Source organism: Gordonia sp. N1V, from assembly GCF_029269935.1.
GTDB classification, from domain to species: Bacteria; Actinomycetota; Actinomycetes; order Mycobacteriales; family Mycobacteriaceae; genus Gordonia; species Gordonia polyisoprenivorans.
This window is the reverse complement of record NZ_JARJDD010000012.1, coordinates 115,344-171,299: the sequence shown is the minus strand read 5'-3', so window position 1 is coordinate 171,299 and position 55,956 is coordinate 115,344. Positions and strand designations below refer to the sequence as shown.

The window sequence follows — 55,956 nt, the reverse complement described above, 5'->3', positions numbered from 1 at the left end:
GGTTCAAATCCTGTCAGCCCGACGCAGGTCAGAGGCGGTTTCCGATCAACGGAAACCGCCTTTTTCGTGTCTACACCCAAACGATGTACCCAAACCGGCATCACGGCGTCGGCGTACCCAACATCGCCCCGAGGTTGTCCAACGCCGACCGGGCCGCGTCGTCGGACGTGTGCCCGTAAATGTCGCCGGTGATCGCGATGGAGGAGTGGCCCAGAATGTCGGCCACGGCCTTGATATGCGCCCCACCCTCCAGCAGGCCCACGGCCGCCGAGTGTCGTAGCGTGTGCGCTCCCACGTCCTCAATCCCGGCGGCCTTGGCGGCGACCTCCACGACGCGGAGCATGTTCCTTGGGTCCACCATGGTCCCGGCGGCCGTGGTGAACACCATCCCCGTCTCGGTCCAGGTGTTGGCTGCGGCCTTACGCTCGGTGTCTTGGCGGAGCTTGTGGTCCCGGAGTTCGGCCACCAGGGGAGCGGCCAGTGGGACCCGTCGCCGGGACCGGGTGGTCTTGGGCTCCGAGAGCACCAGCTCGCCGCCGACGCGGCTCAGCGTGTGCCTGACCGTCATCTCGGCCTTGTCCAGATCCAGGTCGGTCCACGCCAGTCCGGCAACCTCACCGCGCCGTAGGCCGGTGAACGCCATGAGGACAACAGCGGCGTAGTACCGGGAGCCCCTGGCGTGGGAGAGGAGGCTCTGGACCTCGACGGCCGAGAGGTGGCGGGCCTCGGTCCGGGTGACCTTTGGACGCCGGACCTTGGCCACCGGGTTCGAGGCCAGAAGTCCATCCCTGACAGCGATCTCCAGCGCACCGCGCAGGACGGTGTAGACCTGGCGGACCGTGGACTCGGAGAGTTCCGCCTTGCGGAGCCGGACCACCAGCGCCTCCACGTCGCTGGGCTTGAGCCGGTCCAGCCGCTTGGCCCCCAGGTCGCCGGTCTCCAGATGCGTCCGCGACAGCCCGGCGTACAAGGCCTTGGTGGTCGCTCGGCGGTCCGAGGCCTCCAAGGCCGTGGTCCGCCATGTCTTGAGCCAGTCGGCCACGGTCACGGCCGCGTCCCTGGCGGGCTGGCCCTCCTCGATCCTCTGGACGACCTTCTTGAGTGCCGCGCGACATTCTCGGGCGCTGTCGCCGTACACCGAGACCGAGCGGCGTCGGTCGGTGATCGGGTCAAGGAACGAGATCCGGCCTTCCCAGCGGCCTGTCGGTCGCCCGTCCTTGCCCTTGCGTTGCCTGACCGAGCCCTCACCGTTCGCACGTTTACCCATAAACAGGAGCGTACAAGTCAAGTGGTCATGTTTACGTCTGAGGCTCCGATCGCCTGTAGGTGTGACTGACATCACGTGAGTTTCGCTGACGTCTGCGAGCTGCGAGAACTCGGAAGTATGCTTGACGGGGTTGGTCAATTCTGTTGCGCTACACTTGACTTCGCACTTGCGCAGGTGGCGGTCGGTGCCCATGGTGGGTTCACACACGAACATTGCCGAACCTAGGAGATCCCGCCATGGCCCCCGACGACCGACTTCTGGTCCCGATCACCGACACGCAAACCCTCCTCGGGGGTTTGGGTAGGACGACGATCTACGAATTGGCCGAGGCTGGGGAGCTGACTCGGGTACGCATCGGTACCCGATCGTTCATCACTGCCGAGTCGATCCACGCGCTCATCGAGCGCAACACCGAGGCCACCCCCGACAGCGCCGCGTGACGCAGGACAATCCCGACCAACCCCAGGATCGTCCCCGTCCCTCCGAGCGAATCGGAATCCAAACCGTGACAACAACTTTCGCTATCACCCTCGCCGGGTTCGTCCTCGGCTGGCTCAGCGCCCGGCCGCTCCGCGTCGGCGGTGGTGCCCGGTGAGCGAGACCATCACCCTCTCGACGACGGGGGAAGTCGCCACCGTCCAGGGCGTGGTCGCCGCTGAGATCGCCGCGCTCAAGGACCGGGCCCGTCGGGCCGAGGCCCGCACGGTCGCGCTCAAGACCGACGAACTGGCGAGGGAGCGGCGTCGGCGAGCTGTCCGGCGCGAACTCGACGCCGAGGAGCGAGCAGAGCGCGCTGCGGTCGACGGCAAGCTCATCGACCGGATTCTTGACGTTGATGGGTTTCTCGACGCCGAGCCGCCCATGGCTCTGGTCAAGGACGTGCTCGACGGCGGCGGCACCTCCATGTTCATCGGACATCGAGGCAGCTATAAGACCGCGATCGCCCTCGACATGGCGCTGTGCATTGCCACGGGCACGTCGTGGGGACGCCACCGGACAGAACGCGGGCGCGTCCTCTATCTCGTCGGTGAAGGTGGTGGGCGCGCGTTCGGCATCCGGCTGGAGGCATGGCTCACTCACCACGACATCGCGCGCGACGAGATCCGACCGTGGTTTCGTGGCGTCGATGGAGCAGTACCGCTCATGTCGGACGCCTGGGATGAGCTGGTCGAGTTCGCCAGGGACTACCGGCCCGCGTTGATCGTCGTGGACACGCTCGCAAGGCACCAGATCGGCCTCGATGAGAACTCTAACTCCGACGCCTCCGATGCCGTCGCTAAGGCCGACCATCTGCGAGCAGAGACCGGGGCGGCCGTCATGCTGCTGCATCATCCGCCCAAAGGTGGCAGCAGTGGGCGCGGCGCCTCGGCCTGGGAAGGTGCCGCCGACTCGGTGTTCCTGCTCACCAAGGACGAGCCGGTACCGGGTCAGGTCGAGATGGTCACCACCAAACAGAAACACCGGCCGGAGACGGGCAAGTGGGCGTTTCGTATCAGGCAGGTCGATGTCGCCGCCAACGGCATCTGGCCCACCTCCATGGTGCCGGTGCACGCCGACCCTCTGGTGGTCGACAAGGCCGCGGTCGAGGCCAAAGCTGCCCGCGACGCCGCGCTCCAGACCGAGGTCCTCGCGTACATCCGAGGCCGGGAGGCGGCCGACATGGCTCCGAACAAGTCCGAGTTCCGGGACCATTTCAACGCCTCCAAGCGCCGGGAGGCTGCGCTCGACGCGCTCGCGGATCTGCGAATGCGCGGGGAGGTCGAGGAGGTTCCTGGTAAGGGTCGCTCGCGGGTTCTGCACGTCGTTGCCGATGCCACGATTCTCCCGTTTTCAGCCTGCAACGAGGGCGCCGATGCCTAGACCTGTGCCGACCTATCCGCGCACTATCCGCGCTGGCTATCCGCGCAAGTGTCGTGCACCGTAGCGCGGATAGCCCACGCCACCTGACCTGCACGAACAGTTCTATCCGCGCATCCGCGCCAATCCGCGCACTATCCGCGTTCTCTATCCGCGCATCCGCGCTGGGCCTACAGGCCCAGCAGCGGCGCAGATAGCGCGGACCAGATCCACTAGACACTGGAGACCCGAAAATGACAGACCCACACGAGGCCTCGGCGAGGTCCGAGATCCTCACTATCGTTATCCGGGCGTTGGCCAGGGAGGCCGCGCGACAACACCCGATCCAGATCGTGACGGCGGCCTCGGGAGGCTTCGACGTCCACCTCCGGCTCGACGGCACCTACCGATCTCGCGAGGACGCCACGGCGGCGGCTCGGTTCCTCAGCGACGCGCTCCTCGACGCAGCACGGTTACCGGCAATACTGGCGTCGGCCGACGTTGACGCACCGCCCGGGTCCGGGGTGCCGGATCTCCTCGGCGCCATGTACAGCCAGCGTGTCGATGGCGGTGACCAGTGAGCCGCCCGACGCCCGGGCTTCGGACCGCCGACGCCGTGCGTGTCCACCTCCGGGATGATCCGGCCGCTGAGGAGGTCGCCGCAATCCAGGCCTGGGCCGAGGAGCTCCAGCAGATCTGCGACGCCTGGCTCGACTCACGGGAGCGGCTGCGTGCCGCTCAGGCCGAGCGGGCCGAGGCGCGTGAGCACATGGCCGCGACTGAGCTACTGCGGGGTGCGCGATGAGCGGCCCCGTGCCCGAGCGCGTCGACGCGATGCTCGACGGGCTGGCGTACCTACAGGCCACGGCTGAGGGTGACGAGGCAGGGCGCCGGGCGGTTGCCCTCAACTGTGATCCGGCACTCATGGTCGACGCGATCGCCGAGGCTGCGATCGAGTTGGCCGACTCGGCCGTGGTCGGCGGGGCGTCGGCGTGGCTGGCGGCGTTGCGTCGGGTGGTCGTCGAGCGTCGGGGTGATGAGACGTGATCCTCGGCCCGTGCTTGGGCTGCGGTGAGCCCACGGCCGCCCCACGGTGTCCTCAGTGCTCGGCGCAGCACGAGAGGGAGGTCGGCAGGCCTGGGACGACCGAACGCGGCTACGACGGCGCGTGGAAACGTCTCTCCGAGCGTGCCCGGCGCCGCCAAGGGTTCTGCACCGACTGCGGGACGACTGACGACCTCACCGTGGACCATCTGCCCCAGGCGTGGGTCCGGCGGTCCCAGGGCCGCGCTCTGCGGCTGTGCGACGTCGAGGTGGTCTGCCGTGGGTGCAACGCCAAACGCGGCCGTGCGCGGCCCTCAGACCCCAGGGGGGTTACCCCTGGTCAGGGCCATTCTCGACCCGCCGGTGAGTCAAACTTTGCGAGTCAGATCCCAGATAGTGAGACGATGGTTCCAGGAGGTGAACTGTGACGGCGTTATTGAATCTCGATCCGCGACCATTTGGCCGGAGAGAAGATGAGGTCCCAGAGCTTGCCGGTCTGCTCGCTGCCTCCGGCAAACCGCATGAACAGAACACCGCCCTCGATGGTCCACTCGACGTCCGGGTACGGGTGTCCGTCCTCCAGAAGTCCGTCGGTGAGTTCGGCCTTGATGAAGTGGACGCGCAGTGTGTTTCGTTGGGTTTCCATCCGGAGATGGTCGCATGAGGCCCGGCGCTAAGGGCGTGATCCTCGCTGATCCGTTGTCACTCAAGGGGTATCCGAAGGACCGGGCCCGGCGTCGGGAGCGGTTCATCGGCCAATACCTCAAGGTCCCCAAAGGCGTTGGCGCGCTTGAGGATGTCAAGCTCCGCAAGTTCCAGCGCGACATCATCCGGGAGGTGTACCGCGACGGTATTCGTACCGGTCTCGTGTCCATCCCGCGCGCCAACGGTAAGACCTCGCTGGCCGCGATGCTGGCCGTGGCGGAGCTGTTCGTTGGTCCGGCGTCGGCGGAGGTGCTGGTGGTGGCCTCGGATCAGCGTCAGTCCTCGATCACGTTGCGGCTGGCCAAGCGCATGATCGAGTTGAACTCCGAGTTGGCCGAGCGGGCGCACGTCTACCGCGACCGGATCGAGGTACCCGAGAACGACGCCTCGCTGGTCCCGCTCCCGGCCGAGCCGGGAGCCCTCCACGGACATGACCCGTCGCTCCTCATCGTGGATGAGCTGCACGTCGTCACCGAGGAGGTGTGGGAGGCTGTCACCTCGGTGACCGGCAAGCGGCCGGAGTCGCTCACCCTGGCGATCTCGACACCTGCGGCCTCGGTGGACAGCGTGATGTGGAAGTTGGTCGCCCACGGCCGCGCCGGTAACGACCCGGCGTTCGCGTTCAAGGAGTACGCCGCGCCGGAGGGATGCGCGACCGACGACGCCGAGGCCTGGAGGGCGGTCAACCCGGCCCTGGCGTGCGAGCGGCCGTTCCTGGCGCTGGACGGCATGGAGGCCGCACGGCAGACGCTGCGGGAGCCGGTGTTCCGTCAGCTCCGCCTCGGCCAGTGGGTGGGTCAGGTGGACCGCTGGCTCCCATGGGGAGCGTGGGAGGAACTGGCCTCGCCGGAGATCAAGGTGATGCCGCGTCAGCGGGTGGTCCTGGCATTCGACGGGTCGGCCTCGGGGGACTCCACGGCGCTCGTCGGCGCCACGTTGGGGCCAAAGCCGCATCTGTTCCTGGCCGGGATCTGGCAGAACCCGGGAGATCCGCGTTGGCGGGTCCCGCGCGCCGACGTGGACGCCAAGGTCCGGGAGATGTTCGACCGCTATGACGTGGTGGAGCTGGCGGCCGACCCGTGGGGTTGGCGCTCGGAGATCGAGACCTGGGCCGCACGGCATGGGGAGCGCCGGGTCTTGCAATGGAACACCGCTAACGCCCAGCGCATGGCCCCGGCCACCGATCGGTTCTACGCGGCGGTCACCACAGGACAGCTCACCCACGACGGTGCCGAGGATCTCGCCGCGCACCTCGGTAACTGCGTGGCCAAGTCGACCCCACAGGGCGATCTCGTGTCCAAGGACAAGCGCGGTAGTCCCCGAAAGATCGACGCGGCGGTGGCCGCGATCGTGGCCCTGGACCGGGCCGCACACCACACGACCAAGAAAAACCGAAGGCGCGTAAGGAGTTTCGCCTCATGAATGAACCAACCAACATCGAACTCGACCGGGCTCTCGACGTACGGGCCGCGCGGCTGCACATGCTCGCCCAGTACTACGCCGGAGAGCAACCGCTCGCGTTCCTCTCGCCCGATGCCAAGAAGGCGATCGGGCAGCGGTTCGACCGCATCGCCTGCAACCTGCCCCGGCTCGCCGTGTCGGCGATCGCCGAGAGGCTGCGGATCACCGGGTTCACCGATGCCAGCGGCGCCCGCGACGCCGCCCTGTGGGAGGCATGGGTCCGCTCGGACCTCGACCAGACCGCCCCAGCAGGGCATCGCGAGGCGCTGGCGATCGGCGAGGCTGCGGTCATCGTGTGGGCCAACGCCGCCGGTAAGGCAGTGGCGACCGTCGAGAGCGGCCGTCAGGTCGCCGTGTACCGGGATGCGGGCTCCCACGAGACCCTGGCGGCGGTGAAGCGGTGGTCGGATCTCGCACCCGACGGTACCGAGCGGCAAACGCGGTGGGTGGTCTACCGGCCGGACCGGATCGAGCATCTCGTCGGAGACGGTGCCAGCATCACCGGGGCCAAGGTCACCGGGGTGATCGACAACCCGCTCCTCGCGGTGCCCGTCGTCGCGCTGACCAACACCGACCGGCCGCTCGACGTGTTCGGTGTCTCCGAGTTCACCGACCTGATCCCGATCGTGGACGCGCTCAACAAGATCAGCGCCGACATGCTCGTGTCGTCCGAGTACGGGGCGCGGCCTCGGCGGTGGGCCACCGGCCTGGAACTCGAAGAGCGGCCCAAGCTCGACGACGACGGCAACCCGGTCGTCGACGAGGACGGTGAGGAGGTCCTGGAGGTCGTCAATCCGATCCCCGAGGACTCCAAGCTTCTGATCAACGAGGCTCCTGAGGGCAAGTTCGGGCAGCTCCCGGGCGCGGATCTGACCGGATATGACACCGCTGTGCGGGTTCTGCTCCAGCAGGCCTCGGCGGTCTCGGGCCTGCCTGGGCACTATCTGGGCATCACCACGTCGGTCCCGGCGTCTGCGGACGCGATCCGGGCCGCTGAGGCCGCGCTGACCGCCCGGGCCGAGGCCCGCATGGCGGTGTTCGGTCCGGCGTGGGAGGCGGTGGCCCGGCTGATCTCGGCCGTCGAGCGTGGCGGCGAGGTCACCGACTACACGCCTCGGGTGCAGTGGGCCGACCCCTCGACGCGCTCGGCAGCCGCCGAAGCCGACGCGGTGGTCAAGCTCCACGCCGCCGGAATCATCACCACAACCGAGGCCCGGACCCGCCTGGGCATCGACAACCCCGAGCAGGGACCGACAGCGGCCCCGATCACCCCCACCGTGACCCCTGAGGAGGGCGCAGCATGACCGACGACAAGCACACCGAGCAGGAGCAGACCACCGAGGACGCTCCCGACGCCACCGATTCGGCCGGCCAAACCGCCCCCGAGGCCTCGGACACCACGGCCAGCAACGCCGAGACTGACTCGGGGACAACCGAATCCGGCGCGACCGATGCCGCGTCGGCGGACACCGAGACCGCGTCGGACGGTGACACCTTCGACCGCGCCTACGTCGAGGACCTCCGCAAGGAGTCAGCCGGGTATCGGACCCGCGTCCGGGACCTGGAGCAGCAGCTCCACCGGCTCCAGGTGCAGCAGACCGGCGCGCTCGCCGATCCGGCCGACTTGCCATTCGACGCGGCGCACCTGGAGTCACCCGAGGCCCTCCAGGCCGCGATCGACGCCCTGCTCGCTGACAAGCCGCACCTCAAGGCGCGAGCGTTCGCACCCGGGGGAGCGGCGCAGGGAGCCCGTGGGCAGGTGTCGGGAGGCGTCGACCTCCTCGGCATGCTCCGAGGGATGGTGTAGCCATGGCCGGTGACTGGGGCGAGAGTTCGGGACTGAACATCGGCGGCCATTTCGGCGGCGAGGTCTCCTCCGAGGGCTCGGGTGCTCGGCTGAAAATGGGCATCCGCAATGTGCCGATCATCGGCTCGATCAACTTGGTGAACGCGAGCCTGCCCGGGTTCGCCCGAGGCGGCCAGATCCCAGGCCAGGCCGCCGGATCTCGGGCTGCGGCCGGGGCACACCGTGACCGGGTCGCGAGTCCGTCACCGTCACGGTCCGGTGGCGGGCGTCGGCAGGGTGGACGTGACGCGCCGACCGCCTCGGGGTCCTCGGCGGGCCACAGCCATCGAGCGTCGTCAGGTGGCGGCGCCAAACGGTGGCATGGCATCGGTAACGGGATCACCTTGGCGCCCGGCACTGGTATGAACCTCCCCGGTCGTTCAGGAGGTGGCCCATGCGGAAGCTGCCGCGCCGGTCGAACGGTTCCGATCTCGGGGCCGTGGTGACGTTGCCCGAGGCCTGGGAGTCATTGCCCAGGCCTCGGGTGTCCCATATAGTGGGACTTATCGCCCAGGTGGCGGGATAACTAGACGCCGAGGTGGCCGGGTGCCCAGAGTGCGAACACCGTTCAATCACAACCACTTTGGAGAATCCCGTGGCAACCGAAACCACCACCGCCAATCCGACTCTGCTCCAGGAGCAGGTCGCCAGCCTCCTGGTCCAGCCGCTTGAGGCGCAGTCCGTCGTCCTGGCGTCGAGCCCGAAGATCTTCGACACCTCCAGCCCGCTGCGCATCCCACGCCTGACCTCCGGGGCGTCGGTCGGGTTCGTCGCTGAGGGTGCCCAGATCCCCGAGGGTGACGTCTCGTTTGACGAGGTGAAGCTCCTGCCGTCGGATCTCAAGTCGCTCAAGGTCATCGTGCGGTTCACCAACGAACTGGTCCGACAGTCCGTGATCGGCCTGGACGCGGTGCTCAAGACCCGTCTGGTGACCGATGTCGCCAACGCCCTGGACACCGCCCTGCTGTCGGGCACCGGGGCGTCCAAGACCATCAAGGGCATCGTGAATCAGGCCGGGGTGCAGACCGGCGTCCTCGACGCCGACAACCCCGATTCTTACCTCGACGCGATCGCCAAGGCGCACGCGGCCGAGGTGACCCCGAATCGGTGGTTCATCAACAGCCAGGACTTCATCGCCCTGCGTAAGGCCAAGGACACCCAGGGCCGCTATCTGCTGGAGACCGACCTCACCGCCGACGCCGTCTACCGTCTGTTCGGGATCCAGGTCACCCCGACCAACAAGCTGGCCTCGGGCAAGGCGATCCTCCTCGACACCAACCAGGTGGCGGTCGCCCGTGACCTGGCGCCGAGCGTGACCCTGCTGCCGGAACTGTACGCGGCCACCGACGAGACCGCGATCCGCGTCGTGGCCCGCTTCGACCTCGGGCTCCTGCATCCCGAGGGTGTCGTCGTCCTCACCGCCGCCTGATCGGCCCCCTCAATCGTGGTCCGGGCATGGGTTTCGTCGCGGTTTCCCATGCCCGGGCCACCCCCGTTAGGAGGATGAGATGGCAGTCACGCCAACAGATCTCGTCAAGTGGCTCGGACAGGACACCACCGACACCGCGCTCATGGCCCAGGCCGGGCAGGCCGTCACCATGGCCTCGGCGATGATCGACGCCTACTGCCGGGGTGCCCACCTCAAGGCCGACGGACACACCACCCGGCCCGGTATCGACGCGGTCGTGCTCATGGCCTCGGCCCGGATGCTGGCCAACCCCGAGCAGCTGCGCTACGCGACCGGCGTCGTGACGTTCAACGAGGGCTTCGGCGGGTTCACCCTCGCCGAGCGTGCGGTCCTCGACCGCTACCGCAAGAAGGCGGCCTAAGGTGCCCCGGCTCCTGCTCCGCGACTCCATCACCGTCAAGGTCGGTGGTGGCACGAACAGTGACGGCGACCCGATCCCTCAGCAGACGATCGCCATGCGTGCCGAGGCCGTGCCGATCTCCGGCGACGAGCAGGCCCTCCGTGGCCGCATGGCGACCTCGGTCGAGTACCGATTCCTCGTCACCGACAAGCGCGCCGAGGGCACCACAACGCTGGTCTACCGGGGGCAGACGTTCACCTGTCAGGGCAAGTGGATGGTCTACCGCATCGGCGGCCGCGTCCATCACCTGGAGGTCGTCGCCCGCTTCGGCACGGGCTAGGCCGTACCCAAACGCTGACCCAAACCAGCTCGGAATCACGCCGGTATTCGCTCATGTTCGCGGGCGTGCGAGAACGACGAAAATTCTTGCAGCACAAAACCATAGATGAACATCTACGGACTCCCACGGATCTACCTGCGATAGCTGGGGGTCAAGTGGTCGCAGGTTCAAATCCTGTCAGCCCGACGCAAAGGCCCCGGTGAGAATCGATATCTCACCGGGGCTTCGTCGTGTCCGAGGGTCGTCGCCGCTCCCGTTGCGACAGGTACCGGATCTCGGTCTCGTTCTGGGTCAGTTCGGCCGCCGCGAGGAAGTCGGTGCGGGCGTCCGCCGCATCTCCTGCCGTATCGAGGAGGTGGGCCCGGATCGCGTGCGCTCGCTGACGAGTGAGCGGATGCTGCAGGAGCCCGTGCTCTTGATCGAGTCGATCCAGCAGTTCCAGCGCGGGTCGGGTGCCATAGGCGTGGGCCACGGCGACGATGCGGGAGAGCATGACGGGCCCCGCGGGCTCGACGTGTTCGAGGGCGAGGTAGAGGGCGGCGATCTGCTGCCAGTCGGTGTGCGCGGGGGTCGGTGCGGTGGCGTGGAGCGCGGCGATCGCGGCTTGTAGCCGGTAGGCCCCGATGCTTCCCTCGCGCCAGGCCGAGCGGGCGAGTTCGGTCCCCTCCGCGATCATCGCGTGATCCCACCGGCTGCGGTCCTGCTGTGCGAGCGGAATGAGATCGCCATCCGGCGTCGACCGGCTCGCGCGGCGCGAATCGGTCAAGAGCATGAGCGCGAGAAGCCCGGTGGATTCCACGTGCTCCGGCACCAGTTCGTGCAGGAGTCGGGTGAGGCGGATGGCCTCGGCGGTCAGGTCGGTGCGAGTGAGAGATCGACCGGCCGTGGCCGTATACCCCTCGTTGAAGATGAGGTACGGAACACGCATGACGGCGGAGATACGCTCCTCCACGTCGTCGTCGGCGGTGGCCTCGAAGCGCGCACCGCTCTTGCGTATCCGTTGTTTCGCGCGACTGATGCGCACCGCCATCGTCTGTTCGGTGACGCCACGCGTGCGCGATCTCGGAGGTTGTGAGCCCGCCGACGGCGCGGAGGGTCAGCGCGACGCGCGATCCGAACGACAGTGACGAGTGACAGCAGAGCATCAGCAGGTTCAGGCTGTCGTCCTGGTCGGATACGGGAGAACGCTCGGGCAGCGTCTCGGCGAGGACGTACTGGTCTTCTCGCCGACGAGCGGCCGACTCGGCGCGCAGCCCATCGACCATGCGGCGGTAGGCAACCCGGATGAGCCATCCGCGGGGGTGCTCCGGGATCGAGTCGGCAGCCCATTGCCGGCTCGCCGCGACGAGAGCGTCCTGCGTGGCCTCCTCCGCGAGATCGAAATGACCGAACCGTCGAACCAGGGCACCGAGGACCTGCGGCGCCTCTCGGCGCAGCAGGTCCTCGATCGCGGTCGATCCATTCGTCACGCGAAATCGTCACCCATGATCGGGCGGATCTCCATCGGTTCACCCAGGAGATCGACCATCCTGGCCACGATGTCCCGAGCACGCTCCAGACCGGAGACGTCGATGACGGCGAAAGACGCGAGCACCTCTTTCAGTTCCGCGAACGGGCCGTCGGTGATGACAATGCCCTTGCCACTCCTGCGCACCGTCGTGGACATCGCCGGGTGGCCGAGCCCCTCTGTGCTCACGAACTCACCTGTCGCGCGGAGCTCGGCCTCGAACTTCTGATAGGCGGCGAACGCCTCCAGCGCGTCGTCCGTGGGGGCATCCGAGGTGGCCACATCTCAACTCTCGCTCGGGGTATAGCCCAGGATGAGGAACTTCATCGTCGTGATCTCCTTGCCTCGAACCAAGGTCTTCATGCTAACGATCGGCTCGAACCGCGGCGGAGCAAGCGGATCGCCGTCGCGCTGCACCATCCGAAGGCGAAGAGGCCGGTAACGGCGACCTGGATGCCGGCGACTTCGGGAACGACCGGAAGGAGCAATGTCAGCGCCACGACGGCGTTGCCCACCGCGGAGAGCGACCGGCGTTCGCGGATCGATCGCACGAACGCGATCACGGCGGCGAGGGCGATCGCGGTGAACCCGACGATGGCCGCAACCATGTGCACCAGTGCGTGCCAGGTCGTCTCGGCCGCGGGACCATCAGGCGTGCCCACAGGGAAGCCGTGCGAGGGGTCCTGCGGGAAGATGCCCGCCGCGATGAAGCCCACTCCCGCCACAGCAATGAACAGCGGAAGCGCGGCCCGGCCGATGCCCGTGGTCACGAGGATGCGGTGGCCGACGGCCAGGCAGAGCAGCCCGAGCCCGGCGAGAACGAAGGTGAGCATCTGAACCCAGCCCCACTGTCCTGTCGAGAGCTGACTGATGGGATGGATCCGGAGATCGAATCCTTCGCGCGTGGCCATCTGCGCGAGGGCAGACAGATAGAAGAGGGGGCCGGCGGCCCCGGCGACGAGCATTGCGGACACATGCGGTCTCAGGTCCGCGAACCCCGCTCGGGGAGTCGCTGCGGGGACGGCGTGATGCAAGGTCATGGTGGTCTCCTGTGGTCGACGAGGTGCGTTGCACGGATACCTCGGAGCCCACCGCCGATTCTTGACGTCGCCGTTTCTTGACGTCCGCCGATCCCTGGTGTCCGACTGAATGTCTTTCGCGGGACTGCTGTGCGTGCCGCCGATGTCATTCCGCGCCTCTGGGCTCCGAGGTATCAGGTGAACGCGACCCGCCGGGTCGCTCTCGGAAGGAGAACACCCATGAACGACAACCCGATTGCAGACGTTACGGCCGAGCAGATCGATGCCTACGGTCTCGACGGCGCCCCAACTCCCAGCGAGGCTGTCGCCGCGCTCAACCGCCTGGTCGGCGAGTGGACCGTGACAGGAGGGGCCGAAGGCATCGTCCGCTACGAGTGGATGCCGGGGCGCTTCTTTCTTTTCCAGCACGTTGCGCTGACGCAGTTCGGTCAGGAGATCAGCGGCGTCGAGGTCATCGGCAACCTCCATCCGTTCGGCGAGCCGGTGCAGTCCGATGTCGTGTCACGGTTCTACGACTCGATGGGCAACACCTTCGACTACGTGTACGAACTCGACGGGGACACGCTCACGATCTGGGCCGGCGCCAGGAACGGTCCGGCGTATTTCCGCGGCTCCTTCGGCGACGACGATCGGGTGCTCGACGGCGCCTGGGTCTACCCCGGCGATGGCGGCTACGCGTCGGTGATGACGCGTCGGTGACCGCACCGGAGTCATGGCCGAGTGCTGGCGCACCAGCCATCGGGAACCTGCGACGCTGTCACGAGAGATAGGCGGCGAGTAGCCGGTTGAGAGCCGAATGTGCTTGGGCGCGAGCCACATCGGTATTCGCGTGTTGGGCGATCCAGAGGGCGGTTTCGTTCATGGCGCCGGACAGTTGTGCGGTGGTCGCGTCGAGCAGCTCCTCGTCGACGCCGGCCGCACGCAGGGCATCGCGCAGGTGTGCTGCGGAATTCTCGGCGTCGAGCCGACGCCACTCCTGCCAGCCGACCACCGACGGGGCGTCGATGAGCAGGATTCGTACCGCGGTGCCGGACGTGATCGCGTCGAGGAATGCGTGTGCTCCGACGCGGAGTTGGTCGCCGGGGTCTGCACCGGCCGCCTGTGCTGCTTGTACGACCGCATCGGCGACGCGCACCTGCAGCCGTGCGGCGACAGCGCCGAACAGTCCGGCCTTGTTCCGGTAGTGGTGATAAACCGCCCCGCGCGTGACGCCTGCGGCGCCGGCGACATCGTCAAGTGAGACGTCGGCGAAACCTCGTGACGAGAACAGTTCGGTTGCCGAGTCGAGAACGCGCTGGGCGGTCTGAGCGGCGTCGGCCGCGGAGGCGCGGGGCATGGACTCTTCCTTTACGTGCGGTGCGTATGTATTCTGATCTCGTTACATACTCACTGTACGTAAAGGGGAGTTCTCTTGTCAGTCACCAGTTTCTATCCCGTCCTCATGTCGCGCGACGTCGGCGCCGCGGCATCCTTTTATCGCGAACTCCTCGGGTTCGAGACGACGTTCGAGTCCGACTGGTACGTCAGTCTGAGATTGGGGGCCTTCGAGGTGGCCGTCCTGGCTCATGATCACGCCACGATCCCCGAGGGGTACGGAGCGCTCCCGCGAGGGGTGATCGTGAACCTCGAGGTCGACGATATCGACGCGGTCCACCGCAGCCTGGCGGCTGATCCGGACATCGAGATCGTCATGGGCCTCAGAGACGAGGACTTCGGGCAACGGCATTTCATCCTCGCCGCACCCGACGGTGTCCTTCTCGACGTCATCCAGCCGCTGCCACCGAGTGCCGAGTACGCCGACGCCTATGCGTCGGCGTAGCGGTGACACGATGGATCGGTGAGACGACAGGTGGCTGACACGACAGCCCCCGCGACGAAGCGAGGAATCCATGACGCTGCCCGATGATCTTGTTGCCCTGCTGCGCCGACCCGCACCGTGCCATGTCGCGACGATCATGCCCGACGGGTCGCCGCAGCTCACCCAGACGTGGGTCGACACGGACGGCGAGCACGTTCTCGTCAACACGGTGCAGGGGTTCCAGAAGGAGAAGAACATTCAGCGTGATCCGCGGGTGTCGATCAACGTCTCCGATCCCGACAACCCCGCGCGGTACTTCGAGATCCGGGGCCGTGTGATCGGGTCGACCACCGACGGGGGAGCCGAGCACATCGAGGCGTTGTCGCAGAAATACCTCGGAGCGCCGTATCCCTGGTTCGGAGGACGCGACCAAACCCGCATCATCCTCACCATCGACGCAGACAAGATCCACGGAGTCGGCTGAGAAGTCTGGGCCCTGAGCTGTCTGTGCAGGTGTCACCGGCGCTCGTGGGGAATCTTCTCGCCGGCGGTCACGTCGAACGGCAGTGTGTTGCCCGCCGGCGGTAGGGGGCAGGTCGCGAAGTCGATGAACGCGCACGGCAGGTTCGTCGCCCGGTTGAAGTCGATGATGACCTCGCCTCCACTTCTCACCACCTCGTCGTCGGCCTCGACGGCCACGCTGCGGTTGGCCGCGTACGTGGTCACCCCGGAGGTACCGTCGGTGAACAGCACGGACAGGCCACCGCCCTTGCCGTTGAATGCGATGAGGCGGTGGTCGACGCCGTCGCGGGTCAGGACGAGCTCGCCGGGCGAAACGTAGACGTGCGCAAGCCCTTCGGCCACGGCACCCACGGTCACCGGGCGGGGTGTCGAGTAGGGCTCGAAGGTGGCCGACAGCGCCCAGGCCGGGTCGGGGTCATAGGCAGGCACCCCACGGAAATCGCGGACGGTGGGCGCGTTCTCGTCATGCACCCGGATCAGATAGCCCTCGCCGCGGCGCGCGACTTCGAGGTGCACACCGTCGAGTTCGACGATCTCGCCGGCGCCGGTCGCATCGAGGTCGAAGTCGCGGGCTGCAAATATCTCGCCGCCGTCGGGTCGAAGGTGGCCGGTTGCGCCGTCGTACCACCAGGTGCCGGGAAGCCCGTCGAATCGGGTCGGCTCGGTCTCGAGCCACTCGAGTCGGTTGATCGACAACCACCCGAGCGGGTTCGCGAGATCGCGTTCGCGAGCGGTGTGCCACTCATACCACTGCTCGGCGAAATCGGCGTCGGTCGACAAGGTTTCGGTCATCGCACAAGGCTCCTGACGATGGTGGGGGATTCGGGGGGACCTGGGGTGGTCGACGCGGTGCTGCGCGTACCTGGTGCAACGCGCAGTCGTGGCCTGCTCGATGGCATTTCGTTCATCCTGCGCGCAACTCCTGGCCTCGGACGCGGGATACGGCCCGCGTAGTGTTGCCTGCTGTGTCCGATCCACCCGGTGGTCACGGGGCCGACTCCGTGTTCACGGTTGCCACCTTCAATGTCAACGGCATCCGCGCCGCGCGCCGCCGTGGATTCGACGAGTGGCTTGCATCCCGGTCACCGGACGTCGTGGCGCTTCAGGAGTTGCGTTGTCCGGCATCGGAGATCGGCGAGTTTCCCGGATACGCGGTCGCGGCCGACGTCGGATCGATCGTCGGCCGTAACGGGGTGGCCGTACTGACCAGGCGTCCGGGCACCGCGGTGCGCACCTGGGTGACCCACCCGCCCACAGCGCGCGGTCTCGGTGAATTCGCCACGCATGGTCGGTACCTCGAGGTCGACCTCGCCGAACAGCCTGTGACCGTGGCCTGCCTTTACCTCCCGAAAGGTGGACTTCCCGCACACCGACAGCGGCCCGGCTCGATGCGCGAGAAACCCGATGGCGGCCAGAAGTACGAACGCAAACAACGATTTCTCGCGGCATTCAGCCGGGAGTTGGACCGCAGTCGTCGTGCTGCGCACCGCGCGGGCCGTGACTTCCTGCTCGTCGGGGATCTCAACATCGCCCACACCCAGCACGACGTGACGAACTGGCGCGCTGCCCGCTCGATGGACGGATTCCTCCCCGAGGACCGTGAATGGTTCGAGTCGATCCTCGGGACCCGTCGCCTCGTCGACGTGGTGCGACGGGTACACGGAGCGCGGCCGGGCCCACTGACCTGGTGGAGCTGGGCGGGAGAGTCGTTCGCCAAGGATGTGGGCTGGCGAGTCGATCACCAACTCGCGACACCCCGACTGGCCGCGTGCGCGACCCAGGTGACGGTCGACAAGGAACCGTCGGCCGCGCAACGGCTCTCCGACCACGCCCCACTCGTGGTGAACTATCGCATGCACATCTGCCCCGATCCCGCATAGGTCTTGTCCACAGCCGTGCGCCGCGCCTACATCGCTGTGGATGGTCCGGACCCCGCCTCGGCACCGGCGATGAACACTGTGGCACAAGGGAATTCGCTATTACGCATATCCGGTACCCGGCGACCGTATCGACGACGCACACCGTGATCCAGGACTGTTCCTCGGTGCCGATCCCCTCGGCGACGCATGGGGCCTGGTGCCGGTCTCGGTCGAGACCGAGAACGGCGAGACGGTGGCCAGTGACTGCGTCTTCGCGCTCGACGCCAAGCCGCGCCCCACGATGCTGTACCTGGACAAGGCTTTTCGTGTATTCCAGGACATCTTCTCCGGCCGCGACGACGATTCCGGCCCGCGGGAGTCGTATACGTTGGTCGAGGGGATGCCCAGTGTGTCCTATGGACAGGACTATTCGTTCACCCCCTGGGTCCGGGTCCTCGATACAACGGACACCGCGGCGATCGCGCGTGATCTCATGCTGGTGCCCCTCGTGGCGGACGACCACCCGGCCCTCGCCCGCGGAATCACCTGGAAGGCCGAGGACATCACCAACTTTCTGCGCACCGCTGCGCAGTTCATGTCCGACCGGGCCGCGGCGGGCGATGGTGTCGTCTACACGATCAGGTAGGCGGCCGGGTCAGCCCTGGGCGAGTTCGGCCACGTGCTGCCATTTTTCCCACTCGGTGAGCCGGCTCGCGTAGTCGGCCTTCGCGATGTCGAGCGGGGCGGTGCCGAAGAACACCCGCAGCGGCGGCTCGTCGGCGTCGACGATCTGCAGGATCGCCGCAGCCGAGGCGTGTGGGTCGCCGGGTGATGAGGTGCGCGACCGGCGCGCCCGAGCCGCGGTCTCGCGGACCTCGTCATAGTCGGTGAGCGTCGTGGCGTGCTTGGCCGACGCCCCGGCCCAATCGGTGTCGAATCCGCCCGGCTCGACCAACGTCACGTGGATGCCGAACGCCTCGACCTCGGCGGCCAACGCCTGGGAGAAACCCTCGAGTGCCCACTTGGACGCGTTGTAGATGCCGATGTTGGCGAATGCGCTGATACCGCCGATCGAGGACACCTGAATGATGTGACCGGAGCGCTGCGCACGCAGGAACGGCAGCGCCGCCTGCGTGATCCACAGGGCGCCGAACACATTGGTCTCGATCTGGTCGCGCGCCTGCGACTCGGAGAGTTCCTCGATGAAGCCGAACTGGCCGTAGCCGGCGTTGTTGACCACCACGTCGAGGCGGCCGAAATGCTCGTGAGCACGAGCAACGGCAGCGATATCTGCGGTGCGATCGGTGACGTCGAGTTCGATCGGCAGGATCGCGGACCCGTAGGTGTCGACGAGGTCGGCGAGCGAGTCGAGGTTGCGGGCTGTCGCGGCAACGCGATCGCCGCGATCGAGTGCCGCGATCGCCCATTCTCGGCCGAAGCCGCGTGAGGTCCCGGTGATGAACCAGACCTTGCCGCCATCGGTGTTCGTGGCCTGATCGCTCGTCTCGGCACCGCTGTCCACAGGACTCATCGGGATTCTCCTCACATCGTTGGATGGGAATGCGTTGGATGGGCTCGGCTCCCGCGTCGGGAGTGCACACACCCTTGACATCAACGACACCGCGACGCAGGCATTCCTCGGGTGGACCGGGGTTGCGATCACCGCGGCCACAACGCTCGTCGGCTGCCGTCCCGGCAACAAAGGTGGGTGGTGATCGCCATCGACCCGGGAGGACCCATGACCGCCACCATCCGCACCACCGTTGTCCCGTTCGTCCTCACCGCGGCGGGAACCGGTGTGGCACAGCACCTCGTCAGCGAAGGGCCGGTGGCACACGAATTCGACACCGACGCCTATCCCGCATTCGGTGGGCGTGATGCCGCGCCGAGCCCGCTGTTCTACGCACTCGGCGCCCTGACCTCGTGCAACCAGGTGACCGCATCCCTGGTTGCCAAGGACTTGGGAATCTCGCTCGGCGCGTTCGACTTTCGGGTGCAAGGCGACCTGGACACCGCGGTGCTGGTCGCCGGGGCGGACGGCAACGCCAACTTCACCTCGGTCACCGTGCAGGCAACGGTGCAGACCGACGCCGACGCGGACACGTTCGCCGAGTTCGTATCGGAGGTGGAGCGACGCTGCCCGGTCAGCCAACTGTTCATCCGGAGCGGACTCGAATTCCGCAACGAGTGGACGAATGCTCCCCTGACCGAGTGACCCCTGACCGAGTGACCCCTGACCGAGTGACACTGTCGATGGACAATGACCGGCCCGTCACCGACCGATCGTCGGTGATGTGCCGCGGGGGTGGAAATACCCGGCGGGCCGGGTGCGTTGGCCCCGGGCATGAGCGATGAACCAGAACTGAGTCCGACCGATTGGGTGCGCGAGCAGACCGCGAAGATCCTGGAGCAGGGGACCACCGACGGGGTCCAGGTGGCCGACCGGCCGGTCGTGCTGTTCACCACGACCGGGGCGAAATCCGGCAAGAAGCGCTATGTTCCGCTGATGCGCGTCGAGGAGAACGGCCGATACGCGATGGTCGCCTCCAAGGGCGGGGCTCCCGAGCATCCGGCCTGGTACCACAACGTCAAGGCCCACCCGCAGGTCACCGTGCAGGACGGCCAGAAGGTCGCCGAGCTCACCGCCCGCGAGGTCAGCGGAGACGAGCGAGAGCACTGGTGGAATCTGGCCGTGGCCGCCTATCCGCCGTACGCCGAATATCAGGTCAACACCGACCGGCTGATCCCGGTGTTCGTTCTGGAGTGACACCCGCGTGGACACCCGCTAATGAAAACAATTATCATTAGCGGGTGTCCTCCCCCGCTGCAGCCCAGCTTCCTGTCACGGTCCTCTCCGGTTTCCTCGGATCCGGTAAGACCACCCTGCTCAACACCTTGCTCGCCAACCGCGAGGGCAGGCGCATCGCCGTCATCGTCAACGACATGAGCGAGATCAACATCGATGCCTCGCTCATCGACCTCGGTGGCTTCGACCGCACCGAGGAGCGCATGGTCGAACTCACCAACGGGTGTATCTGCTGCACTCTGCGCGAAGACCTCATCGACGCGGTCGGTGATCTCGCCCGGGCGGGTCGATTCGACCATCTCGTCATCGAATCGACCGGCATCTCCGAGCCCATGCCCGTTGCCGCAACCTTCGACTGGGTCTTCGAGGACGGCTCCTCGCTGGCCGACCTGGCCGTCCTCGACACGATGGTGACCGTCGTCGACTGCTCGACCTTTCTCACCGAGCTGGCGCGTGGTGAACGCCTCGACGACCGCGCCCTGCAAGCCGGCGACGGGGACGAACGCACCATCGCCGACCTCCTCGTCGACCAGGTCGAATTCGCCGACGTGGTGATCCTCAACAAGACCGACCTGGTCGGTGCGGATCAGCTCGGCCGCGTCGAGGCGACGGTGCGCCGACTCAATCCGCGCGCCCAGGTCATCGTCACCACCCACGGCGAGGTGCCACTGGACCGGGTGATCGGCACGGGTCTGTTCGACCACGAGGCCGCCGCGGCGGTGGCCGGCTGGGACGACGAACTCCTCGGCGGCCACGTGCCCGAGACCGAGGAGTACGGAATCGGGTCGGTGGCGTTCCGCGCCGAGCGGCCGTTTCATCCGGCACGCCTCGCCGACGCTCTCGACGGGCTCCGAGGAGTGTTGCGCAGCAAGGGTTTCTGCTGGATCGCGAGCCGACCCGACATCGTTGCAGTCTGGTCGCAGGCGGGCCCGAACCTCATGATCGAACCCGCACAGTACTGGACGCCGCCCGAGCACGACCCGCTCGCCGGGCCGGGTCAGGAGCTGGTCTTCATCGGGATTCATCTCGACAAGCGCGAACCCGTGCGCCTCCTCGAATCGGCACTACTGACCGACGACGAGATGCTCGCCGGACCCGAGGCGTGGGTCGGTTACCCGGATCCGCTGCCACGCTGGAACATTCCCGCGCAACACCACCACTGACGGCCGACGGGTCATGGTGCGCAATGTGCCATCGACGCAAGCGTCAGCCGATCCACACCGTCTTGATGTTGCAGAACTCGCGAATGCCGTGGGCGGTGAGCTCGCGCCCGTACCCGGAACGCTTGATGCCACCGAAACCGAGCTCGGGATACGAGGTGGTCATCCCGTTGATGAACACCTGACCGGAGTCGATCTCGTCGATGAAGCGTTGCTGCTCGGCAGGATCGGTGGTCCAGGCATTGCCGCCGAGGCCGAAGGTCGTGTCGTTGGCGATCGCGATCGCCTCCTCGATGTCGGCGACCCGATAGAGTGCGGCGACGGGCCCGAACGCTTCGGCGGCATAGAGATCCATTGTGTCGGTGACATCGGTGATGACGGTCGGCTCGTAGAACCAGCCCGAGCGGTCCAGACGGTGCCCGCCGATCAGCACGGTGGCACCGGCCGCCACGGCGTCGTCGACGAGCTTCTCGAGATCCTCGCGTCCCTGCTCGGTGGCGAGCGGTCCGACATCGGTGGCCTCGTCGGTGGGATCGCCGACGACGAGTTCGGCGAAGCCGGCGACGAAGGCCTCGGTGAACTCGTCGTAGACATCGGTGTGGACGATGAAACGCTTTGCGGCGATGCAGGACTGGCCGTTGTTCTGCACCCGTGCGGTGACCGCGGTCGCGGCGGCCGCGGAGATGTCGGCGCTCGGCATGACGATGTAGGGGTCGCTGCCGCCGAGTTCGAGCACCGTGTGCTTGACCTCGTCGCCGGCGACCGCGGCCACCGCACGTCCCGCCGGCTCGCTGCCGGTGAGCGTGGCCGCAGCCACCCGGGCGTCGCGCAGGATCGGCTCGACCATCGACGAGGGGATCAGCAGGGTCTGGAAGCAGCCCTCGGGTAGACCGGCACGCCGCAGCACGTCGGAGATGTAGAGCGCCGACTGCGGGACGTTCGACGCGTGTTTGAGGACACCGACGTTGCCGGCCATCAGGGCAGGGGCGATGAAGCGGACCGCCTGCCACAATGGGAAGTTCCACGGCATGACCGCGAGAATCACACCGAGCGGCTGGTAACGCATGTACGCGCGGCTCGCCCCGACGGCATCGGCGTCGGCGATCTCGTCGGCCAACATGGCGGCGCCGTGGTCGGCATAGTGGCGAAAGGCTTTCGCGCACTTGAGGACCTCGGCCTTCGCGGCCGAGAGGGTCTTGCCCATCTCCTGGGTCATCATCGCCGCGGTCTCGTCCGCCTCGGCCTCGAGCAGATCGGCCGTCGCATGTAGCCACCCTGCGCGCTGCTCGAAAGTCGTTCTGCGGTAACCGGGGAATGCCTGCGCCGCGCGGTCGAGCGCGGCGTCGACCTCATCGTCGGTCATGGGCTCGAACTCGCGGATCGTGCTGCCGGTGGTCGGGTCGACGGTGGCGATGGCCATGATCGTCAGTCCCTTCTGCATCGAGGGCGGTGGATATCGTGGGAGGTGGAGGAGATCCACCTCCCATGACTGTCCCTCCACGATTACCACCGTCGAGCCGATCGCAAACCCCGTCGAGATCAGCCACGGCGCCGCGCGGCAGGGCCACCACGCTCAGACGAAGATCATCCCGCCGTCGACGAGCACCGCCTGGCCGGTCATGTAGTCGGAGTCCGGACCCGCCAGGAAGGACACGAGTTTGGCGACGTCATCTCCGGTCGACACGCGTCCGAGCGTGATCCCGGCGGCCATGGCCTTCATCGACTCGCCCTTGCCGACGTGATTGATCTCGCCGAGGTCGTGGTCGATCTCCTCCCACATCGCGGTGTCGACGATGCCCGGACAATAGGCGTTGACCGTGATACCGTGCGGCGCCCATTCCTGCGCCGCGGACTGGGTCAGGGCACGCAGTGCGAACTTGGTCGAGCAGTAGACACCCAACAAGGCAAAGCCCTTGTGCGCGGCGATGGATGCGGCCCCGATGATCTTGCCGCCGGACCCCTGCGCGATCATCTGGCGAGCGGCCTCGGTGTAGCACAGGAACGCCCCACGTGAGTTCACGGCGTGGATTGCGTCGAACTCCTCCGGGGTGACATCGAGCAGCGCCTTCGTCTGTGCGACACCGGCATTGGCGACCATCACATCGAGTGAACCCAACGCCTCGGCGGTCCCACTGATCAACGACCGGACGTCGTGGCGCACCGACACGTCACCGGTGAGGTCGACCGAGGCGACTCCGGTCGCCTCGATCTCGGCGCGGGTGTCCTTCAGCTCACCGGCCATGGACGGTAGATCCGAGACGGCCACGTCGTGCCCGTCGCGGGCCAGCCGCAACGCTATCGCTTTGCCGATTCCCCGTGCGGCCCCGGTGACATGCGCGACGCTCATCGCTTCTCCTCGTTCTCGACTTCCCGGGCGCTGATCGGTCCGGTGCGCGCATGACGCTACGACGAGGAGTGACGTGGGTCATAGGGTTGCATGGCGATGCAACCCCCGCATCGGGTCGCCGCGCCCGCCCAACCGCCGATCAGCCGGCGGTGGCCATGCTGATCAGCGGTGCCAACGCATCGGCCACGATGCGATACGCGACGTCCTCCTCGGGGTGCACGCCGGGAAAGAAATAGAACCCGTGCGGCATCCCGGCGGGGAAGTACGTGGTCACCGAGGTGCCCGCTTCGCCGAGGCGATCGGCGAAGGCACGCGCCGAATCGATGATCGGGTCGTGGGTGCCGGTCGCGATCACCGTCGGTGGAAACGCATGCAGATCGCCCTCGATCGGACTGGCATACGGGTGATCCCACGGGGTGGTCGGCAGATAGGCGCCGCGGATGAATCCGGTGAACGCGGTGTCGTAGACGATGCCGCGCGGAGCCTGCTCACGAAATGACGACCAGCGCTCGAACTGGAAGTCCACCATCGCGCCCAACAGCACCACGGCGTCGGGGGTGCGAACCCCGTCGTCGGCACACCGCAGCGGTATCGCGGCGGCAAAGTTCGAGCCCGACGAGTCACCGGCGACTCCGAGGAAACGAGTGTCGCCACCGATACGTGAGGCATTGCCCGTCACCCAGCGATACACGCCGTAGGCGTCGTCGAGCGGTACCGGAAACGGAAACTCCGGCGCGAGACGGTAATTGGCCGACACCACCAACGCACGGTTGGTGGCGGCGAGTTTGCGGGTGAGGAAATCGCAGTCGTCGGAGCTGCCGACGGTGAAGCCACCGCCGTGGAAGTACACGAGTACCGGCAGCAGTTCCTCGGGATCGGTGCCCGTCGGTCGATACAGCTGGCAGCGGGCGACCCCGCCGTCGACCGGCACATAGATCTCGCTCACATCGACTTCCGGTACGGCCTGTGCGCCCGACGGCGGGACGAGTGTCGGATCGGGTTGGTGACCGTCGCCGACGTAGCCGCTGCGCACCGGCGCGATCATCAAGTCGCGCAGGGCAACCGGCGCCCGGTTGTTGGCGATCACCTGATACATCGGCATCGCCGGATCGTCCGGGGCGAAGTGGCTCAGGGCGTCGGCACTCGTCACCTCGGGATCGCTCACCCCGACGGTGACATCGACGAGTCCAGCGGGAATGGTGCGCAATTCGGGATCGACCATGCGCCGATTATCGCCGGCGCGGTGGGCGTGTGTGTCGCTTCGTCGCGATCGAGCACCGTCACCTACGATCTGCGTCCATGACCACGCGCACGACGCCGACGGCGGACCGGTTGCTGCACGCATTGGACCTGCCCTCACGGACATGGTGGCGACTCGTCGGACGAACAGTCGACCTCGACTCGTCCGAGCACGCCTTCCTGCGCGGCCCGATGAATCGTCGGCACACCGTCGGCGACGCATGGTTCGACGACCTCGACCGCTCGGGGCGGGTCCGCCCGATCTCCGCCGACGACGGACTCTTCGACGACATGAGTGTGCTCGACGGGCCCGACTTCACTGCGACACAACTGCATCCGCTGGTCCGGGACTTCTATGAACACACCGCGCGCTGGCGCATGGAGGTCTGGGCGCAATGGAATCCACTGCTTGCGCCCGGTGCGGCAGCGATCGCCGGTCTCTTCGGTCGCCGCGTTCGGCAGCTGGCGCTACCGACCGCACCATTGTCGGTGAGCCGCGGCATGACCAGTCGCGTGCGGGTGATCGATGACGTCGACGGACATCGTGCCGGAGCGGCCTGGCTACGGACGCTGCGTCTGGACGGCTCGGCCGTCTACAGCGGCTTCTATCGCAGCGCGATGCTGCCCGGATCGGCACAACCCCATGTGGCGGTGGTTTTTCCGCTGGAGGCGGGCAACGTCGGCGTATATCTGCGGCCGCGCGCCGAGCCGGATGGCTCACTGGTGTTGACCTCGCGATCGCGGACCTTCGGCGAGGACGGGGCGTATGTCACCGTCGTCCTCGGCCGACGGACCTACGCCGCCCGCGCCCCGTTGCGTGAGCGAATCCATGTGTGCGTCGACGACGAAGGAGAACTGCGCACCGACCACGCATTGGATCTCGGACCGATGCGGGCGTTGCGTCTGCATTACCGTCTCGAGCAGCGACCATCGTGAATCGGACCGCCCGTGAACCCCGACAGCCGTGAACCCAGATCGCCCGATCGTCAGGACTGATCCGCTTCGGTGCCGGCACTGCTCGCGAAGGCGTCGGTGATGGCGGTGACGAATCGGTCGACGTCGGTGGTGGTCGTGTCCCACGACGTCATCCAGCGGACCACTGCGGAGGGGCGGTCCCAGTCGTAGAAGTGCACCTGTTCGCGAATCCGGTCGGCGATGTGGACCGGGAGTCGCGCGAACACCGCATTGGTGGGACTGTCCTGGGCGAATCCGAGACCGGGGAGCGAGCCATTCGCGACGAGGTGTTCCAGTGCTGACCGCAGTCGCGCGGCCATCGCATTGGCGTGCGTGGCATTGCGGAGGCCGAGATCGGCGTCGAACAAAGCCAGGAGTTGCGCCGAGATGAACCGCACCTTGCTCGGCAGTTGGGTCGTCATCTTTCGCACGTAGGCGGTGCCCGCGGTCCGGTCCGGGTCGATGACGATGACCGCCTCGGCGCCGAGCGCGCCGTTCTTGGTGCCGCCCAGGCTGACCACGTCGACGCCGGCGCCGGTGGTGAAGTCTCGTAGCGGGAGGTCGAGTGCCGCCGCGGCATTCCACAGGCGGGCTCCGTCGATGTGCACCGCCATCCCGTGCTCGTGCGCCACCGCGCAGATCTCGGTGATCTCCTCCGCGGTGTACACGGTGCCGACCTCGGTGCACTGCGTCAAACTCACCGCCGACGGCTGTGCTCGCTGTGCGTCGCCGAGTGCGCGGGCAGCGGCGGTGATCTGTGCCGGCCGCAGCTTGCCGTCCGTGGTGGGCACATGGAGGATCTTGAGTCCCGAAACCTGCTCGGGTGCAGTGCCTTCGGAACCATTGATATGTGCCTCGGAGGTGGTCACGACGGCCCCCCAGCGCGGGGTCACCGCGGTCAGGGCGACGATGTTGGCCCCGGTTCCGTTGAAGACCGGGAAGACCTCGGCTTGCTCACCGAACTGCGCGGCGACCACGTCTCGAAGTCGTTCGGTGTAGACATCGGTCCCGTAGGACCGCTGGTGTCCGCCGTTGGCGGCGACGACCGCAGCCATCACGTCCGGGTGGGCACCGGCGTAGTTGTCGCTGGCAAAGGCGTGCCACGAGGAGTCGTGTATCGAGGGAAGCGTCACGAGTTCAGGCTCTCACAGGGTCGAAGGCGCTCGGGGCCGTGCTCGCCGCGCCGGGGTGCGGCACACTGAGAGCCATGCCGACGACGGATCGACCCCTGCGGTCGCTGGGTTTTCTCACGATCGGGTCGTTCGATGAGGCCGATCCGGCGGCCGGGCACCGCACGACCCTCGACGTCATCGAGCGAGCCGAGGACCTCGGCTTCGACAGTGTGTGGTTGCGCAACCGGCATCTGCAGTTCGGGATCTCCTCGCCGGTCGCGGTGATGGCCGCGGCCGCCATGCGTACCAGTCGAATCCAGCTCGGCACCGCGGTGATCCCGCTCGGCTGGGAGAATCCGCTACGACTGGCCGAAGACCTCGCGACCGTCGATGTGTTGTCCGGTAGTCGGGTCAATCCCGGTGTCTCCGTGGCTACCCCGATGCGTTACGACGACGTCAAGGCCGCGCTGTACCCGGAGACCCACGACATCGAGAACTTCTCCAAGGATCGGGTCGTCCGCCTGCTGTCCTGTCTGCGTGGCGACCCCGTCAGTGACTTCGAGGGCGTCGTCGGCATCGAATCGTTCTCGCGGCGTGTGCAACCACACTCACCGGGGCTGGCCGACCGGGTGTGGTACGGCGGCGGGCGCGAGTCGGCGATCTGGGCGGGGGAGCAGGGACTGAACTATCTGACCTCGTCGGTGGTCACCACCGAGGGCACCACCGCGCGCGACTTCGCGACCATTCAGGCCGAACACATCGATGCCTACCTGGCCCACCATCGTGACCCGGCGTCGGCGCGCGTGTCACAGGGGCTCGTGGTCATTCCCACCGACACGGCGAGCTCCGAGCAGATCGCCCGGTACCGGGCCTACGCCGAGGCACGTCTGCCGCGCACCCTCACCCCGCAGGGCCCGCGCGGCATGCTCTTCTCCCCGGACCTCGTCGGCCCGTCGGAAGTACTCGCGGAGATTCTGTACCAGCACAAGGGGTTCCAGCGTGCTGACGAGGTGGCGTTCGCTCTGCCGTTCAGCTTCGACGACGAAGACTACCGGCAGATCATCACCGACATGGCACAGCGCCTCGGGCCGGCGCTGGGGTGGACACCGGCGTGAGGTGACTCACGCTGTGCGACTCACACCGTGTGCCGTGCGCCGACGAGGAAGCCCACCAGTTCCTCGGTCAACGACAGGCACGCCGCCGCCTGGTCGGCAGGGCGGCCGCCGAGGGCGATTCCGCCGGTCCTCGACACGGTCGACGGATAGAGTCCGGGCCGCAGGAAATGCCCGGCTCCCTCGTACCGAATGTGTCTGTCCGCCGGGTTGTTCCGGCGCCCGAGCAGGGCATCGGCCATCGACTCCGAAGGCCAGAGCTCGTCGTCGGAGCCGCTGACCGTGAGGACGGGGCACCCGATGGCCTCCGCGGCGATCACCGCGTCGGGTGGGACGTCACGAGCGAGGCCTTCCTCGTAGGCGGGATTCAGTCGGAGCACGGTCGGACGGTGCGCCGCGACGTCGCGCGACAACCGCCAGGCGTTGCCGACGAGTTGTGGCATCAACGCCCCGCTCGGCAGTGGGGCGTAGGCGCACGGTTGTCCGCGATGAGTCCACGACGATGTTCCCGGGATCTCCCCGTCGGGCCCGATCGCCTGCCAGGTGACGCTGCTCGGGCTGAGCAGGATCACCGCAGACACGGCGAGATCGGCCTCGCGGGCCAGTGTGGCCGCGAGACCCTCGGCGCCGCGCGAGATGCCCATTGCGGCGACCGGGCCACCGACGTGCTCCGACAGCCAGTGCACGGCAGCGGCGAATCGCTCGAGTGGGATGTCGGCGATCGGAGCGGCGTCGGGACCGTCGTCGAGCCACGCATAGGCCAGTGCCGTGACCCCGCGGGACGCGAGAGCGCAGACGGCCGCCCGCTGCGAATCCACCCCGCCTTCCGATCCGCCGAAACAGACGACGGCGGGGCCGGTCGCCGACGCCGGTACGGCCAGCAGTGCCCGTCGCCCGTCGACGTCGATCTCGATCACCTCCACTGCCGGGTCGGTGGCCCGACGCAGGCAGGTCAGTGCCGCGCTCCGACCGTCCACGGAGGCCTCGACCCGGACCTGCCATGGTTGCTCCGGCGGGATGAACAGGTCGGCGCGGTCGGCCGGGCCGTCGAATTGCATCGCCCAGATCGGTTCGTCGGCGATCGTCTGGCCATTCTCGACCGACCCGCGCCAGGTCCACATGCGGCCGTACAGATCTGCCCCGGAAACGCTCAGCGCCACCGGCGAGGTCGCGCGGGTGGAGACGGTGATCGCGAACGGCTCGTCGTGGCGGGAGGTGTGCGGCACTTGCAGCTGTAGATGGGGATCGGTGACCGGCGGGGCAGCCGGCGGCTGGGGTACCGGAGCGCCGGGATCGGCGGCGCCCTCGCGCTCGGACATCGCCGCGGTCTTCTTGTCGAACCAGGACGGGAACACTCCCGACGCGGTGCCGGCCAACCCCATCATCGTGAACGGTATGACCCAATAGCAGAGCACCGAGGCCACCGAACCGCCATCCCGAATCGTGGCCTGTCCCTGGATGATCGGGGGAATGCACGAGATGAGCGTCATCAATGCGAAGACCGTGGTCCACATCCACGTCATCGCGGTGGTGATCACCCGGAAACCGTCGCTGCGGGCCGTCGCGGCGTCGACCGAGGCGGCAGCGTATTCGCGGACGAACGGGCGACCGATCAGCAGGCCCGTCAACGCGACGAGGAAGATGCCGGCATTACCCAGCGGCTGCAGCCATTGCTCGAGGAATCTGTCGCTGACGGTGAACGACAACACCGACAGGATCACGAACACCACGACCGCGCCGACCTCGAGGGAATGCCAGGGCTGTTTGCGGATGCGCTGCACGGCCACCGCGATCACCGACAATCCCAGCGCGATGAGCACGGCACCGCGAAACGGCATGTTGCCCACCAGAATCCAGTACACGATCCAGGGGGAGAATCCGATCAGGAAGCCCATGAAAGCCCACATTCTTCCGAAGAAACCCGCACGGTGGGAGTTTACGAGTCCGACCCGTCCCCGACCACGAGAATGCGACGAACTCCTCCACCGGGTGTGACACCCTGGTGAGATGACCGACGATCTCGCCACGCGCCTGCTCGAGGCCCAGATCTCTTTCACCTTGCGCGAACTGCGCGACCCCCACTCTTACGGCCAACTCGTGGTCGAGCAGGTCGATGCCTTCCTCGGCGACGTGTCCCGGTTGACCCTCGACGACGTCATCACCCGTGACCTGATCAAGCTGACCGCCCACAAGTACACCGTGCAGTTGCCGGTGGAGGGCTCGATCCCGGAGTTGGTCGGTGAGATCGCTGCTCGCCTGTACCGCCATCGCGTCAACGACGAGATCGCGATGACGGAGGTACTCGACGCACGGCACGCCGACGAATTGTTCACGGCGATCGCCGAGACCGGGATCGCCCGCCGGATCGCCGCGGAGATCGCGACCAGCCCGGCCGCGGTCGATGCCTGCGTGGATGTGGTGGCGCACGCCTTCGACGCCGCAGTCGCCGACGGGCGCGCGATGGCCGGCGGCCCTGGCGTGGCCGCCACGGTGGTCCGCGGGGTCACCCGGCTCGCAAGTCCGCTCGTGCCGGTGGTGTCCTCGGCGCTGACGATCCTCACCCGTCGGGGCGCGAGCTACGTGCTGGCCGCGGCCAAGGAGGACGGCGACGCCGTCCTGCTCGACGCGGCGCGCGATCTGTGGCGGTTGCGCTCGGACGACTCGGTCGGCTGGTGGCGCGAACTGGTGACCGACGACGACATCGACGACCTCGTCGTCGTACTGTTCGAGTTCTGGAAGTCCTTCCGCGACACCGACTATTTTCGCGCACTCCTCGACGAGGGCATCGACCACGTCTTCGACAAGTACGGTGCGGTGACGCTAATCGACCTCCTCGCCGACCTCGGTATCGGTCGAGCGGATCTGATCGAGGAGGGGCTGCGCTTCGGTCCGGCGGTGATGTCGCGGCTCGACGAGCGGGACATGCTCGAGCCGGTGGTCCGCCGACAATTCGAACCGTTCTACCGCTCCGAGGAGTTCCGCGCGGCGATCGAGGCGACCTGAGCGGTCGGTGACGACCGACCCATGACCCGGTGAACCGACACGCATGTGCCTGACCCGCCGGGCTGTCGCACCCCTTCGGTAGGGTGCACCGGGTGAGTTCGAGCGCACCGGCAATACCCGGAGTCAAGTCCGTCAACGCACGTCTGGCCGAAGAACTGGCCGTCGGGGAGCACCAGGTCGCCGCAGCCGTCGCGCTGCTCGACGAGGGCTCGACGGTCCCGTTCATCGCGCGGTACCGCAAGGAGGTGACCGGCAGCCTCGACGACGCGCAACTGCGCCTACTCGACGAACGACTGCGGTACCTGCGGGAACTCGACGAGCGCCGGGCCGCCGTGCTGGCCTCCATCTCCGAGCAGGGCAAACTCACCGACGAACTGAAGGCTGCGCTCGTCGCCGCCGACACCAAGTCGCGTGTCGAGGACATCTACCTGCCCTACAAGCCCAAACGCCGCACCAAGGCCCAGATCGCCCGAGAGGCCGGTCTCGAGCCGTTGGCGCAGCGACTGCTCGACGATCCCACCCTCGTCCCCGAGGACGTGGCGGCCGGATTCGTCGCCCCGGCGGACGGGGATTCCGCGGGTGTCGCCGACGCCGCGGCAGCCCTCGAGGGCGCACGTCACATTCTCATCGAACGGGCCGCGGAGGACGCCGAGCTCGTGGGCGCCGTCCGCGAGAAACTGTGGTCGCAGGGCGCGCTGCGGACCGCGCCGCGCTCCGAGGTGGTTGCGAAAACCCCTGCCGGACAGAAGTTCCGCGACTACTTCGAGTTCTCCGAACCGCTGGAGAAGATGCCGTCGCATCGGGTGCTCGCCGTGCTGCGGGGTGAGAAGGAGGACGTGCTCTCGCTGGATTTCGATGCCGGCGAGGACGACGAGTACGAGGCGATGGTCGCGGCCACGCTCGGTGTCGACCGGTCGCATCCGGGCCCGGCAACCCCGTGGTTGTCGCAGACCGTGCGCTGGGCATGGCGGACCAAACTGATGGTGTCGGCGGCCGTGGACGCCCGCGTCCGACTGCGTCAGCGCGCCGAGCAGGACGCCGTCGCGGTGTTCGCGACCAACCTGAAGGATCTGCTGCTGGCCGCACCGGCCGGTGCGCGCACCACCCTCGGCCTCGACCCGGGATTCCGGACCGGGGTGAAGGTCGCGGTGGTCGACGCCACCGGCAAGGTGCTCGACACGTGCGCGATCTATCCGCATCAGCCGCAGAAGCAGTGGGATCAGGCCAAGGCGACGCTCGGTGCGCTCATCGCACGTCATCAGGTGGAGTTGATCGCGATAGGCAACGGCACCGCGTCCCGCGAAACCGATGCACTGGCAACCGAACTCATCGCCGACATCAAATCGGCCGGTGCTGCGGTGCCGACCAAGGCGATGGTGAGCGAGGCCGGCGCGTCGGTGTACTCGGCCTCGGAGTACGCCTCGCGCGAACTCCCGGCCCTCGACGTGTCGTTGCGCGGCGCGGTCTCGATCGCGCGGCGCCTGCAGGACCCGCTGGCCGAACTGGTCAAGATCGAACCGAAATCGATCGGTGTCGGCCAGTATCAGCACGACGTCACCCCGGGCACGCTGGCGCGAAGTCTGGACGCGGTGGTCGAAGATGCCGTCAACGCGGTCGGCGTGGACCTCAACACCGCCTCGGTCCCGCTGCTCGCCAAGGTGTCCGGAGTGACGCCGACGCTGGCCGAGGCGATCGTCACCCATCGTGATTCGGTCGGTGCGTTCCGCAATCGCACGGCGCTGCTCGATGTTCCGCGACTCGGGCCCAAGGCATTCGAACAGTGCGCGGGCTTCCTGCGCATCCGCGACGGCGACGACCCGCTCGACGGTTCGGGCGTGCACCCGGAGTCCTATCCGGTGGTGCGTCGAATTCTCGATCGTTCGGGCATCGGCCTCGCCGAATTGATCGGTAACGAACGCACCCTGCGATCTCTGCGCCCGGCCGATTTCGCCGACGAGCGTTTCGGTGTGCCGACGGTGACCGACATCCTCGCCGAGTTGGAGAAACCCGGACGTGACCCGCGTCCGGCCTTCACCACCGCGACCTTCGCCGACGGTGTGGAGAAGGTCGCCGACCTCACGCCCGGCATGGTGCTCGAAGGTGTCGTCACCAACGTCGCCGCGTTCGGCGCGTTCGTTGATGTCGGCGTCCATCAGGACGGGCTCGTGCACGTCTCGGCGATGTCTGATCGCTTCGTGTCCGATCCCCATGAGGTCGTGCGTTCGGGGCAGGTCGTCCGGGTCAAGGTCCTCGAGGTCGACGTCGAACGACAGCGGATCGGCCTCACTCTTCGCCTGCAGGACGAGGTCTCCGGCGGTGGTGCGCGACGTGGCGGGGCCAAGGACGGAGCCAAGGACGGGGGTGCGAAATCGCAGCCTCGAAATGCTCAGTCCGGCACCAAGAACGACCGTCGGGGTGGCAAGCCGAAAGACGACGGCCGACGGGGTGGCAACTCGCGCCGACGCGAGACGGCCCCCAATGGCTCGATGGCACAGGCCCTGCGGGACGCGGGCTTCGGGCGTTGAGAAGCCGGTGACCGATGATCGGGTGATCACCGTCAGTGCCGTTGTGCTGCGAAACGAATCGGGTGCCCTCCTGATCGTGCGCAAGGTCGGTAGCTCCCGGTTCATGTTGCCCGGCGGCAAACCCGAGCCCGGGGAGGCTCCGCGCGAGACCGCGATTCGTGAGTGCGCCGAGGAAACCGGTGTGCGGTTGCCTGCCCGGGACCTGACCGAGCTCGGGACCTTCACCGCCGCCGCGGCCAACGAAGCCGGATTCGCGGTGCGCGCCAACGTCTTCGAGTGCCGTCGCGTGGTTCAGGACGCCACTGCGGCAGCCGAGATCGCCGAACTGCGATGGCTGTCTCTCGACGACGCGGGGAGTACACGCACCGAGAACACGTCGGTGTCGTTGGCGCCCCTGCTCGTGGAGCAGGTGATTCCCGCGCTGCGCAGCCGGGATCAACCGTCGGCCGGCGACGTTAGTCTGAACTGATGCCGATCCTCAACAAGGACATGACCCTGTGCATCTCGCTGGCCGGCCGACCGTCGAACATCGGTACGCGCTTTCACAACTATCTGTATGACGAACTCGGCCTGAACTTCATCTACAAGGCGTTCACGACCGACGACATCGCCGGGGCGATCGGTGGCGTGCGAGCCCTGGGGATTCGCGGATGTTCGGTGTCGATGCCGTTCAAGGAGGCGGTCATCCCGCTCGTCGACGAGATCGAGGAGTCGGCGTCGGTGATCGAATCGATCAACACGATCGTCAATGACAGCGGTCGGCTGATCGCGTCGAACACCGATGTCGAGGCGGTGTCGGCGCTCCTCGAGAGCCACGAGCTCGATCGGGATGCCGCGGTGATGGTGCAGGGCTCGGGCGGGATGGCGCGGGCCGTCGTCGGGGCGTTCCGCAGTGCCGGGTTCGGCGACCTCACCGTCGCGGCGCGCAACGAGTCCGCCGGCTCGGCGCTCGCCGACAAATACGGGTATCGCCACATCAGTGCTCCCGCACCCGGTGCCGACATCATCGTGAACGTGACCCCGTTGGGGATGTCCGGCGCCGATGCGGACGCGCAGGCGTTCGACGATGCCACGATTGCCGCTGCCGCAACGGTGTTCGACGTGGTTGCCTTCCCGTCGGAGACGCCGCTGATCGTTGCCGCCCGGACGGCGGGGAAGCAGGTCATCACCGGAGCCGAGGTGATCGCGCTCCAGGCGGCCGGGCAGTTCGAGAAGTACACCGGAGTCGCGCTGACCGCAGAGCAGGTCGCTCGGGCATCGGAGTTCTCTCGCCGCTGACGGTCCCCATCGCTGCATCGGATCTCACCGACGTCGCCAAGCTGAAACTCATTCGTGATCGCCACCGGTGTCGCCGGCACGTCGTACCTGATGTGATTGTCTCACCAGCACCACACATCACTTCTGTCACACCCATCGTTGTCATCGGAAACGGCGCAGCTCGTGTCAGAACGAACGCCGGGAAAGCCACGATTCATGAACATCCGTCTTGTTCGACGTGCGCGAGTGGCGGCGGTCGCGATCGTCGTGTCGACCATGATGGTGGGCGGTGGCATTCTCGCCGGAACCGGCGCCGCGAACGCAGCGCCCTGTGGCAACGGCGGCACCGGGTCAACCGGATCCTTGGGTTCCACCGGTTCACTGGGTTCGGGGTCGGCGGGCTCGGGATCACTGGGGACGGGATCAGGCAGTTCGAGCAATCCCAGCACAGGCCCGCAGGGGAATCTGCCTATCTATCGGGGACCGAGTACCAACACGGTCGCCTGGATCACCGGGCCGAAGAGTCCCAACCAGACCTTCTCGCGGTTCGGCATCTCCGGCACCGATCTCGGGATCAGCTGGGACAACGGTTCCGGGCAGACGCTGATGGCGTTCGGCGATACTTTCGGTGATTGCGCGGTCGCCGGACAACAGTGGCGCCACAACGTGTTGCTCCGGTCCAACGACGACGACTTCACCGACGGGGTCAGCGTGCCCGACGCGGTGCCCGGCGTCACCGAATCGGGCAGTGTGGTCGGTGCCGACGCCCCGAACTTCGCGACGCAGCTGATCCCGGCCATCGGGGTCAGTCAGGTGGAGGTCACCACGATCCCGACCGCAGCCATCTCGCTGCCCGACGGCGACGGCGGCTACACGCAATACATGAACTACATGTCGGTGCGGTCGTGGGGTGACGCGGGACACTGGGTCACCAACTTCTCGGCGATCGCCTACTCCACCGACAACGGGCAGACGTGGGCCACCGACCCCAACACCATCCTGATCAACGCCCCGGTGACCCTGGCGCTCCCGGGTGCACTGCGTGAGGTCACCTACAACAACGGCAAGTTCCAGCAGAGCGCCTACTTCCGCGGCCACGGAGCCGATGCCGGCTACATCTACCAACTCGGTACGCCCAACGGACGATTCGGCGCCGCGTTCCTCGCCCGATTCGCACCCGGGGACATCCGCAATCTCGAGAACTACGAGTACTGGACCGGCAGTGGGGCCGGACGTGGATGGAAACGCGACATCACCGCCATCCCCGACGACGGTTCGGCGCAGATCCTGCCGCCACCGGTCACCGAGGCGTCGGTCTCCTGGAGTCCCTACCTGAACAAGTACATTATGCTCGACGGGGACAACGGGATTCGTCTCCGGACCGCCGACCATCCCGAGGGCCCGTGGAGTGCTCCGACCTACCTGGTGCCGCCGGTCGCCGTCGTCCTGTATGGGCCGATGATCCAGCCGCACTCACCGGCGATCCTCGGTACCGGAAAAGATCTGTACTTCAACGCCTCCCGGTGGAGTGACTACAACGTCATGCTGCTGCACTCGGACCTGTCGAAAATCCCGTACTGACGCACGCGGACACGTGTCGCCGGTGCCGGGGTCAGTCGTCGGGTGTGGCTGCGTCGAACAGGCGGCGGAACAGATTGGTCTCGGCGAGGTCGACGAGTTCGTCACCACGACCGGACAGCACCGTGCGGATGGCGTACAACGTGAAGCCCTTGGCCTGCGCGGCGGTGATGGTCGGCGGGATCGACAACTCCTGGCGCGCAGTCGCGACGTCGAGGACGGCCGGACCGTCGTGGGCGAGGAACTCGCGCACGGCCTCATCCAACTCGCGGGGGTGTTCGATCCGTCGCCCGTAGATACCCAACGACTGTGCGACGGCGGCGAAGTCGGGATTCTCGAGGTCGGTGCCGTAGTTGACGAACCCGGCCGCCTTCATCTCCACCTCGACGAAATTCAGTGACGAATTGTCGAAGACGACGACCTTTACCGGAAGCCGATTCTGCGTCAGCGTGATCAACTCACCGAACAGCATCGTCAGTCCGCCGTCACCGGCGAGTGCGATGACCTGCCGGCCGGGCAGCGACGCCTGCGCGCCGACGGACTGCGACAGGGCGTTGGCCATCGATCCGTGCGTGAACGACCCGATCAGCCTTCGGGATCCGTTCATCGCGAGGTAGCGTGCGGCCCACACCACCGGCGACCCCACATCGGGGATGAACACCGCGTCGGGATCGGCGTACTTGCTGAGCAGCATCGTCAGATACTGGGGGTGGATCGGTGTCTTGCCGTCGTCGACGGCGAGTTCGTCGAGAGACGTCCGCGCCTTCGCATAGTGATCGAGCGCAGCACTCAGGTGGTCCGACGGCCGATCGCGCGTCAGCAGCGGAGTCAACGCCGAGAGGGTGTCGGCGACGCTGCCGACCAGCCCGATATCGACGCGGGTACGGCGCCCGATCTGCTCGCCGCGGATGTCGAGCTGGATGATGGTCGCCTCGGTGGGGAAGAACTGCTGATACGGAAAGTCGGTGCCGAGCATGACCAGCGTGTCGCACTTCTCGATCGCCCGATAGCCCGAGGAGAAGCCGAGCAGCCCGGTCATCCCGACGTCGAACGGATTGTCGTACTCGAGAAACTCCTTGCCGCGCAAGGCATGCACGATCGGCGCCTGAAGCGCGTCGGCGAACGCCACCACCTCGTCGTGGGCGCCGGCCGTGCCCGCACCGGCCAGGATGGTCACCCGCTGCGCACCATTGAGATGCTCTGCCAACCGGCGCAATTGGTCGTCGGTGGGCCGAATCACGGTGGGAATCGCGCGGATCGGTGAACGATTCTTGCGGCGCGCGGTCCTGGCCAGGAAGATCTCGCCAGGGACGATCAGGCACGCCACGCTGCTCCACAGCGGTGCGCATCGCGATGTCGAGAAGCCGGGGGAGTTGCTCGGGCGTCGAGACCATCTCGCAGAACGAACTGCACTCGGTGAACAGTCGCTCGGGGTGGGTTTCCTGGAAGTAGCCGCTGCCGATCTCGGCGGCCGGGATGTGCGCGGCGATGGCCAACACCGGCACCCGTGAGCGGTGGGCGTCGTAGAGGCCGTTGATCAGGTGCAGATTGCCCGGTCCACAACTACCCGCACAGACGGCGAGTTCACCGGTGAGTGCGGCGTCGGCCGAGGCCGCGAACGCTGCGGTCTCCTCGTGGCGCACGTGCACCCAGCCGATCGTGCCGTCTTTCCGCAGCGCATCGGTGAAGCCGTTCAACGAGTCGCCGGGGATGCCGTACACGCGCTCGGTACCCGAGGCCCGGAGAGTCTCGACGATTTCTGCAGCGACGGTGTGGGCCAAGGGATCTCCTCAGGTCTGGGTATCGGGACGTCGGGTGGGTCGGCCTCAGGTCGGTCGGAATCGGAGTCCGGCGACGGCGATGCCGTTCCAGAGGGAATTGGAGATCTCGTTGTCGCGCACCGGGATCACCTCGCCGCCATGGTCGAGGACCGTCACCACGATGTCGGACAGTACATCGTGACCGGTGTCGTCGACCGTGACCTCACCGGTTCGGGTGTCGATGCTACCCAGCACATCGACGGTGAAGTCGTAGAGCAACGTCGACACCGCGCCGGAGGTGGCGGCACGGCTGATGTCGGCCAGGTCGGTGGCCACCAGCCCGGAGGAGACGCCGTCGGCGATGCGATCGAGAACGGCATTGTTCCGCTCTGCATTGAGCGTGGGCATCTCGGCGCGGATGGCTGCGTCGATGCGGTCGGCATGCAATTCGTCGGGTGCACCCGGGACGGCGACGACACGACGCGTCGACTCGACGTTGCGATACAGATCGAGCAGCGGGTCGGCGGCGAACAGGAACAACGGTCGCTCGCCGTGCGGATCTCGCGGCGCCAGTTCGGCTTTCACTGCCTCGGCCACGCGCTTGGCGTACTGCTCGAGCAGAACCTTCTTGCCTTCGTCGCCGACGAGACGGCGAACATGGCCCCGGTCACGGATCGTGGCGCGATTGGTGGCGTCGGCTGCATCGACGGCGTGCTCACCGCTGAGTTCGAGTTCGGTGGCCACGGTGGTCGCGGTGGCCTCCCACAGATTCCATCCGTTGGCAGAAAGCGTCAACCCGAAGGCCGATTGGCTCGCGGTGACCGCACGCACGATCTGTCCGAGATCGAAATACGAACCGACCTGGGACTGATTCTCCAACCGGTTGGGCAGGGCGAACATCTCGACCTGGTCGGGGGTCAGGAAGATCGCGACCGATCGCGACAAACGCCCCCATACCTCGTCGGAACGAACCTTCTCCCACTGCGCGCGCAGCGACTCCTCGACGGCATGGCGAATCCCGGTTTCCCGCAGGGTTCGGATGCCCTGGTCAAAGGCGCTCTTGGCGTTCAGATAGCTGGTTTCGCGCGCGTCCGGTGCCGGTGAGGTCTCGGCGTAGATCGTGATCGCGTTCTCGCGCGGTGCCCCGAGCTCCTTGAGATCATCGAGGGTCGGGAGGGTGAAGCGGGCCATGGTCCGTCCTTTCGGGTCGTCCGTACGGCTGCCTCCTCACTGTAACCACGATGTCGACTCACACGTGGGGATTCTGTCGGGTGATCACCGATGGGCCGAGTGTCACGGCACCGAGAGCGGTTACGCGCCTTCGTAATTCGCGGTCGGCGGTGACCACGGCGAGCTGTGATGTGTCGGTTCGCGCGACCACGTCGACGATCGCGTCATCACCCGAGCCGTCGGCGTCGACGACGGTGACCGACGCGGTCGAGGCGATGCCCCGCGCCCGGCCCTCGACGACCAGGACGATGTTCACGGGCCCCTCGAACCCTGCGACACCGGAGTCGGCGACGGCGGCGAGCCGGTCCCGCAGGCGTTCGGTGGCCCCGCGCCGGTCGCGCCACCATCCGTCGGGCACCGAACCGACGACGTTGGCCGCATCCACGACGAGGACCGGTTGTCCGTCGGCGGGGTGATCGATGTCGGGCTCGCTGCGTGGCATGTCCCATGCACTCACGACGACTCGCGCCGGTCAACCCGTGACGCCGAACGACCAGGTGAATGCACCATCACGCATGATTCGGCTACGGTCGAGACATGAGCCTCGCCATCGGCATGATCACCATCGATTCGCTGGACCCGGTACGACTCGGCCGGTGGTGGGCCGACGCGATGGGCGGCACCGTCGTCGCCGAGAACGAGGGCTACTTCGTGATGGTCTCCCTCGGCGAGGGCGCACCGACCTCGGGTTTCCAGAAGGTGGAGGATCCGACACCGGGCAAGAACCGAGTGCACCTCGACCTCACCGCCGACGACCGCACTGCTCAAGCACAACGACTCGTCGACGCCGGCGCCACACGCATCGGGGAACACGAGATCGACGGATTCGCGTGGATCACCCTGGCCGACCCCGACGGCAACCAGTTCTGCGTGGCCTCGGGCCACTGATCGCCACGCATCTCCACCGATGGGCTTCACCAAGGCGCAACTGCTCTCGCACCGCGACGAGCGGATCGACGACCTCCTCGGTCCCGGATGCCGACTGCTGTTCGTGGGGATCAACCCCGGGCTCTGGAGCGCGGCCACCGGCGCACACTTCGCCCGGCCGGGTAATCGCTTCTACCCGGCGCTGCACCGCGCCGGGATCACCGACAACGTGATCGATGCGTCGTCGGGCATGAGCGAGGCCGATCGCGCGGCTCTCCTGAACGCGGGGATCGGCATCACGAACGTGGTCGAGCGGGCCACCGCAGCGGCTGCCGACCTCTCCGCCGACGAATTGCGCTCGGGCGGGCAACGATTGCGCTCGACCGTTGCCCGGGTCGCTCCGCGGGTGGTGGCGATCCTCGGAATCACGGCCTACCGCACCGCATTCGGGCAGCGCACCGCAACGCCCGGACGACAGCCCGACACCCCGGACTGGGCCGGGGCGCAGCTGTGGGTGGTACCCAACCCCAGCGGGCTCAATGCCCACGAGACCGTGGACTCGCTGGCTCGGGCCTATCGAGAGGTCGCGATGGCCGCCGGGGTGGTCACCGACTGACGTCCTGCGATCGTCCGCCCTGCGATCGTCGCGGCGTCACTCGATGTCGCCCGACTGCATCACGCGAATCCTGGCGGAGAGCAACTGCACCTCAGGGCGTGCGGCGGCATAGCGTTCCACCGCATCGAGAATCTCCACCGCGTGCGCCCGGTCCGGAGACACGACGGCAACCCCGATTCCCGTGCGCCGGTGCACCTCCCGGTGATCGACCTCGGAGGCGGCCACGGCGAACCGCGATTTCATCTCGGCGATGATCGGTCGGATCACCGACCGCTTCTGCTTGAGGGAATGAACATCACCGAGCAGGTAATCGAACTCTGCGAAACCGATCCACATCGTGGGGTGATACTACGCCCCGTCTGCACGGACGCACCGCGTGGGGGAACGTCGGGGTGCGCACGTGCGGGAGATCACCAGGGCGCGCACAGAAATCATTCCGGCGAGCCGAGCAGGGTGGCCACGTGGTCGGGGACGTATTTCGACAACGATCGCGGGGGACGGTGGTAGTTGCCGGTCTCGATGGGATGCTTGGGCAGGTTGACCTTCGGACTCGGGACCTCGTGATACTCGATGGTCGAGAGCAGATGCGAGATCATGTTGAGGCGCGCGTGCTTCTTGATGTCGGATTCGACGACGTACCACGGGCAGATCGAGGTGTCCGTGTGGACCATCATCTCGTCCTTGGCGCGGGAGTAGTCCTCCCACCGGTAGACCGATTCGAGGTCCATCGGGCTCAACTTCCATTGCCGCACAGGGTCGTTCATCCGTGCTCGGAATCTGCGAAGTTGCTCGTCGTCGGAGACCGAGAACCAGTACTTGCGCAACAGGATTCCGTCATCGATGAGCATCTGCTCGAAAATCGGTGTCTGACGCAGGAAACGTGTGTGCTCCTCGGGGGTGCAGAACCCCATCACCTTCTCGACTCCGGCACGGTTGTACCAGGACCGGTCGAACAACACGATCTCACCCGGCGCCGGCAGGTGGGCGACGTAGCGCTGGTAATACCACTGTCCCCGTTCACGATCGGTGGGGGCGGGCAGTGCGGCGACCCGCGCGACCCGCGGACTCAGATATTCGGTCACCCGCTTGATGGTGCCGCCCTTGCCCGCGGCGTCGCGCCCCTCGAAGATGACGACGACCCGAGCGCCGGATTCGCGCACCCACTCCTGCAGTTTCACCAGTTCGGTCTGCAACCGGAACAGCTCCGCCTCGTACACCGAGTTGGAGATCTTGAACTTGTCCGGCTTGCCCTTCTTTGCCATGCGGAAGAGCTTAGGCCGCGCACGGCTCCCATGCGCCCGACACGGCGGAGGTGGTCCTCACGCAGGCGAGAGTTTGGCCACGGCGTCGAGTTCACCCTCGAGTTCGGCGACGGAGGCATCGATCCGGGCTCGGGAGAAGTCGTTGATGTCGAGGCCCTCGACGACTTCCCAGCGACCGCCGACCGCCCGCGCGGGAACCGAGCTGACGAGTCCTTCGCGAATGCCGTACGCGCCGGTCGACGGCATCGCGACCGACGTCCAGTCGTCCCCGGCGGTACCCAGCACCCAGTCGTGGACGTGATCGATGGTCGCGTTGGCCGCCGAGGCGGCCGACGACGCCCCGCGCGCCTCGATGATGGCGGTGCCCCGGGTGGCGACGGTCGGGATGAAATCCTCGACGAGCCAGCGCTCGTCGGCGGCGATCTCGGCGCCGGGGGTGTCGCCGACCCGCGCGTGGAAGATGTCGGGGTATTGGCTTGCCGAGTGGTTGCCCCAGATGGTGACGCGACTGATCCGGCCGACCGGGGTCCCGGTACGCCGGGCGAGCTGGGCGATCGCACGGTTGTGGTCCAGTCGGGTCAGCGCGGTGAATCTCTCGGCGGGGACGTCGGGGGCGTTGGCAGCGGCGATCGCCGCGTTCGTGTTGGCCGGATTGCCGACCACGATCACCCGGATGTCCTGTGCCGCCACATCATTGATGATCCGACCCTGCTCGGCGAAGATAGCCGAATTGGCGGCGAGTAGTTCGGCGCGCTCCATCCCCTTGGTCCGGGGCCGGGCGCCGATGAGAAGCCCGAACCGGGCACCGTCGAACGCTTTGCGGGCGTCGTCGAAGATGTCGATCGACTCCAGCAGCGGAAATGCGCCGTCCTCGAGTTCCATGGCCGTGCCCTCGGCGGCGGTGACCGCGGCAGGCAACTCCAGCAGCCGTAGACGGACCGGGCGATCGTGCCCGAGCATCGCGCCGGCGGCGATGCGGAACAGTGAGGCGTAACCGATACTGCCGGCGGCTCCGGTCACGGTCACGACGGCGGGACTGACATCGGGCATGGTGGGTCCTGTCTGCGAGGGGTTGTCGGTGGTTCGGTGCTGCGCGGTACTCAGGGGTGATCTCGGGCCAGGACGACCACGGTCTCCGGGGTGTCGGCGGTGGCGGGTGCGGTCAACGTCAGGGCAGCGGCGTCGAGGTGCCAGACCAGCGGTTGGCCGGTGAAATGCGCCAGCCAGGCGTCGGCGCCCGCGCGCGGCGGCGGACACGCCATCATCGTCGATGCCAGTGCGCCGACCTGAAGCCTGGTGATCGGTTCGGTGCCGTGTGCGGAACCGGTGTGCAGCGCCGCGCCGCCCATGTGCCGATTGCAGCCGGCGGTCATCGAGATCCGCCCGGCGTCGCCGAAGGCGATCACCAGTGGTCCGCCGCCGGGGATCGCCGCGCCGGACACCGAGACCGAGGTGAACGACGAGCTCGCGGGCAGGGCCTGCGGCACGGATGGGTCGCCCGAGGCCGTATCCGGATCGCGCAGAACGGTGATCGCCACCGCGGCAGCCACGACAGCGAGGATCGCCGACATGGCGACGGTGCCGGAGACGGTGCTGTGTCGTGACCATGGGAAGACCACGAGGGCAACCGTAGTCGACGTGTTCTCCGCCTGCCGTTCTCGGCATCTGGCCGACGGCGATCGGCATGATGGATCCACCGTGCCACGGTGGGCGTCACAGCGGTGGCAGCGGCCGCGTACCGTGGACGGCGATTCGATCCGGGAACAACTGGTAGGAGAACGCTCGGTGGGAAAGCTGACGAACAGCATGTGGCGTTTGCTGGGGGCACAGAGTTCGCGGAACCAGGCCAAGTCGCTGAGCCTGCTCAAGGATGCCAAGGCACACACCGACTGGGCCGCCGACCTCGACGACGCGGACTTCCGCGCCGAGGCGGAAAAGCTCGACATCGGCGCCGATGGGGGAGATCGCGCGAAGTTCCTCGCCCTCGCCCGCGAGGCCGCCGACCGGTCGCTGGGTCTGCGGCCGTTCGATGTCCAGCTGCAGGGTGCGCTGCGCCTGCTCGACGGCGACGTCATCGAGATGGGTACCGGTGAGGGCAAGACGCTCGCAGGCGCTATCGCTGCGGTCGGATATGTCCTGGAAGGCCATCGCGTCCATGTCATCTCGGTGAACGACTACCTCGCGACCCGTGACGCGGAGTGGATGGCTCCGCTGTTCGCGGCCTTCGGCATCACCGTGCATGCGGTGTCGGAGAACTCGAGTCGTGCCGAGCGCAAGCAGGCCTACGACGGCGACGTCACCTATGGCTCGGTGAACGAGATCGGCTTCGACGTGCTGCGCGATCAGCTCGCGATCCATGCCGACGAACTCGTCTCGCCGACCCCCGACGTCGCGATCATCGACGAGGCGGACTCGGTCCTCGTCGACGAGGCGCTCATCCCGCTCGTCCTCGCCGGAACCGCTGATGTCGAGGTACCCGATCAGGCCATCCACGACGTGGTCGCGCGGATGAAGAACAAGCACTACGAGATCGACGTCGAGGGACGCAACGTCTCGCTCACCGACGAGGGTGCGGCCTTCGTCGAGGAGGAACTCGGCGGCATCGACCTCTACGACGAAGAGCACGTCGGCACGACCCTGGTCCACGTCAACGTCGCCATGCACGCCCACCACCTACTCGAGCGCGATGTCCACTACATCGTGCGCGACGGCGGAGTGCACCTGATCAACGCCTCCCGCGGTCGGGTGGCCCAGCTGCAGCGGTGGCCCGACGGCATGCAGGCGGCCGTGGAGATCAAGGAGGGCCTCGCCCAGACCGACTCCGGCGAGGTCATCGACACCATCACCGTGCAGGCATTGATCGGCCGCTACCCGAAGGTGTGCGGCATGACCGGTACCGCGTTGGCCGCCGGTGAGCAGTTCCGACAGTTCTACGACCTTCGGGTCTCGCAGATCCCACCGAACACCCCCAACATCCGCAAGGATCTGCCCGACCGCGTCTACGACACCAAGGCCAACAAGGTGGAGGCGGTCGTCGCCTACGTCAAAGAGGTGCACGAGACCGGTCAGCCGGTCCTCATCGGCACCCACGACGTCGCCGAGTCCGAAGAACTCGCGTACTTCCTGGAGAAGGCCGGCGTGGGATGCGTGGTCCTCAACGCGAAGAACGATGCCGAAGAGGCCAAGATCATCGCCGAGGCGGGCACCAAGGACGCCGTCACGGTGTCGACGCAGATGGCCGGACGCGGCACCGACATCCGATTGGGCGGATCGTCCGACGACGAGACGGCTCGCGAGGAGATCATCGAACTCGGCGGACTGTGCGTGGTCGGCACCGGGCGGCACGACACCGAACGTCTCGACAACCAGCTGCGTGGCCGCGCCGGCCGTCAGGGTGACCCGGGGATGTCGGTCTTCTTCAGCAGCCTCGAGGATCCCGTCGTCACCAAGAATCTCTCGTTCAAGCGTGATCCCGTCGCGCAGTCCGAGGACGGGTCGATGGGATCGAAGGGAATCGACCTCATCGAGCAGGCCCAACGGGTGGCCGAGGGCGTGATGCTCGAATTGCACGCCAACACCTGGCGTTACAACCAGCTGGTGAATCAGCAACGCGAGATCGTGGTCAAACGCCGGATGGAGGTGTTGACCACCGACTCCGCGCTCAAGGAACTCCGTGATCTCGAACCGGAGCGGTACGCCGAACTCACCGGAACCGCCAAGGCAGAGGGTGCGGCCGGGGCGGATGAGAAGGCCGGGGTGGATGAGAAGGCCGGGGTGGATGAGAAGGCGGCGGAGGTCGAGGAGACTGCAGGGGCCGCCACCGAGGACAGCGCGACCGAGGACAGTGCCGCCGCGGACAGTGTCACCGAGGCGAACACGACCGACCAGGCCCACGCGTCCGACGCATCCGACGTGACCGAGGAGAAGTCGCGGTGGATCCCCGTCGAGCCGCTCGCCGACGACGTGCTCGAGCAGGCGGCCCGCGAGATCATGCTCTACCACCTCGATCGCGAATGGGCCGATCACCTGGCCTTCGTCTCCGACGTCCGGGCGAGCATCCACCTGCGTGCGATCGGGCGGGAGAGTCCGCTCGACGAGTTCCACCGGCTCATCCTGGCCGAGTTCTCCGAGCTGCCGACACGGGCGATCGACAAGTCGCGCAAGACCTTCCGCGAGGCGGTGATCACCCCGGACGGGGTGGACCTGGGAGCCGCGGACCTGCACCGGTCGACGATGACGTGGACCTACATGGTTCACGACAACCTGTTCGCGTCCGGCGGCGCCAAGACCCTGCAGGGAATCATCGGTATCTTCCGGTGACCGGATCGGGGGGAGACGACGACGGCCCGGTGACGGCAGCGGCGCCCGGCGTCGACCGCGTCCTCACCGTGCCCAACGCGCTCAGCGTCTTGCGGCTGGTCCTCATCCCGGTCTTCATCTGGCTGGTGATCGTCGAGAAGGCCGACGGGTCGGCGTTCGTCGTGCTGTTCGTCTCCGGGGTCACCGACTGGCTCGACGGGAAACTCGCCCGGCTGCTCGACCAGTCGTCACGACTCGGCGAGCTGCTCGACCCCGCCGCCGATCGCCTCTACATCGTGGTCATCCCGATCTGTTTCGGGCTGCGCGACTTCGTGCCGTGGTGGTTGATCGGCGTCATCATCGCCCGGGACGTGCTGTTGTTCGCGAGCGCACCGCTGCTGCGTTCGCGCGGGCTGGTGGCGCTGCCGGTGCTCTACGTCGGCAAGGCCGCGACCTTCGCCCTGATGAGCGCCTTCCCGTGGCTGCTTGCCGGACAACTTGATTCGGTGATCGGCACCATCTGCTATCCGATCGGATGGGCCTTCCTGATCTGGGGCGTCGGAATGTATCTGTGGTCGTTCGTGCTCTATTGGGCCCAGACGATCATGGTGATGCGCATGATGCCGCGACTCGACCGCGTCTCCTCGGCCGCAGCGGGTTAAAGTCTCGAACGAACAGAAAGGGGGCACAGTGACCGAAACCAACGTGCCGGCCGAGTTGACCTATACGCCCGAGCATGAATGGGTCCGTCGGGTCTCGCCCACGACAGTCCGGATCGGGATCACCGACTTCGCCCAGGAGCAGCTCGGTGACGTCGTCTTCGTGCAGTTGCCCGACGTCGGGTCGGACGTGGAGGCCGGCGAGTCGTTTGCCGAGGTCGAGTCGACCAAGAGTGTCTCCGACATCTTCGGGCCCCTCAACGGGACGATCGCGGCCGTCAACGACGAACTCGAGTCGACGCCGGATCTGGTCAATTCCGAACCCTACGAAGCCGGTTGGCTCGTGGAGATCGCGGTCGAGGAATCCGGCGAACTCGACGCACAACTGGGCGACCTGCTCGACGCCGACGGATACCGGCAGGTCATCGACGGCTGAGCGGCGACACGGCGGCATCGCGTCGGCCTCGCCCCGAGGGACGGCAGCCGGCCCGATCCACCGGATACGCGGTGGCGTAACGCCGAAACGCTCCCCAACGGTCGTGGTCGGCGGATCCGGGCGGCTATGATCAATCGGTGTCTGCCGGGTCTGATGGGTCGGGGTCGGCGCGAAACGGTAGGTTGGATTCGGGCGCCGACAGGTGCGACCGAACCGACGCCCCGTGCGTCGGGTACCCGGTTCCCCGACCCGCTTCGGACGCGGCCGAGCGCCTCGACGGCGCCGCGATCGACAACAGCGCACTTCGGACGACGAAGGAGAGATAGTGAGCGATAACGACAAGGACTTCGAGGCGCCCGTGGAGACCACGTCGGTCTTCCGCGAGGAGTTCATCAACGAACTCGACTCGGCCGGCACCTCGAGTGAGCCCGCCGACACCGGGGTCGAGCGACTCTCACCCGGCACGGCGCTGCTTGTCGTCAAGCGTGGTCCGAACGCCGGATCCCGGTTCCTGCTCGACCAGGCGACCACGTCCGCGGGCCGCCACCCCGACAGCGACATCTTCCTCGACGACGTCACCGTGAGCCGCCGGCACGCCGAGTTCCGGCTGTCCGACGCCGAGTTCCAGGTCGTCGACGTGGGCAGCCTCAACGGCACCTACGTCAACCGCGAACCGGTCGACACCGCGACGCTGAGCAACGGCGACGAGGTCCAGATCGGCAAGTTCCGGCTCGTATTCCTGAGCGGCCCGCGCGACGGTTCCGCTTCCTAGGCACGTGCCGGCCTCCCCAGCAGGGCAGCGCGGCGACGGACCGATGTCCATCGGGTCGGTCCTCGCACTGCTGCGTGAGGACTTTCCCGACGTCACCATCTCCAAGATCCGATTCCTCGAGTCCGAGGGATTGATCAGTCCGGAGCGTGCGCCGTCGGGCTATCGCAGATTCAGCCAGGCGGACTGCGATCGGCTGCGCTTCGTGCTGACCGCGCAGCGTGATCGCTATCTGCCGCTGAAGGTCATCAAGGAGCAACTCGACTCGATCGATCACGGCAACGACGGGTCCACCGGCAACGGCACGCGGTTGCTGTCGTCGGCTCGCTCGGCGGTGGCGCCGGCCACCGACTTCGGTTCGCGCGCAGACCGGGTGTCACGGGAGTCGTTGATCGAACGCACGGGTGTGGACTCGGCGTTCGTGACCGAACTCCAACGCAGTGGCCTGCTGACGCCCGGCCCCGCCGGGTTCTTCGACGAGGACGCGGTGCGATTGGTGGAAGCCGCTGCGGCACTGGCGAGCTACGGCGTCGAGACACGACACCTGCGCGCGTTCAAGGTCTCCGCCGACCGTGAGGCCGGGCTGGTCGCCCAGATCGCCAGCCCGATCGCCAAGGGCAAGGGCACCGGTGCCCGCGATCGCGCCGAGGAGTTGGTGCGCGAGATCGCGGCCCTCTCGGTCACCCTGCACACCCAGCTGGTCAAGGCGGCCGTGCGGGACGTCTTGGACTGACGTCGGCGTTCTGACGCCCGGCCCGATCGTCCGGTCGGACCGACTCGACCTTCGTGCGGCGGCGGTGCGGTGTAGCGTCGAGAAGGACCCATCGGGTCACGAGAGAATCGGTTCCGTCGTCATCGGGTGGAGGTGCATGACATGAGCGAAATGCGCGTGGTCGGTATCCGCGTCGAGCCGCCACAGAGTCAGCCCGTGTTGTTGCTGCGTGAGGTCGACGGCGCACGATATCTGCCGATCTGGATCGGGCAGAGTGAAGCCGCGTCGATCGCGCTGCGGCAGAAGGGGATCGAGCCGCCGAGGCCATTGACCCATGATCTGATCGTGAACCTCATCGAGGAGTTCGGGCAGACCCTCGTCGAGGTACGCATCGTCGACATGCAAGAGGGCACCTTCTACGCCGAGATGGTCTTCGCCAACGACCTCCGGGTATCGGCGCGCCCCTCGGATTCGATCGCGGTCGCCATGCGTGCCGAGGTCCCGATCATCGCCGACGAGGAGGTCCTCGCCGAGGCGGGTCTGCTCATCCCGGACGAGGACACCGACGAGGCGCCGAACGAGAAGGACGACGAGGTCGAGAAGTTCAAGGAGTTCCTCGACAACGTCTCACCCGACGACTTCAAGGCGAGCGGCGGCGCCTGATCCGCGTGAGGCGATCGGTTTCGCCATCGGCGGGAGCGACACATCACGGATCGGCAACCGTCTGGTCTCCGTCTGCCTCCATCTCAAGTAGAGGTTGAGCCTCCTGGCGCGTCGCGTTGATTCGGAGTCGTCGGCAGGCATAGCGTCAGTGCCGGATCGCCGCAGGACATCCGTGGCGAGCAGGACATCGATCGGCGCGCGGGCGCGTACAGTAGACCACCGAGGGTGGCCGACAAAGTGCATGCCCGTCCGACCGGTTCTCAAGGTGTGGCGAGGAGTCTGCAGTGGGCGATCAGCCGATGGACAACGGTGCGAGTGGGGATCGTGGCGCGCCGCGAACGGCGACGCAGGGAAGCCTGGAGGACATCGCTCCCGGCCTGTTCCCCAATGACACGGTGCCCGACGAGCTGATCGGCTACCGCGGCCCGAGCGCCTGCCAGATCGCCGGCATCACCTACCGTCAGCTCGACTACTGGGCACGGACCTCGCTGGTCGTCCCGTCGATTCGCGGTGCCGCCGGGTCCGGCAGTCAACGGCTCTACTCGTTCAAGGACGTCCTGGTCCTCAAGATCGTCAAACGTCTGCTCGACACCGGGATCTCGCTGCAGAACATCCGTGTCGCGGTCGACCATCTGCGTCAGCGGGGGGTCGAGGACCTCGCGCGGATCACCCTGTTCTCGGACGGGACGACGGTCTACGAGTGCACCTCTGCCGAAGAAGTCGTCGACCTGCTCCAGGGTGGTCAGGGCGTCTTCGGGATCGCGGTGAGCGGAGCCATGCGCGAACTCACCGGCACCATCTCCGACTTCCCCGGTGAACGGGCCGACGGCGGCGTCACCGAGACCGCTCCGGAGGACGAGCTCGCGGCACGTCGCAAGAGCCGCACGCGCCGCACCGGATAGCCACCTCGTGGCGCGCTGCACCCGGCGGGTTACCCGACGGTAGACTGGGCGGGCGCCGCTGCATCACGGGAGAGCGTCGCCGTCCACGCCTCGGATACGAGGTCACGCGGTGACCGCCGAAGGAGCAATACCTCTCCGTCAAACTCTCAGGCACCCGGACCGTGATGGACGACGGCGTCTCTGGAAAGTGACGAGCCACTCGTCCGCCCACGGTGAAAGGCCAGACGCGTCGGTGACGCCGCGTACGGCCGAATCTCTCAGGCGCCGGCCGGATCTGCGATCCGCGGCATGACAGAGGGGGAGGACCGAACGATCCGGTGTCCGGATCCCGTGAGAGGTCCCGTCATGACCCGTCTGTCCGAATCCCAGTCGCCCGTGGAATCCCGGTTGCCCGTCCCGCCGGCCTTCGTCGACCGTCACGTGGGCCCCGACAACGCGGAGACCGCGCACATCCTGGCCACCATCGGCGTGTCGGGTCTCGACGAACTCGCCGCGCGCGTGGTGCCCGCGGTGATCGCCGATTCGCCCGACGACAACGGCCTCGACGCCCTTCCTCCGCCGGCCACCGAACACCAGGTGCTTGCCACACTCGCCGAACTCGCCGCCCGCAACACGGTCTGCCGCTCGATGATCGGGCTGGGCTATTACGACACGCTGACCCCGCCGGTGGTCCGCCGCAACGTGCTGGAGAACCCGGCCTGGTACACCGCCTACACGCCCTATCAGCCCGAGATCAGCCAGGGGCGCCTCGAGGCACTGCTCAACTTCCAGACCATGGTCTCCGACCTCACCGGCCTCGAGGTCGCGAATGCGTCGATGCTCGACGAGGCGACCGCGGCGGCGGAGGCGATGACGCTCATGCGCCGGGCGGGCAAGTCGAAGTCGGCGCGGCTGGTCGTCGACGCCGATCTCTACCCGCAGACCCGCGCCGTCATCGAGTCCCGTGCCGAGCCGTTGGGGATCGAGGTCGTCGAGGCGGCACTGCATCCCGAACTCCCCGGGTACGGTCTGCCCGCCGACGACTACTTCGGCGTCGTGCTGCAGGTGCCGGGTGCCTCCGGCCGCATCATCGACGCCGCGCCGATCATCGAGGCCGCTCATGGGGCCGGCGCACTCGTCGCGGTGGGCGCCGACCTGTTGGCCCTGACCCTCATCACCCCGCCCGGTGAGCTGGGCGCCGACGTCGCCTTCGGCACCACCCAGCGGTTCGGTGTGCCGATGGGCTTCGGCGGCCCACACGCGGGATACCTCGCGGTGCGTACCGCCCACACCCGGCAGATGCCCGGACGACTCGTCGGGGTGTCCAAGGACGCCGATGACAACCTCGCCTACCGGCTGTCGCTGCAGACGCGCGAACAACACATCCGCCGCGAGAAGGCAACCAGCAACATCTGCACCGCACAGGTCCTGCTCGCCATCATCGCGGCGATGTATGCCGGCTATCACGGTCCGGAAGGGTTGCGCGCCATCGCGATTCGGGTGCACGAACGGGCCGCGCGGATCGCCGACGCGCTCACCGCCGCCGGCTTCGCCGTCGAGCACGCAACCTTCTTCGACACCGTCGCGGTCCGGATCCCCGGCGGTGCCGACCGGATCGTCGCCACGGCCCGACAGGCCGGAATCGCGCTGTGGCGCGCAGACGCCGACACCGTGCGCATCGCCTGCGACGAGACCACCACCGACGACGACGTACGCGCCGTGCTCGGTGTCTTCGATTCCGCCGGTGTACGCCCGAGGCAGTTCGCACAACCGATCGCGACACGCACGAGTGACTACCTCACGCACCCGGCATTCCACCGCCACCGCACCGAGACGTCGATGCTGCGATACCTACGAGCCCTGTCCGACAAGGACATCGCGCTCGATCGCAGCATGATTCCGCTCGGCTCGTGCACGATGAAGCTCAACGCCACCGCGGAGATGGAACCCATCACCTGGCCGGGCTTCGCCGGACTGCACCCGTTCGCCCCGGCCGAGGACAGTGCGGGCATCCGCGAGCTGATCGCGACCCTGGAATCGTGGCTGGTGGCCATCACCGGCTACGACCGGGTGAGCCTGCAGCCCAACGCGGGTTCACAGGGAGAGTACGCGGGCCTGCTGGCGATCCGCGGCTACCACCACAGCCGCGGCGACACCGACCGCGACGTGTGCCTGATCCCGTCGAGTGCGCATGGCACCAATGCGGCCTCGGCGGTCATGGCCGGGATGCGGGTGGTCGTGGTGGCCTGCCGCACCAACGGTGACGTCGACGTCGAGGATCTGCGTGCCAAGATCGCCGAACACGGCACGCGTCTGGCCGCGATCATGATCACCTATCCCTCCACCCACGGGGTGTTCGAACACGACATCGCCGACATCTGCGCGGCCGTCCACGACGCCGGCGGTCAGGTGTATGTCGACGGCGCGAACCTGAACGCGCTCGTCGGCGTTGCCCGTCCGGGACGCTTCGGCGGCGACGTGAGTCATCTGAACCTGCACAAGACGTTCTGCATCCCGCACGGCGGCGGCGGACCCGGGGTTGGCCCGGTCGCGGTGCGTAGTCATCTCGCGGCATTCCTGCCTGGCCACCCGCTCGCGCCGGAGCTGCCGGACGGTCCGACGATCGCCGCCGCGCCCTACGGATCGGCGTCGATCCTGCCGATCACCTACGCCTACATCGCGATGATGGGGGCGGCCGGTCTACGTCGGGCGACGCTGACTGCCATCGCCTCGGCGAACTACATCGCGCGTCGGCTCGCCGATCACTACCCGGTGCTCTACACCGGCCACGAGGCCGGTGCCGGGGACACCGGTGAGGTCGGCGGCTGGGTGGCCCACGAGGCGATCCTGGATCTGCGTCCGCTGACCAAGGAGACCGGTGTCACCGTCGACGATGTGGCAAAACGATTGGCCGACTACGGCTTCCACGCGCCGACGATGAGTTTCCCGGTGGCCGGGACGCTGATGGTCGAGCCGACCGAGAGCGAGAACCTCGACGAACTCGATGCGTTCTGCGACGCGATGATCGCAATCCGCGCCGAGATCGACGCCGTGGCCGCGGGCACGTGGCCCGCAGAGGACAACCCGCTACGCGGAGCGCCGCATACCGCCGAGTGCCTCGTCGGCGAGTGGGACCATCCGTACTCCCGGGAGGTGGCCGTGTACCCGCAGGGCCTGCCGTCCGCGGGCGCGCGAGCCAAGGTGTGGCCGGCGGTGCGGCGCATCGACGGGGCCTTCGGCGACCGCAACCTCGTGTGCAGTTGCCCGCCGGTGGCGGCGTTCGCCTAGTGATACCGGTGGCTGAGGACAACCCGGGCGGCCGTCAGCCCGCGTTGGTGCCGTACACGAGCTTGTTGATCGTGACGATGGCCTGATCCTCCGGATTGGGCATCGGATCGTCGGTCATCGGGAAGGCGACCGTCGCGGTCTTCGGCGGTAGCGGGGCGTCGCCGCGGAAGCCGAGGCCGGTCAGCGCCCGCAGGTGTTCGGGTTTCTCGGCGTAGCCGAGGAATTCGGAGATCGCGGCGCCGGCGAACTGCGGTACCTGATCACCCTTGAGGTGCAGGACGGGGAAGTCGGCGATCGGGGTCGGCCCGTCGGGGATCACCTCGGCGAGCCGGGCCTTGGCGTCGTCCTTGGTCAGCTGATACAGCCGCTGTTCGGTGATCGGCACGGCATGAATGGGTGCACTCGCCGGGTCCGTGGCCGTGGCAATCGCAGTCGCCGCTCCCGCCGGCGAGCCGTCGGGGGACCGCGGAGCGGTCCGGGTGAGTGCGTCGATGCTCGAGGACACCCGCGTCGAGGCGGCGTCGGCAGCGGTCAGGGTGCCGACACTGTGGGTCACCCGCATCGCCACCGCCTGCGCGGCGAGGACACTCGGATCCGATTGGCCCTCACGCGGCATCGACATGCGCAACGACCCCCAGCCGCGCAGCCCGAGGTCGTCGAGACTGTCGTCGCGACTCTGCAGCGTCGGGAGCTGTCCCCAGTCGAGTTGGCCGGTGAGCTTGGCCCCGAGTTCCGGAGCGGTCACGAGCACCACCGGCGAGGTGACCAGCGAATCGGGATCGCCGTCCACGAGATCGGGTTTGGCGGTCGTGAGCTGGGCGGCCCACACCGACGACTGTGGTACCCACGCGGCTGGATACGGACCCATCGATGCGGTGTCCCAGCTGCCGGTCAGACCGTCGAGAGTGATCTTGGCGTCGCGGGCGGCGACCGCGATGCGGACACAGTGGTCGCGTACCACCGGATTGGTCGCCGAATAGGCCTGCGCGATGGCCTCGAGTCCCGGCGCGATGTCGGGGTCGGCGAGGACGGTTACCGTGGCCGGGCCGTCGACGCATTGTGCGGCCGCGGCGTCGGCCTCGCGGTCGACGTGATCACCGATGCGGAACCACACCACCACACACGCGGCGATCAGGATCGCCGACAGCAGAACCATGACCAGGCCGCGGCTCACCCCGCGATGCCGCAACCTGTTCTTGTCATCGTCGACGCGATGGTGTGCCACCCGTTGGTCCTCCGTTGTCCGACCGGCCCGGGCACACCCTATGGCATATCAGGGCCGGTCGGAAACCTCACGCAGCGCCGAATCAGCCCTGAGCAGCCGCTTTGTACTCGCGGCGGCGGCGATGCAGGATCGGCTCGGTGTAGCCACTGGGCTGGGTGGTGCCCTCCAGGATCAGCTCCTTGGCGGCCTGCCAGGCGATGTTGCTGTCGAAGTCCGGGGCCATCGGCCGGTAATCCGGGTCGCCCTCGTTCTGGCGGTCGACCACCGGGGCCATCCGCTTGAGCGCGTCGACCACGTCGTCGGCGGTCACGATGCCGTGCCGGATCCAGTTGGCGAGGAGCTGACTCGAGATGCGCAGCGTCGCACGGTCTTCCATCAGAGCGATGTCGTGGATGTCGGGGACCTTGGAGCAGCCGACACCGTGGTCGATCCAACGCACCACGTAGCCGAGGATGGACTGGCAGTTGTTGTCGAGCTCCTCGCGCTTCTCCTCGTCGGACCAATCGGTCCTCGGGGCGAGCGGGATGGTGAGGATGTCATCGACCGAGGCCGGATCCCGCTTGGCGATCTCATCCTGGCGCTCGAAGACGTCGACGAGGTGGTAGTGCATGGCGTGCAGCGTCGCCGCCGTCGGTGAGGGCACCCACGCGGTCGTCGCGCCGGCCTTGGGCTGGCCGATCTTCTGCTCGACCATGTCGGCCATCAGATCGGTCATCGCCCACATGCCCTTGCCGATCTGCGCCTTGTGCTGCAGGCCGGCGGCCAAACCGGTGTCGACGTTGAAGTCCTCGTAGGCGAGAATCCACTTCTGCTTCTTCATCTCGCCCTTGCGGATCATGGCGCCGGCCTCCATCGAGGTGTGGATCTCGTCGCCGGTGCGGTCGAGGAAGCCGGTGTTGATGAACACCACCCGCTTCTCGGCGGCCTTGATCGCGGCCTTGAGGTTCACCGTGGTGCGGCGCTCCTCGTCCATGATGCCGACCTTGAGGGTGTTCTCCGGCAGGCCGAGGACCTGCTCGACGCGACCGAACAACTCGACGGTGAAGGCGACCTCGTCGGGCCCGTGCATCTTCGGCTTGACGATGTAGATGGACCCGGTCCGGGAGTTCTGCACACCCGATTGGGTGGACAGTCCGTGGATGGCGGCCAGCGAGGTGACCAGG

Annotated in this window: 57 protein-coding genes, 1 tRNA gene, 2 pseudogenes and 2 riboswitches (2 of these 62 running past the window's edge); of the genes and pseudogenes, 37 read left to right on the top strand and 23 right to left on the bottom strand. The window is 67.3% G+C overall.

From position 1 onward, the window contains the following. Positions 1–22: transfer RNA gene (locus P3L18_RS16970), tRNA-Pro, on the top strand; it begins 52 nt to the left of the window's first position. A 78-nt stretch (positions 23–100) separates the two neighbouring features. Here the strand turns inward: P3L18_RS16970 and P3L18_RS16965 are convergent. Then, the gene (locus P3L18_RS16965) at positions 101–1,267 is read right to left on the bottom strand and encodes a site-specific integrase (protein ID WP_276114737.1); all 1,167 of its coding nucleotides are present in this window, start codon (positions 1,265–1,267) and stop codon (positions 101–103) included. A gap of 236 nt (positions 1,268–1,503) precedes the next feature. On the opposite strand from P3L18_RS16965, the gene P3L18_RS16960 reads away from it, so the two are divergent. The 5 genes from P3L18_RS16960 to P3L18_RS16940 all read left to right on the top strand — a co-directional run bounded on the left by P3L18_RS16960 (position 1,504) and on the right by P3L18_RS16940 (position 4,150). Beyond that, the gene (locus P3L18_RS16960) at positions 1,504–1,707 is read left to right on the top strand and encodes a helix-turn-helix domain-containing protein (protein WP_276114736.1); all 204 of its coding nucleotides are present in this window, start codon (positions 1,504–1,506) and stop codon (positions 1,705–1,707) included. 151 nt (positions 1,708–1,858) lie between these two features. Continuing rightward, positions 1,859–3,127 (top strand): AAA family ATPase, encoded by a 1,269-nt coding sequence (locus P3L18_RS16955; protein ID WP_276114735.1) that lies wholly within the window; start codon positions 1,859–1,861, stop codon positions 3,125–3,127. Positions 3,128–3,357: 230 nt separating this feature from the next. Continuing rightward, positions 3,358–3,684 (top strand): hypothetical protein, encoded by a 327-nt coding sequence (locus P3L18_RS16950; RefSeq protein ID WP_276114734.1) that lies wholly within the window; start codon positions 3,358–3,360, stop codon positions 3,682–3,684. Further along, a complete protein-coding gene (locus P3L18_RS16945) occupies positions 3,681–3,908 on the top strand; it encodes a hypothetical protein (RefSeq protein WP_276114733.1) in 228 nt (75 codons plus the stop codon). Before P3L18_RS16950 ends, P3L18_RS16945 begins: the two co-directional genes overlap by 4 nt. After that, positions 3,905–4,150, top strand: a complete 246-nt coding sequence (locus P3L18_RS16940; RefSeq protein ID WP_276114732.1) for a hypothetical protein — start codon at positions 3,905–3,907, stop codon at positions 4,148–4,150. The genes P3L18_RS16945 and P3L18_RS16940 overlap by 4 nt, the downstream gene beginning before the upstream one ends. Before the next feature lie 430 nt (positions 4,151–4,580). Here P3L18_RS16940 and P3L18_RS16935 read toward each other — a convergent pair whose 3' ends face one another. Further along, positions 4,581–4,793: a hypothetical protein gene (locus P3L18_RS16935; RefSeq protein WP_276114731.1), complete on the bottom strand. Its 213-nt coding sequence runs from the start codon at positions 4,791–4,793 to the stop codon at positions 4,581–4,583. 14 nt (positions 4,794–4,807) lie between these two features. Between P3L18_RS16935 and P3L18_RS16930 the strand changes: the two genes are divergently transcribed. The 6 genes from P3L18_RS16930 to P3L18_RS16905 all read left to right on the top strand — a co-directional run bounded on the left by P3L18_RS16930 (position 4,808) and on the right by P3L18_RS16905 (position 10,307). Beyond that, on the top strand, positions 4,808–6,274 hold the full coding sequence (locus P3L18_RS16930) for a terminase large subunit (RefSeq protein ID WP_276114730.1): 1,467 nt from the start codon (positions 4,808–4,810) through the stop codon (positions 6,272–6,274). Then, positions 6,271–7,617 (top strand): phage portal protein, encoded by a 1,347-nt coding sequence (locus tag P3L18_RS16925; protein WP_276114729.1) that lies wholly within the window; start codon positions 6,271–6,273, stop codon positions 7,615–7,617. The genes P3L18_RS16930 and P3L18_RS16925 overlap by 4 nt, the downstream gene beginning before the upstream one ends. Then, a complete protein-coding gene (locus P3L18_RS16920) occupies positions 7,614–8,120 on the top strand; it encodes a hypothetical protein (RefSeq protein ID WP_276114728.1) in 507 nt (168 codons plus the stop codon). Before P3L18_RS16925 ends, P3L18_RS16920 begins: the two co-directional genes overlap by 4 nt. A gap of 634 nt (positions 8,121–8,754) precedes the next feature. Continuing rightward, positions 8,755–9,588, top strand: coding sequence for a phage major capsid protein (locus tag P3L18_RS16915; RefSeq protein ID WP_276114727.1), 834 nt, complete (start codon positions 8,755–8,757; stop codon positions 9,586–9,588). Between the two features lie 79 nt (positions 9,589–9,667). Further along, a complete protein-coding gene (locus tag P3L18_RS16910; RefSeq protein ID WP_276114726.1) occupies positions 9,668–9,988 on the top strand; it encodes a hypothetical protein in 321 nt (106 codons plus the stop codon). A gap of 1 nt (position 9,989) precedes the next feature. After that, entirely contained in the window at positions 9,990–10,307 is a 318-nt protein-coding gene (locus P3L18_RS16905) for a hypothetical protein (RefSeq protein ID WP_276114725.1), read from the top strand. Between the two features lie 214 nt (positions 10,308–10,521). Here the strand turns inward: P3L18_RS16905 and P3L18_RS16900 are convergent, their stop codons facing one another. The 4 genes and pseudogenes from P3L18_RS16900 to P3L18_RS16885 all read right to left on the bottom strand — a co-directional run bounded on the left by P3L18_RS16900 (position 10,522) and on the right by P3L18_RS16885 (position 12,854). Continuing rightward, positions 10,522–11,337 carry a DUF6596 domain-containing protein gene (locus tag P3L18_RS16900; RefSeq protein ID WP_276114724.1) on the bottom strand — a complete coding sequence of 272 codons (816 nt, stop codon included), beginning with the start codon at positions 11,335–11,337 and terminating at the stop codon, positions 10,522–10,524. Positions 11,338–11,605: 268 nt separating this feature from the next. Continuing rightward, positions 11,606–11,776: pseudogene (locus P3L18_RS16895) on the bottom strand (RNA polymerase sigma factor); the annotation flags it as partial. Beyond that, the gene (locus P3L18_RS16890; RefSeq protein WP_276114723.1) at positions 11,773–12,096 is read right to left on the bottom strand and encodes a YciI family protein; all 324 of its coding nucleotides are present in this window, start codon (positions 12,094–12,096) and stop codon (positions 11,773–11,775) included. The pseudogene P3L18_RS16895 and the gene P3L18_RS16890, both read right to left, overlap by 4 nt. A gap of 77 nt (positions 12,097–12,173) precedes the next feature. Further along, positions 12,174–12,854: a DUF998 domain-containing protein gene (locus P3L18_RS16885; protein ID WP_276114722.1), complete on the bottom strand. Its 681-nt coding sequence runs from the start codon at positions 12,852–12,854 to the stop codon at positions 12,174–12,176. A gap of 219 nt (positions 12,855–13,073) precedes the next feature. Between P3L18_RS16885 and P3L18_RS16880 the strand changes: the two genes are divergently transcribed. Next, complete coding sequence (locus tag P3L18_RS16880; RefSeq protein WP_276114721.1) at positions 13,074–13,553, top strand: hypothetical protein; 480 nt, start codon at positions 13,074–13,076, stop codon at positions 13,551–13,553. Positions 13,554–13,611: 58 nt separating this feature from the next. On the opposite strand, the gene P3L18_RS16875 is transcribed toward P3L18_RS16880, so the two are convergent. Further along, positions 13,612–14,190, bottom strand: a complete 579-nt coding sequence (locus P3L18_RS16875) for a TetR family transcriptional regulator (RefSeq protein WP_276114720.1) — start codon at positions 14,188–14,190, stop codon at positions 13,612–13,614. Positions 14,191–14,265: 75 nt separating this feature from the next. Here P3L18_RS16875 and P3L18_RS16870 point away from each other — a divergent pair, with 75 nt between their 5' ends. Further along, positions 14,266–14,673 carry a VOC family protein gene (locus P3L18_RS16870; protein ID WP_276114719.1) on the top strand — a complete coding sequence of 136 codons (408 nt, stop codon included), beginning with the start codon at positions 14,266–14,268 and terminating at the stop codon, positions 14,671–14,673. A gap of 70 nt (positions 14,674–14,743) precedes the next feature. Beyond that, positions 14,744–15,136: a PPOX class F420-dependent oxidoreductase gene (locus tag P3L18_RS16865; protein WP_020171125.1), complete on the top strand. Its 393-nt coding sequence runs from the start codon at positions 14,744–14,746 to the stop codon at positions 15,134–15,136. A gap of 32 nt (positions 15,137–15,168) precedes the next feature. On the opposite strand, the gene P3L18_RS16860 is transcribed toward P3L18_RS16865, so the two are convergent. Next, positions 15,169–15,966: a DUF1684 domain-containing protein gene (locus P3L18_RS16860; RefSeq protein WP_276114718.1), complete on the bottom strand. Its 798-nt coding sequence runs from the start codon at positions 15,964–15,966 to the stop codon at positions 15,169–15,171. Between the two features lie 173 nt (positions 15,967–16,139). Here P3L18_RS16860 and P3L18_RS16855 point away from each other — a divergent pair, with 173 nt between their 5' ends. Both P3L18_RS16855 and P3L18_RS16850 read left to right on the top strand, forming a co-directional pair. Beyond that, positions 16,140–17,054, top strand: a complete 915-nt coding sequence (locus tag P3L18_RS16855; protein ID WP_276114717.1) for an exodeoxyribonuclease III — start codon at positions 16,140–16,142, stop codon at positions 17,052–17,054. Positions 17,055–17,250: 196 nt separating this feature from the next. Beyond that, complete coding sequence (locus P3L18_RS16850) at positions 17,251–17,679, top strand: hypothetical protein (RefSeq protein WP_276114716.1); 429 nt, start codon at positions 17,251–17,253, stop codon at positions 17,677–17,679. Positions 17,680–17,688: 9 nt separating this feature from the next. On the opposite strand, the gene P3L18_RS16845 is transcribed toward P3L18_RS16850, so the two are convergent. After that, the gene (locus P3L18_RS16845; protein ID WP_079929870.1) at positions 17,689–18,564 is read right to left on the bottom strand and encodes an SDR family oxidoreductase; all 876 of its coding nucleotides are present in this window, start codon (positions 18,562–18,564) and stop codon (positions 17,689–17,691) included. Positions 18,565–18,771: 207 nt separating this feature from the next. Between P3L18_RS16845 and P3L18_RS16840 the strand changes: the two genes are divergently transcribed. From P3L18_RS16840 to P3L18_RS16830, 3 genes are all read left to right on the top strand, one after another. Continuing rightward, on the top strand, positions 18,772–19,248 hold the full coding sequence (locus P3L18_RS16840; protein ID WP_079929876.1) for an OsmC family protein: 477 nt from the start codon (positions 18,772–18,774) through the stop codon (positions 19,246–19,248). Positions 19,249–19,377: 129 nt separating this feature from the next. Further along, complete coding sequence (locus P3L18_RS16835; RefSeq protein ID WP_026920084.1) at positions 19,378–19,800, top strand: nitroreductase family deazaflavin-dependent oxidoreductase; 423 nt, start codon at positions 19,378–19,380, stop codon at positions 19,798–19,800. Positions 19,801–19,844: 44 nt separating this feature from the next. Continuing rightward, positions 19,845–21,002, top strand: coding sequence for a GTP-binding protein (locus P3L18_RS16830; RefSeq protein WP_079929869.1), 1,158 nt, complete (start codon positions 19,845–19,847; stop codon positions 21,000–21,002). A gap of 43 nt (positions 21,003–21,045) precedes the next feature. Here P3L18_RS16830 and P3L18_RS16825 read toward each other — a convergent pair whose 3' ends face one another. The 3 genes from P3L18_RS16825 to P3L18_RS16815 all read right to left on the bottom strand — a co-directional run bounded on the left by P3L18_RS16825 (position 21,046) and on the right by P3L18_RS16815 (position 24,568). Next, positions 21,046–22,419 carry an NADP-dependent succinic semialdehyde dehydrogenase gene (locus P3L18_RS16825; RefSeq protein ID WP_079929875.1) on the bottom strand — a complete coding sequence of 458 codons (1,374 nt, stop codon included), beginning with the start codon at positions 22,417–22,419 and terminating at the stop codon, positions 21,046–21,048. 153 nt (positions 22,420–22,572) lie between these two features. After that, positions 22,573–23,346, bottom strand: coding sequence for an acetoin reductase (locus P3L18_RS16820; protein ID WP_006368099.1), 774 nt, complete (start codon positions 23,344–23,346; stop codon positions 22,573–22,575). Positions 23,347–23,485: 139 nt separating this feature from the next. Further along, positions 23,486–24,568 carry an alpha/beta hydrolase gene (locus tag P3L18_RS16815; protein WP_276114715.1) on the bottom strand — a complete coding sequence of 361 codons (1,083 nt, stop codon included), beginning with the start codon at positions 24,566–24,568 and terminating at the stop codon, positions 23,486–23,488. A gap of 77 nt (positions 24,569–24,645) precedes the next feature. Here P3L18_RS16815 and P3L18_RS16810 point away from each other — a divergent pair, with 77 nt between their 5' ends. After that, on the top strand, positions 24,646–25,521 hold the full coding sequence (locus tag P3L18_RS16810; protein ID WP_276114714.1) for a hypothetical protein: 876 nt from the start codon (positions 24,646–24,648) through the stop codon (positions 25,519–25,521). Positions 25,522–25,571: 50 nt separating this feature from the next. On the opposite strand, the gene P3L18_RS16805 is transcribed toward P3L18_RS16810, so the two are convergent. Next, positions 25,572–26,672 carry a beta-eliminating lyase-related protein gene (locus P3L18_RS16805; protein WP_276114713.1) on the bottom strand — a complete coding sequence of 367 codons (1,101 nt, stop codon included), beginning with the start codon at positions 26,670–26,672 and terminating at the stop codon, positions 25,572–25,574. A 74-nt stretch (positions 26,673–26,746) separates the two neighbouring features. Between P3L18_RS16805 and P3L18_RS16800 the strand changes: the two genes are divergently transcribed. Continuing rightward, on the top strand, positions 26,747–27,766 hold the full coding sequence (locus P3L18_RS16800; RefSeq protein WP_276114712.1) for an LLM class flavin-dependent oxidoreductase: 1,020 nt from the start codon (positions 26,747–26,749) through the stop codon (positions 27,764–27,766). 20 nt (positions 27,767–27,786) lie between these two features. Here P3L18_RS16800 and P3L18_RS16795 read toward each other — a convergent pair whose 3' ends face one another. Next, on the bottom strand, positions 27,787–29,658 hold the full coding sequence (locus tag P3L18_RS16795) for an acyl-CoA thioester hydrolase/BAAT C-terminal domain-containing protein (RefSeq protein ID WP_276114711.1): 1,872 nt from the start codon (positions 29,656–29,658) through the stop codon (positions 27,787–27,789). 112 nt (positions 29,659–29,770) lie between these two features. On the opposite strand from P3L18_RS16795, the gene P3L18_RS16790 reads away from it, so the two are divergent. The 5 genes from P3L18_RS16790 to P3L18_RS16770 all read left to right on the top strand — a co-directional run bounded on the left by P3L18_RS16790 (position 29,771) and on the right by P3L18_RS16770 (position 36,129). Further along, positions 29,771–30,766 (top strand): hypothetical protein, encoded by a 996-nt coding sequence (locus P3L18_RS16790; protein ID WP_079929864.1) that lies wholly within the window; start codon positions 29,771–29,773, stop codon positions 30,764–30,766. Positions 30,767–30,849: 83 nt separating this feature from the next. Further along, entirely contained in the window at positions 30,850–33,291 is a 2,442-nt protein-coding gene (locus P3L18_RS16785) for a Tex family protein (RefSeq protein ID WP_276114710.1), read from the top strand. 7 nt (positions 33,292–33,298) lie between these two features. Further along, entirely contained in the window at positions 33,299–33,760 is a 462-nt protein-coding gene (locus tag P3L18_RS16780) for an NUDIX domain-containing protein (RefSeq protein WP_079929860.1), read from the top strand. After that, positions 33,760–34,569 carry a shikimate 5-dehydrogenase gene (locus P3L18_RS16775; RefSeq protein ID WP_079929859.1) on the top strand — a complete coding sequence of 270 codons (810 nt, stop codon included), beginning with the start codon at positions 33,760–33,762 and terminating at the stop codon, positions 34,567–34,569. Before P3L18_RS16780 ends, P3L18_RS16775 begins: the two co-directional genes overlap by 1 nt. A 195-nt stretch (positions 34,570–34,764) precedes the next feature. Continuing rightward, entirely contained in the window at positions 34,765–36,129 is a 1,365-nt protein-coding gene (locus P3L18_RS16770) for a DUF4185 domain-containing protein (protein WP_276114709.1), read from the top strand. 31 nt (positions 36,130–36,160) lie between these two features. Here P3L18_RS16770 and poxB read toward each other — a convergent pair. From poxB to P3L18_RS16755, 3 genes and pseudogenes are all read right to left on the bottom strand, one after another. Next, positions 36,161–37,907 (bottom strand): annotated as a pseudogene (poxB, locus tag P3L18_RS16765) (ubiquinone-dependent pyruvate dehydrogenase). 45 nt (positions 37,908–37,952) lie between these two features. Continuing rightward, complete coding sequence (locus P3L18_RS16760) at positions 37,953–39,077, bottom strand: hypothetical protein (protein ID WP_276114708.1); 1,125 nt, start codon at positions 39,075–39,077, stop codon at positions 37,953–37,955. A 58-nt stretch (positions 39,078–39,135) separates the two neighbouring features. Continuing rightward, positions 39,136–39,558, bottom strand: coding sequence for a hypothetical protein (locus P3L18_RS16755; protein WP_006368086.1), 423 nt, complete (start codon positions 39,556–39,558; stop codon positions 39,136–39,138). A 95-nt stretch (positions 39,559–39,653) separates the two neighbouring features. On the opposite strand from P3L18_RS16755, the gene P3L18_RS16750 reads away from it, so the two are divergent. Beyond that, positions 39,654–40,004, top strand: a complete 351-nt coding sequence (locus P3L18_RS16750) for a VOC family protein (protein ID WP_276114707.1) — start codon at positions 39,654–39,656, stop codon at positions 40,002–40,004. A gap of 19 nt (positions 40,005–40,023) precedes the next feature. Continuing rightward, a complete protein-coding gene (mug, locus tag P3L18_RS16745) occupies positions 40,024–40,599 on the top strand; it encodes a G/U mismatch-specific DNA glycosylase (protein ID WP_006368084.1) in 576 nt (191 codons plus the stop codon). A 36-nt stretch (positions 40,600–40,635) separates the two neighbouring features. Here mug and P3L18_RS16740 read toward each other — a convergent pair whose 3' ends face one another. From P3L18_RS16740 to P3L18_RS16725, 4 genes are all read right to left on the bottom strand, one after another. Next, the gene (locus tag P3L18_RS16740; protein ID WP_006368083.1) at positions 40,636–40,935 is read right to left on the bottom strand and encodes a DUF503 domain-containing protein; all 300 of its coding nucleotides are present in this window, start codon (positions 40,933–40,935) and stop codon (positions 40,636–40,638) included. 95 nt (positions 40,936–41,030) lie between these two features. Further along, a complete protein-coding gene (gene ppk2 / locus P3L18_RS16735; RefSeq protein ID WP_276114706.1) occupies positions 41,031–41,861 on the bottom strand; it encodes a polyphosphate kinase 2 in 831 nt (276 codons plus the stop codon). A gap of 57 nt (positions 41,862–41,918) precedes the next feature. Then, positions 41,919–42,911 carry a malate dehydrogenase gene (locus tag P3L18_RS16730; RefSeq protein WP_006368081.1) on the bottom strand — a complete coding sequence of 331 codons (993 nt, stop codon included), beginning with the start codon at positions 42,909–42,911 and terminating at the stop codon, positions 41,919–41,921. 50 nt (positions 42,912–42,961) lie between these two features. Further along, positions 42,962–43,480, bottom strand: a complete 519-nt coding sequence (locus P3L18_RS16725) for an META domain-containing protein (protein ID WP_006368080.1) — start codon at positions 43,478–43,480, stop codon at positions 42,962–42,964. Positions 43,481–43,646: 166 nt separating this feature from the next. On the opposite strand from P3L18_RS16725, the gene secA2 reads away from it, so the two are divergent. The 8 genes from secA2 (at position 43,647) to gcvP (ending at position 53,568) form a co-directional block, all read left to right on the top strand. Then, entirely contained in the window at positions 43,647–46,181 is a 2,535-nt protein-coding gene (gene secA2 / locus P3L18_RS16720; RefSeq protein WP_276114705.1) for an accessory Sec system translocase SecA2, read from the top strand. After that, the gene (locus tag P3L18_RS16715; protein ID WP_079929852.1) at positions 46,178–46,822 is read left to right on the top strand and encodes a CDP-alcohol phosphatidyltransferase family protein; all 645 of its coding nucleotides are present in this window, start codon (positions 46,178–46,180) and stop codon (positions 46,820–46,822) included. The genes secA2 and P3L18_RS16715 overlap by 4 nt, the downstream gene beginning before the upstream one ends. Positions 46,823–46,850: 28 nt before the next feature. Then, complete coding sequence (gcvH, locus tag P3L18_RS16710) at positions 46,851–47,255, top strand: glycine cleavage system protein GcvH (RefSeq protein WP_006368077.1); 405 nt, start codon at positions 46,851–46,853, stop codon at positions 47,253–47,255. A 322-nt stretch (positions 47,256–47,577) separates the two neighbouring features. Next, entirely contained in the window at positions 47,578–48,027 is a 450-nt protein-coding gene (garA, locus tag P3L18_RS16705; protein WP_035727025.1) for a glycogen accumulation regulator GarA, read from the top strand. A 43-nt stretch (positions 48,028–48,070) separates the two neighbouring features. Then, on the top strand, positions 48,071–48,757 hold the full coding sequence (locus P3L18_RS16700) for a MerR family transcriptional regulator (RefSeq protein ID WP_006368075.1): 687 nt from the start codon (positions 48,071–48,073) through the stop codon (positions 48,755–48,757). Between the two features lie 141 nt (positions 48,758–48,898). Continuing rightward, complete coding sequence (locus tag P3L18_RS16695; protein ID WP_006368074.1) at positions 48,899–49,399, top strand: bifunctional nuclease family protein; 501 nt, start codon at positions 48,899–48,901, stop codon at positions 49,397–49,399. A gap of 299 nt (positions 49,400–49,698) precedes the next feature. Continuing rightward, positions 49,699–50,301 carry a MerR family transcriptional regulator gene (locus P3L18_RS16690; RefSeq protein ID WP_043457717.1) on the top strand — a complete coding sequence of 201 codons (603 nt, stop codon included), beginning with the start codon at positions 49,699–49,701 and terminating at the stop codon, positions 50,299–50,301. A gap of 56 nt (positions 50,302–50,357) precedes the next feature. Next, positions 50,358–50,473, top strand: a riboswitch (glycine riboswitch). Continuing rightward, positions 50,474–50,606, top strand: a riboswitch (glycine riboswitch). Between the two features lie 40 nt (positions 50,607–50,646). Next, entirely contained in the window at positions 50,647–53,568 is a 2,922-nt protein-coding gene (gene gcvP / locus P3L18_RS16685; RefSeq protein WP_020171150.1) for an aminomethyl-transferring glycine dehydrogenase, read from the top strand. A 34-nt stretch (positions 53,569–53,602) separates the two neighbouring features. On the opposite strand, the gene P3L18_RS16680 is transcribed toward gcvP, so the two are convergent. Then, the gene (locus P3L18_RS16680) at positions 53,603–54,793 is read right to left on the bottom strand and encodes a hypothetical protein (RefSeq protein ID WP_079929850.1); all 1,191 of its coding nucleotides are present in this window, start codon (positions 54,791–54,793) and stop codon (positions 53,603–53,605) included. A gap of 82 nt (positions 54,794–54,875) precedes the next feature. Further along, positions 54,876–55,956 carry the 3' portion of a malate synthase G gene (locus tag P3L18_RS16675; protein ID WP_006368070.1) on the bottom strand. The gene runs 1,109 nt beyond the window's last position, so only the last 1,081 of its 2,190 coding nucleotides appear in the window; its start codon lies beyond the right edge, outside the window; its stop codon occupies positions 54,876–54,878.

Excerpts from the sequence above, each read along its gene's own strand:
- P3L18_RS16965 (WP_276114737.1), bottom strand. The coding sequence starts at position 1,267 with ATGGGTAAACGTGCGAACGGTGAGGGCTCGGTCAGGCAACGCAAGGGC.
- P3L18_RS16960 (WP_276114736.1), top strand. The coding sequence starts at position 1,504 with ATGGCCCCCGACGACCGACTTCTGGTCCCGATCACCGACACGCAAACC.
- P3L18_RS16950 (WP_276114734.1), top strand. The coding sequence starts at position 3,358 with ATGACAGACCCACACGAGGCCTCGGCGAGGTCCGAGATCCTCACTATC.
- P3L18_RS16940 (WP_276114732.1), top strand. The coding sequence starts at position 3,905 with ATGAGCGGCCCCGTGCCCGAGCGCGTCGACGCGATGCTCGACGGGCTG.
- P3L18_RS16935 (WP_276114731.1), bottom strand. The coding sequence starts at position 4,793 with ATGGAAACCCAACGAAACACACTGCGCGTCCACTTCATCAAGGCCGAA.
- P3L18_RS16930 (WP_276114730.1), top strand. The coding sequence starts at position 4,808 with ATGAGGCCCGGCGCTAAGGGCGTGATCCTCGCTGATCCGTTGTCACTC.
- P3L18_RS16925 (WP_276114729.1), top strand. The coding sequence starts at position 6,271 with ATGAATGAACCAACCAACATCGAACTCGACCGGGCTCTCGACGTACGG.
- P3L18_RS16920 (WP_276114728.1), top strand. The coding sequence starts at position 7,614 with ATGACCGACGACAAGCACACCGAGCAGGAGCAGACCACCGAGGACGCT.
- P3L18_RS16910 (WP_276114726.1), top strand. The coding sequence starts at position 9,668 with ATGGCAGTCACGCCAACAGATCTCGTCAAGTGGCTCGGACAGGACACC.
- P3L18_RS16900 (WP_276114724.1), bottom strand. The coding sequence starts at position 11,337 with ATGGCGGTGCGCATCAGTCGCGCGAAACAACGGATACGCAAGAGCGGT.
- P3L18_RS16885 (WP_276114722.1), bottom strand. The coding sequence starts at position 12,854 with ATGACCTTGCATCACGCCGTCCCCGCAGCGACTCCCCGAGCGGGGTTC.
- P3L18_RS16880 (WP_276114721.1), top strand. The coding sequence starts at position 13,074 with ATGAACGACAACCCGATTGCAGACGTTACGGCCGAGCAGATCGATGCC.
- P3L18_RS16875 (WP_276114720.1), bottom strand. The coding sequence starts at position 14,190 with ATGCCCCGCGCCTCCGCGGCCGACGCCGCTCAGACCGCCCAGCGCGTT.
- P3L18_RS16865 (WP_020171125.1), top strand. The coding sequence starts at position 14,744 with ATGACGCTGCCCGATGATCTTGTTGCCCTGCTGCGCCGACCCGCACCG.
- P3L18_RS16860 (WP_276114718.1), bottom strand. The coding sequence starts at position 15,966 with ATGACCGAAACCTTGTCGACCGACGCCGATTTCGCCGAGCAGTGGTAT.
- P3L18_RS16845 (WP_079929870.1), bottom strand. The coding sequence starts at position 18,564 with ATGAGTCCTGTGGACAGCGGTGCCGAGACGAGCGATCAGGCCACGAAC.
- P3L18_RS16840 (WP_079929876.1), top strand. The coding sequence starts at position 18,772 with ATGACCGCCACCATCCGCACCACCGTTGTCCCGTTCGTCCTCACCGCG.
- P3L18_RS16835 (WP_026920084.1), top strand. The coding sequence starts at position 19,378 with ATGAGCGATGAACCAGAACTGAGTCCGACCGATTGGGTGCGCGAGCAG.
- P3L18_RS16825 (WP_079929875.1), bottom strand. The coding sequence starts at position 22,419 with ATGGCCATCGCCACCGTCGACCCGACCACCGGCAGCACGATCCGCGAG.
- P3L18_RS16820 (WP_006368099.1), bottom strand. The coding sequence starts at position 23,346 with ATGAGCGTCGCGCATGTCACCGGGGCCGCACGGGGAATCGGCAAAGCG.
- P3L18_RS16815 (WP_276114715.1), bottom strand. The coding sequence starts at position 24,568 with ATGGTCGATCCCGAATTGCGCACCATTCCCGCTGGACTCGTCGATGTC.
- P3L18_RS16810 (WP_276114714.1), top strand. The coding sequence starts at position 24,646 with ATGACCACGCGCACGACGCCGACGGCGGACCGGTTGCTGCACGCATTG.
- P3L18_RS16800 (WP_276114712.1), top strand. The coding sequence starts at position 26,747 with ATGCCGACGACGGATCGACCCCTGCGGTCGCTGGGTTTTCTCACGATC.
- P3L18_RS16795 (WP_276114711.1), bottom strand. The coding sequence starts at position 29,658 with ATGGGCTTCCTGATCGGATTCTCCCCCTGGATCGTGTACTGGATTCTG.
- P3L18_RS16790 (WP_079929864.1), top strand. The coding sequence starts at position 29,771 with ATGACCGACGATCTCGCCACGCGCCTGCTCGAGGCCCAGATCTCTTTC.
- P3L18_RS16775 (WP_079929859.1), top strand. The coding sequence starts at position 33,760 with ATGCCGATCCTCAACAAGGACATGACCCTGTGCATCTCGCTGGCCGGC.
- P3L18_RS16770 (WP_276114709.1), top strand. The coding sequence starts at position 34,765 with ATGAACATCCGTCTTGTTCGACGTGCGCGAGTGGCGGCGGTCGCGATC.
- P3L18_RS16760 (WP_276114708.1), bottom strand. The coding sequence starts at position 39,077 with ATGGCCCGCTTCACCCTCCCGACCCTCGATGATCTCAAGGAGCTCGGG.
- P3L18_RS16755 (WP_006368086.1), bottom strand. The coding sequence starts at position 39,558 with ATGCCACGCAGCGAGCCCGACATCGATCACCCCGCCGACGGACAACCG.
- P3L18_RS16750 (WP_276114707.1), top strand. The coding sequence starts at position 39,654 with ATGAGCCTCGCCATCGGCATGATCACCATCGATTCGCTGGACCCGGTA.
- mug (WP_006368084.1), top strand. The coding sequence starts at position 40,024 with ATGGGCTTCACCAAGGCGCAACTGCTCTCGCACCGCGACGAGCGGATC.
- P3L18_RS16740 (WP_006368083.1), bottom strand. The coding sequence starts at position 40,935 with ATGTGGATCGGTTTCGCAGAGTTCGATTACCTGCTCGGTGATGTTCAT.
- ppk2 (WP_276114706.1), bottom strand. The coding sequence starts at position 41,861 with ATGGCAAAGAAGGGCAAGCCGGACAAGTTCAAGATCTCCAACTCGGTG.
- P3L18_RS16730 (WP_006368081.1), bottom strand. The coding sequence starts at position 42,911 with ATGCCCGATGTCAGTCCCGCCGTCGTGACCGTGACCGGAGCCGCCGGC.
- P3L18_RS16700 (WP_006368075.1), top strand. The coding sequence starts at position 48,071 with ATGTCCATCGGGTCGGTCCTCGCACTGCTGCGTGAGGACTTTCCCGAC.
- P3L18_RS16695 (WP_006368074.1), top strand. The coding sequence starts at position 48,899 with ATGAGCGAAATGCGCGTGGTCGGTATCCGCGTCGAGCCGCCACAGAGT.
- P3L18_RS16690 (WP_043457717.1), top strand. The coding sequence starts at position 49,699 with ATGGACAACGGTGCGAGTGGGGATCGTGGCGCGCCGCGAACGGCGACG.
- gcvP (WP_020171150.1), top strand. The coding sequence starts at position 50,647 with ATGACCCGTCTGTCCGAATCCCAGTCGCCCGTGGAATCCCGGTTGCCC.